Source organism: Sedimentibacter hydroxybenzoicus DSM 7310 (genome assembly GCF_013403245.1).
Lineage (GTDB): Bacteria > Bacillota > Clostridia > Tissierellales > Sedimentibacteraceae > Sedimentibacter > Sedimentibacter hydroxybenzoicus.
In genome coordinates this window covers 1-57,671 of record NZ_JACBNQ010000016.1, presented here as the reverse complement: position 1 = coordinate 57,671, position 57,671 = coordinate 1, and the positions used below count along the sequence as shown (strand labels likewise).

Sequence of the window (57,671 nt, the reverse complement as noted above, 5' to 3'; positions counted from 1 at the left end):
CAGCTCTAAGTGTGTGGAAGAAATAAATAAATTTAACAGTTAATTTTTGTGTTATTGCTATGAATATATCGATATCTTACGTTCTCTGTCATTCTGAACGTAGTGAAGAATCTCAGAATCTCAGAATTTTAAAGATGAGATCCTTCACTACCGCTCAGGATGACAGTATCAGTTATTGTCTTATTTCTCTATAGTTTCAACAACATCCTCAACAATTTTGAAAGAGGATGATTTATTGTACATTTTTTTCATATTATTTTTCATTGCATTTAGTATCGAGGGACTGTTTATCAATTCGATGGTGCTATTTATTATCTGATAAGAATTATTTGCAATTATGGCAGCTCCTTTTTTCTCAAAATACAATGCATTTTCTTTTTCCTGTCCGGGTACGGGCTTGATTATTATTAAAGGAAGCTGGACAGCCAATGCTTCACTCAATGTTATACCACCGGATTTAGTTATCATGCAACATGCTATTTTATATAGATCATCTATGTTTTCTATGAATCCGAAAACCTTTAAATTTCTTAGTTTTAATGATTCAAGCTTTGATTTTTGCAGTGTATTGTTACCGCATACCACGGCAACCTGAATTGATTTGTATTTGCAAAGCTCTATACATACTTTTTTTATATTCTTAAAAACTCCAAAAGCTCCTGAATTAATCAAGACAATTTTTTTGTTTCTTTTGAATCTATATTTTTTATACAGCATAGAAATACTTTCTACTTCTTCAAAAGCCTCTCTTATGGGAATTCCTGAAACGACTGTTTTTTCAACAGGTATGTTCAGCTTTTTCAATTCCTCCTGCAATTCCTCTGTGGCTATATAAAATTTATCTATTTCCTTGCTTAACCATAGTTTATGGACATAAAAATCCGTAACAATATTGAAAACAGGGATGTTTTCCCCCGATTCATTTTTTATTTTTAATGAGGCTAAAATAGGAAATGTATTGATTATTACATCCGGTTTGAATGACTTAGCTATATCTCTTAGCTTTTTATATCCGAAATTTCGGTATATTTCAATGATTCTTTTATCTGTCAGCTTTTCTGAGCCATAATACAGCATAGAATATGCTTCACCAAAATCATAGCTTTTAATATAAGCCTTTTTAATTGTTTCCGTAATTGTCGGATGTGCTTCAGTAAATAAATCAACAACAAATACGTTATTATAACCTTTATTGATAAATGCATTCTTTAATGCCGTTGCTACCATTTTATGACCGTTACCAAAAGGAGCGGTTGTTATTAAAATGTTAAATCCCATAATTCCTCCAAAATTATATATACTCAATTAAATAAATGTATGGTTCTTATTATGTATATCTGAAAATATTATAATATATAACTTGTTTTTATTAAAGAGAATTTCTGTAAAATAATTATATATGGAGGAAAGTATGGCAGGAGAATTTTTAGAAGCCTTTGCACTTGTATTTACCGCGGAAATCGGAGATAAAACTCAATTGATGCTTATGACATTATCGGCAAAATATACAATGATGCAAATGCTTTTAGGAATACTTTTAGGAGTTTTTATAAATCACGGAGCAGCCGTTGTAATCGGATGCTGTCTGTCTAACGTTATACAAGGTGAACTTCTTCAGATATTTGCCGGATTTATATTTGTTATTTTTGGCATTTTAACCATTGTATACGAAGAAGAGGAAGGAAAAAAGAAAAGCTTCAAATTTGGTCCGGTAATTACGACGGCACTTACATTTTTACTGGGGGAAATAGGAGATAAAACACAGCTTACAGCAATGACATTGGCAATGGAAGCTGACTATCCTGCATTGGTTCTTATGGGCTCTGTTTCAGGGATGCTTGCAATAGGTCTGGTCGGGATAATAATAGGAACATCATTGACTAAACGCATACCTTCTAATATAATAAGAATAATATCGGGATTGGTATTTATTATATTTGGACTTATGAGGTTTATAGATAAATGAACATAAATTATGTAAAAAAACTAATAGAAAAAAATGTACCGCAGCCTATGGATGAGGATTTTAGATTTTCGGTATTGCTCCCCATAATAGAAGTAGAAGGAGAACTTAACCTGATATATGAAATAAGATCGAAATCCATAAGACAGCCGGGAGAAATTTCTTTTCCCGGAGGGAAGATTGAAGACGGTGAAAGCCCTGAATATGCAGCAGTAAGAGAGACCCACGAAGAGCTGGGCATAGATATGGAAAACATAGAAATAATAAAGGAATTGGACTATGCCACAAGTAAAAGCGGTTCATTTGTTTATACATATTTAGGATATATTAAAAATACGAATATAAACGAAATCAAATACAATGAGGATGAGGTTTCCGAAATATTTTATGTACCTCTGTCTTATTTTTTGGAAAATGAGCCGGAAAAATATTTTATGAATTATTACCCCAAGGCAGATAATGATTTCCCATACCATATGGTTAATGACGGAAGTAAATATAATTGGGAAAGCTTAAGATATCCGGTGTATTTTTATAAGTACAAAGATTTTATAATCTGGGGATTGACTGCTAAAATTACCTACAGCTTTATAAAAAAGTTAATAGGGAATAAAGAGGTTTAATTTGTCATAAAAAAATTTTATAAAAACTGTTGCATTTTATGATTGAGTATAATATAATAAGAAAAAATATAAACCCAACTAAATTAGTAGGAAATACTATGAAGAAGGAAAGTAATATATGCTGAAATTTTAGAGAGAGTATCTCATGGCTGAAAGGATACTTATTGGAGGTATATGTGAAGTGCCCTTTGGAGTACAGCACCGAAATTCGAAATTACTGTATAAAAGTAGGCTGCTGCGGAGCATATCCGTTATCGTATAATAGCATGATGGTGCTAGCAAAAGGTGGGCAATTTTATTGTCAAAAAGAGTGGAACCGCGGATATACTCCGTCTCTATATAGTTATTTATATAGTGGCGGAGTTTTTTATATCCTGCGATGCATAGCTATTAAAATAAATTTCCTTAGTTTATCGGGTTAAAAGGAAGGTAATAATATGAAACAATTTACAACATTAAATTTAATAGGTAACACACCTGTAGTACAATTGCCGGGAGAAAATATTTTTATTAAAATGGAAAAATTCAATCCCGGAGGGAGCATTAAGGACAGAACTGCACTAGGTATGATTTTAGATGCAGAGAAAAAAGGATTATTGCAAAAAGACAGCGTCATAGTTGAACCAACCAGCGGTAATACAGGTATTGCATTAGCATTGATAGGCAGATTAAAGGGATACAAGGTTATTTTGACTATGCCTGAAACTATGAGTGTGGAAAGAAGAACAATGATTTCTTCATATGGGGCAACATTAGTTTTAACCGAAGGACCGAAAGGCATGAAGGGTGCAATTGAAAGAGCAAATGAAATCTTAAAGGAAAACAGCAAGAATTTTATGCCAGATCAATTTAACAATCCTGCTAATCCGGAATTTCATTATATGACTACAGCCGAGGAAATAATAAAGCAGTTAAATGATTTGGATATATTTACGGCAGGTGTAGGCACAGGCGGAACTATTACAGGAGTTTCAAAAAGATTGAAAGAGTATAATAAAAACATTAAAATTGCAGGTGTGGAGCCTGAAAAATCTCCCGTAATATCAGGAGGGAATCCTGGACCTCATAAGATTCAGGGCATCGGTGCTGGTTTTATTCCCAACACATACAACGGAGAAAATGTTGATGAAATATTGACGATAACCGAAGAAGAGGCAATTGACACAGCCGTTGAGGTATCAGCTAAAACAGGTATATTAGTTGGTATTTCCTCAGGAGCCAACGTAGCAGCAGCAAGAAAGCTTGCGGTCAAATACGGTAATAATAAAAAAATATTGACCATAGCTCCGGACGGCGGCGAAAAGTATTTGTCAATGGTTAAGTATTACTAATTGTATCGTCCGCAATTGTCATTCCGAACGTCAGTGAGGAAGCTCGGCTTTTAAATGATGAGATCCTTCGTTATCACTCAGGATGACAAATTGTTAGGTAACTTTAAGTAGTAATTATTAAATAGAAATTGGAAAGGGTTGATAATATGATTAAATTTCTTAAATCAATTATTGAAGATATAGATTCGGTATTCGGCAGAGATCCCGCTGCAAGAAACAGAATAGAGGTATTGCTGCTATACCCTCACATTAAGGCATTAATCGCATACAAAATATCTCACAGCCTGTACAAAAAGAAAAGATTCTTTTTGGCAAGATGGATTTCAAATATAGCAAGACACGTTACGGGCATAGAAATTCATCCCGGAGCAACAATCGGCAAGGGTCTTTTCATAGACCACGGCATGGGAGTTGTTATAGGTGAAACTGCTGTTGTAGGCAACAATGTAACTATGTTTCATGGTGCTACATTGGGCGGTACAGGGAACGAAAAAGGTAAAAGACATCCCACAGTGGGGGATAATGTAGTAATCGGTGCAGCAGCTAAAATATTAGGAAATATTTATATAGCTTCAGGTACCAAGGTAGGAGCAAACGCAGTCGTGTTAAGCGACACAAGACCTAATTCAACAGTTGTGGGAATTCCTGCAAGAGAAGTAAAGCATAACGGTAAGATAATATCATTATACGATTACGCAATTTAGAAAAGAGGGGGGCACCCTCTTTTCTGCTTATTGATTATTTACAATACTGTAATCTGCCTTAAGCGGTTCATTTTCTTTTAAGGAAATATGTCCTGATTCGTATAAATTCCCGTCTACGGTAAGATATATATTTTCCACACCGTAGTATGAGCCTAAGGTGTTGGCAATACTCTGAAGCATCAGACTTTCAAATCCTGATCCGGCATTCATTTCCTCGATAAAATTATTTGATAAGTCAATATGCACGCTTTCATCATTTTCATCAAAGTAAAGCTCATTTATTTCGGTATTTATGCTGAACAATTCATATACAGATAAATCCTTGACAGTTTTTTCGATAACATCCTTCGTCGAATCATTTGTGTTGAAGGATACTTGCACATCCACAGAGTTTAAATGAACTCCATCAATATCAGGATAATACAATGTAACAGTTTGAATTAAAGATATATTTTGTTCAACGTTGTCTAAAGTTGATGATACCTCGTAGTCATCACTTTTATATATTGATTTTACTAAACCGACATCCTTCGCATAGTAATTTGTATTTGTTCCTTGATCGTTTTCGGTTATTACTTCAATTGCATTGAAATTACCTTGTGAAGTTACAATTTGTTTTAATTCTCCGGTATATGGCAGCTTTAATACTACATTACCCTCTTGAAATTCACGGTTTGTAAAATCTTCCCTGAAGTAAGCTTCTCCTCTGCTGTACAGCTCGATCAGTTGATTATCCTTAAACTCATAAACCTTGACAGTTTCGGTTCCGCCGTTATTAGTCCTTGTCTGGAATCGGTTATTGCTTATATAATCTATGAAGACTGTGTATGATGCAAATTCATTTCCTTCGCCTTTATATGAATACTTAGTATTTTCGATTACCGGAAAAAATTCCTCTATAGAATATTCATCCTGATTATCATTATTATTGTCAGGTACATCTGTATCGTTATATTCACATGCAGTAAACAGCATGAGAATTATTAAACCTAAGCCAATTAATTTTTTCATACATTCCTCCTAAAGTTAAATATTTATTGTATATTATACCTAGATTTGAATATATTAACCATTTATACAGATAAAAAACCTCCAAGGTGAATAAATTCAATTTTATCTACGTTGGAGGCATATTAAATTATTTTAATTAACTTTCCTTAACTTAAATGGTTCACCGGTATAGTATTCCCATTGCTTTAATGAATCTGTCATATATCCTGCCACATCCATGTCATACACCTTATTTAACAGCTTAGATGATATTACATCAGTTGCCTTACCGTAAGCAGCAATTTCACCTTTATCTAAAAGCAAAATGTTGTCGGCCAATTTCATGGTTAAATTCAAATCATGAAGAACTCCTATTACAGCATGCCCTTTTTCTTTAGACCAATTTTTCAAAAAATCTATCAGCTCAGCTTGATTTTTCAAATCAAGGTGATTAGTCGGCTCGTCAAGCAATATAATTTTTGGCTCCTGAGCCAATGTTCTTGCTAAATATACTCGTTGCAGCTGACCACCTGACAATGTATTGATTTGCTTATCCTTCAGACTGTATAAATCAACTGCTTTTAAGCACTTTTCTGTATATTCCTTATCTTTTACGGAGGGCTGCTTAAAGCTTCTGTCCTTCATATGCAGATATCGTCCTAAAAGTACGGTTTCATAAACCGTATAAGAAAAATAAATAGAAGAAATCTGACTCATTACAGCCATTTTCTTAGCCACTTCAGCACGCTTCATGGATAATATGTTTACATCATTTATTTTTATGTTACCTGTGTGGGGAATAAGTCCGGCAATTGCCTTTATAAGAGTTGTTTTGCCGCAGCCGTTTGGACCTATGATACATAGGTTTTCACCCTCGCTTATATTCAGAGATATGTTTTTTAATACGTCATATCCGTTGTAACCTGCCGATACATTTTTTAAAGTGAGCATTTATAATTCCTTTCTTTTTGAGAAATATACATAGGCGAAAAACGGTGCTCCCACCAATGCCGTAACAGCACCCACCGGGAGCTCGGAAGGTGATATTATGGTTCTTGCTATTAAATCACATATAATCATGAAGGATCCGCCGAAGATCATTGACATCGGGATAACAATTCTATGTGAAGAACCAAATATTTTTCTCACAACATGAGGTGCGATTAAATCTATAAAGCCAATGACACCTACAAACGAAACTGCACTGCCTGTAAGCGCGGCTGACAAACCAAGCAGCAGCCATTTCAGTCTATATACATCCACACCCATTGTAAATGCCTGTTCTTCACCAAAGGTCATTATGTCCATTTCTCTTGAATAGCTTCTTATAACTATAGCTCCTACCAATACAATCGGGAACAGAACCAATACGCTTGACCAGTCCTTTAAGCTGAATGAACCCATTTGCCAATAAGTAAGCTGCTGAAGATGTTCATCAGATAAAGCGGTCACTAATGTTAATAATGCATTAACAAACAAAGAAAAAACCATTCCGACCAATATAATTGTATTATTTTCTAAATTTTTATCCATTTTAGCCGCAAATTTGACTGCAATAAATACAGTAAACAATCCGCATAATAAGCCTATGCTCGGCAGGGTGAATAATCCTAAGAGCGGTATTCTGAACCCTGTTACGATTACTAAAGCAGCACCTAAGGAGGCTCCTGAGGACACACCCAAGGTATACGATGATGCAAGAGGATTTTTCAACACGGATTGCATAACAGTACCGCTTATAGCAAGAGCACCGCCTACGATAAATGCCAATATAGTTCTTGGCAGCCTTAAATTCCAAACTATAGACACATGATTGGATATTATTGACGGTAACAATTCCGTATTAAATATTTTGTGTGAGATAATGCTTATTACCTCGTTAAATGGTACATTAATACTTCCTAACGCAATGCCTGATACAAAAATCAGCAAACAAATGATTATAGAAGCTGTGAATTTAATATTTCTCATTTTTTATAAGCGTCAGGATAAATTGCCCTTGCCATTTGATCTAATGCCTTAATAATATTGTGGTTTGACAATGAACTTGCATCCTTATCAATATAATAAACATCATTATTTTTCACGGCGGTTATATTTTCCCATCCTGAACGAATTTTAATTTCGTCTACAGCATTTGCTATATAATCCACATTCGTAAGGATAACGTCCGGATTTTCAGACACTATCGCTTCTTCCGATACTGCAATCCATTGTTCCTGATCCTTTAATATATTTTCTGCACCTAAAATCTCAATCATTTCATTTAAGAATACACCGCTTCCGAAGCTGTATAAATTAGGAGCTCCTGCTATTTCAAAATAAACAGTTTTTTTATTCTCTATTTTTGAACCGAATTCTCTATACTCATCTATTTTTTCTATCATATCATTAACAATGTCTACGGCTTTATTCCTAACTTGTAAGGTTTCTGATATATATAATATATCTTCATATATTCCTTCTATGCTGCTGCTTGACGGAATATAAACAACAGTGATTCCTAAATCCTTAATCGGCTTAAACGGATCATTGCCCTTTGCCATACTCATTCCTGTTGCGTATATAACATCCGGATCTAAGGCAACCAATTGCTCCACATCAGGATTCATTATATCAAATTGAGGGATATCTGCAGGGATTCCTTCAATATCCGAAGAATGCTTATCTACGGCAACCAATTTATCGCCTGATCCTAATGCGATAATTATTTCGGTATTGGAAGGTGAAATGGATATGATTCTATTTATTTCTTCCGGTATATTTACCTCGTTACCGGCTCTGTCGGTAGTTGGTAATTTGGGAGTTTCTGACTGAGGCTGTTCTTGGTTTGCTCCATGATCCGCAGGCTCTGCCGGTTGTCCGTTGCTTGTGCATGCAACCAAGCCTGCAAATATAAGTATAATAGCAATGGATAAAGAGATTTTTTTTATAATTTTGTTCATTTTGGTCCTCCGTGTAATATGTTAAGGTCGAACGAATGGTGGTAGCACCATAAGCAGGGGAATGCAACAAATTTATTTGTTCATTTCACTCACATAAATTTGGCATTCTATGCATTTGACTTACCATCGATTTCTTTCTTCCTCCGGTCGAAGAAATCGGGTCAAGTCATTAGCAGGCTCCATCACAAATTTGTTCACTCCCGTCGGTCGTGCAAATTTGGATTATGCTGCATTAGGTCTACCATCCATTTGTTCATCGCTGTCGCTCTAACAAATGGTGGTAGCACCATAAAAAAATACGCTTCGAATTTTCGAAACGTAAAGCCCACAATTGCTTTGAATATGTATTCAGGTTGCTACTGACTTTTTTCTCTGAAAAGCATAGCATTTGCGGTATTTACGCAAATAATACTGGCAGGTTTTCCGACTTAGAGGTCATTGCAGATTTTTAACCTTCCCGGTTTCCCAGTGGTTGGCATTGCCTTAAAAATCGCTCTCTCATTACGGCAGCAGGACTGTTTAGGACTTTAACCTAATTCCCTATTATCGCATTTTATGCGCACCAATATCAAAAGATGTTTAGTTAAGTAAAGTATATTATAATACTCTGTAAATGTCAATAAATAAGCTTTTTAATTTGACGATGTCTGATGAAGGTCTGATTAAGGTCTGATTAATAACTTTAAATATATTGACATTATAAAAACCGTAATATATAATTAGGGCAAATTTAATATCGATATTTTGGTAACAATTGTTTTAAAAGGGAAAACAGTAAAAGCTGTTACAGCCCCCGCTACTGTGAAAGGTGATAATGTTCGATGCCACTGTGCTATGCATGGGAAGGTGAATGTTAGATGAACCGAAAGTCAGGAGACCTGCCAGGATGTGTGTGTTTATAGATTTTCGGAGGGATTATCTAGAATAATTATATTGTAATAAAATAATTAGTGTTATTTAAACTTCCGTAAACGCGGAAGTTTTTTTATGCCCTAACCCCATTTTTCAGAGTCTTTTTTCTGAAAAATGGTTGGTAGGTCAAACGCACAGAATGCCAAATTTGTGCGAGCGGTAGCGAGTAAACAAATTTGATGCATTCCCCTGCGATGTCCTGACGTATAACAACCAACGGGAGCGAACAAATTTGAGATGAAGCCTACGAGCTGCTGCCACTAAGGTATACTCTGCCTGTCATGGAGATAATATGGAAAAATATATGTATAAAAACGGGAAAAAGTTAAGATGTGGATTTACTACGGGCACATGTGCGGCTGCCGCTGCAACTGCTGCTGTGTTGATGATATTTACCGGTGAGGCTGTGGACAAAGTTTCAGTCAGATTGCCTAAGGGTGAAATATGGAGTATTAACATTAAAGAGCCCACCTTCAGCATACATGGGGTAAGGTGCTGCGTAAAAAAAGATAGTGGGGATGATCCTGATGTAACAGACGGAATTTTAATATATGCGGATGTAAACCTTGATGATTCAGGTGAAATTCACATTAGCGGAGGAAAAGGCGTAGGGTACGTTACTCAAAAGGGTTTGGATTGCCCTGTTGGAGGACCTGCCATAAATTCAGTACCAAGAAAAATGATAACTGAAAATGTTCAAAAGATATGCACAGAATATGGTTACAACGGAGGAGTAAACATTGTAATATCCGTACCAGAAGGAGAAGAGGCAGCAAAGAAAACCTTTAATCCTCAGCTTGGGATTGTGGGTGGCATATCTATAATAGGTACTACGGGTATTGTGGAGCCCATGAGTGAAAAGGCTCTGATTGATAGCTTAAAAGTTGAAATGCAGGTAATAAAAGAAAGAGGATACAATACGCTTCTGGCATTTCCCGGCAATTATGCGGAAAAATTTATTGATAATACACTTGGTATACGCAGCGAAAACAGTTTAAAATTCGGCAACTATCTTGGAGAGGTCTTAAATTTTGCTTTGGAGCTTGATTTTAATGAAATATTAATAGTTGGGCATATAGGCAAAATGGTAAAGGTGGCCGGAGGAATGATGAATACCCATTCTCATACGGGAGATTTCCGGATGGAGATGTTTGCTTGTTATGCAGGACTCTACGGAGCAGGAAGCAGTGTAATTGCAGAGATACTTTCCTGTGCTGCGACGGAGCAGGCAGTCGATATTTTGATCAGAGAGAAGCTGAAAAATAAGGTGATTAGTAAAATAAGTGAAAGAGCCCTCTATTATATAAATAAAAAAGTGGACAACAGAATTAAAATTAAATTGATTATTTATTCAAATAATCACGGTATTTTGAATTAACAGGAGGATAAAATGGTGCATTTTGTAGGAGCAGGTCCAGGTGCAACGGATTTGATAACAATGAGAGGACATAAGTATTTGTCCGAAGCTGACGTAATAATATATGCCGGCTCATTGGTAAATAAGGAGTTATTAAGCTATGCAAAAGAAGGGGCAGAAATTTATAACAGCGCGCATATGACTTTGGAGGAAGTTGTAGATGTTATACAAAAAGCTGAAAAAGAAAACAAGGATACTGTGAGACTGCATACGGGAGACCCCAGCATATATGGTGCAATCAGAGAGCAGATTGATTTGCTGAAAGCATTAGATATCAGGTATGACGTAGTTCCGGGTGTCAGCTCGTTTTTCGGTGCGGCGGCATCATTGAGTGCCGAATATACATTGCCGAATGTGAGCCAGTCTGTAATTATAACCCGTATGGAGGGCAGGACTCCCGTTCCGGAAAGAGAAAGCATACGGTCATTTGCCGCACATAAATCAACTATGGTTTTATTTTTAAGCTCCGGCTTAACGGAAGAATTATCAAAGGAACTGATTGCGGGAGGATATGAAAAGGAAACTCCCGTCGCCGTGGTTTACAAGGCAACATGGCCTGATGAGAAAATATTTAGATGCACTGTTCAAAGTCTGCCTCAAACAATGAAGGACAACAACATAACAAAGACGGCATTGATTCTGGTCGGTAATTTCCTTGGGGATGATTATGAAAGAAGTGAATTGTACAACCCCAAATTCTCGCACGAGTTCAGAGAGGGAATCAAGTAATGAATGTGTGTATTTTCGGCGGAACGACAGAAGGACGCCTGCTGGCTGAGTTTCTGAGTGAATTAAATGCAGAAACTGATTTATACATAGCTACAGAATATGGCGAGCAATTTGTTAAGGGCTTAAAAAATGTAAATGTTCATCAAAGCCGTCTCGATAAGAAGAGTATGATTGAATTATTTAAAAACAGCAGCGTTGACTATGTAGTAGATGCAACCCATCCATTTGCAAAAATTGTTTCGCAAAATGTCAGGGAGGCAGCAGAATACTGTAATTTAAAATATTACAGAATTATAAGAGAAGCAGATAAAGATGAATATCCCATATACTTTGACCATGTTGAAAATATTGTAAGATATTTGAATGATAATGAAGGAAATATATTGTTAACCACCGGCAGCAAGGATTTAGATAAATTTACGGGCATCAATAATTATAAGGAAAGGATTTTTGTGAGAATTCTGCCTATGGAAAGCTCGTTGAAAAGAGCTTTGGAGCTTGCTTATTCCAACAAAAACATTATCTGCATGCAGGGACCCTTCAGTGAAGAGCTTAATATTGCTATGATAAATTCCATTGGCTCAAATGGTACAAAATTCCTCGTAACGAAGGAAAGTGCGGCATCCGGAGGATTTGAAGAAAAGATAAGCGCATGCATTAAAACAAATACGAAATGCCTCGTATTAAAAATGGCTGAAGAAGAAGGAATAACACTGAAAAATTTCAAGGAAATAATAAGAGGGAACATATGAAAAAGGTTTCTATAATCGGACTGGGTATCGGAAATTTAAGCTATATTCATAACAAAGCCATAGAGACAATAAAATCGTGTGATTGTTTGATAGGGGCTAAGAGAATGCTCAAGGATTTTATGGAGTTGAACAAGCAAACATACGAAAGCTCAAATGCCGAAAGTATATGTAATTATATAGCTCAAGGAGATTATAAATCATACGGGATTTTGGTTTCCGGGGACAGCGGATTTTACAGCTTATCAAAAAAAATTACTGAGATTTTGGGAACGTATAAGGACATTAGGCTTGAAAATATTCCTGCAATCAGCTCGCTCCAATACTTTTCATCAAAATTGAATATACCATGGGACGACATAAAATATGTCAGCGCTCACGGCAGAAATCTAAACATTATATCCAACGTTATTTTCAATAAAAAAACATTTATTCTTACCTCGGGAGATTTTGGTCCCGGCAGCATATGTGAAATCCTTACAAGCAAGGGGCTGGGACACTTAAAGGTAAGTGTAGGAGAAAAATTATCTTATGATGATGAAAGGATAGTTGAAGGCGAAGCACACGCCATCGCTGAAATGACCTTTGACGGTCTTGCTGTTATGATAGTCCACAACGATGATTACATTTCCGCAGATGAAGCATACCGCTCCATAAAGGATGAAGAATTCGTTACAGGCAAAGCACCTATGACTAAAAGTGAAGTAAGGACTGTAAGCATCGGAAAGCTTAATCTGAAAAGTGATTATACAGTATACGATATTGGTGCAGGAACAGGCTCCGTATCGGTTGAAACAGCTTTAAAGTTAAATAACGGAACACTGTATGCCGTGGAAAGAGATGATGATACAGCGTACTTGATAGAGAAAAACATAGAGAAATTCAGAATGTACAACGTTGAAGTTATAAGAGGAACAGCACCAGAAGCAATAGAAAACCTTCCAAAGCCGGACGCTTGCTTCATAGGAGGAAGCAGCGGCAATATGGATGAAATAATAAATACAGTTTTACAGAAAAATCCTTATGTCAACGTGGTTATTAATACAATCACGCTTCAAAGCTTAAACGAAGCAATAAGTTGTATGGAAAAATACAGATTCAATGATGTGGAAATTGTCAGCATCACTGCGGCAAAATCAAAAAAAATGGGAAGGTACGATCTTATGATGGGACAAAATCCAATCTATATAATCAGCGGCAAGGGAAGTGGTGTACTGTGATAGCAAATTCTCCAAGAATTATGATTTCCGCCGCAGGAAGCAACAACGGCAAAACAACCGTAACATCGGCAATTTTAAAAGCATTTGCAATGACCGGCAAAAAAACTGCAGGATTTAAGGTGGGACCTGATTACATAGACCCCATGTTTCATACAAAAGTTATTAAAATTCCCTCCAGAAATTTAGATAGATTCATGATGGGTGAAAACAACTATAAATATGTATTCAGCAAAAATAGCAACGGTGCTGATATTTCAATTATTGAAGGAGTGATGGGCTATTACGACGGTATAGGAACAAATACTTCATGCAGCTCATATGAGCTTGCACTGTCCCTTAATTGCCCGGTGGTATTGGTCATTAATCCAAAGGGTATGGCAGTGTCAGTATGTGCAATAATTGAAGGGTTTAAAAGCTTCAGGGAAAAAAGTAATATAAAGGGCGTTATATTAAACTGTGTTTCAAGCGCAATGTATGAATATTACAGAAAAATCATTGAATCGAATACGGATGTCAGGGTTTACGGCTACATGCCGGAGCTGTCGGACTGCAAGCTTGAAAGCAGACATCTGGGGCTGGTAACTGCCGAGGAAATCGGGAACCTTGAATCAATCATAGAGAAATTAGGACAGCAGGCATTAAAGACAATTGATCTGGAAGGACTATATTTGCTGGCAGCAGGTGCGGAGCCCGTAGAATATGACGAACCGGATATAAATTATATAGATAAAACAAAAATTGCAGTGGCATACGATAAAGCATTTTGCTTTTACTACGAGGATAATATTGACATACTTGCAGAAATGGGCGCTGAAATAATTAAATTCAGCCCCCTTAAGGACAAGGAACTTCCCAAAGACATCGGAGGCTTATACTTTGGAGGCGGTTATCCGGAATTATATGTGGAAGAGCTTTCACAGAATAAATCCATGCTTGACGATATAAAGTCAAAAATTAATGAGGGTATTCCTACATTTGCGGAATGCGGAGGATACATGTACTTAATGGAAGGCTTTACAAATAGGGACGGCATAACTTACAGCCTTGTGGGAGTAATAGAAGGGAACAGCTGCATGACAGGATCTCTTAAGAGATTTGGATATATTACATTAATAAGTCAGAAAGATAATTTAATGTGCAAAGCCGGAGAAGAAATAAACGGTCATGAATTTCATTATTCGGACAGCACCAACACGGGAGAATCATTTTTGGCTGTTAAGCCGGAGTCTGACAGAAGTTGGAAGGCAATCATAGCAGATGATACAAAATTCGTGGGATATCCTCATATAAATTTTGTAGGAAATCTAAGCTTTGCAGAAAACTTTATTAAAAAATCTATTGAGTATTCAAGTAACAGGTGAAAAAAATGAAAATTGACATATACGCATTTTCTGGTAACGGAGCAAGGCTCTGCGATAAATTAATTGAACATTTAAATGATGATGAAGTGAATGCCTATGTTCCCAAGAGATATACGGATTCTGCCAAGTTGGTTAAGCTGCGGGAAGAAAATTTATACAAATCAATGGACGAATCGTTTAGAAGTGCTGATTGCATTATTTTCGTGGGTTCTACAGGCATAGCGGTAAGAGCCATAGCCCCTTTCGTCAGAAGTAAAAAAACTGATCCTGCCGTTATCTGTATGGATGAAAAAGGCATAAATGTGATTTCTCTTTTGAGCGGTCATATAGGCGGAGCTAATAGGCTTACAAAAAAAATTGCGGACATTGCAGGCGGCAATCCCATCATAACCACCGCAACCGATATTAACGGTAAATTTGCAGTTGATGAATGGGCTCATAACAGCAACCTCCACATAATGAGCTTAAAAAGGGCAAGGAATATTGCTGCGGACATATTGGAGGATAAGAAAATAGGGTTCAAGTCTGATTTTAATGTGACAGGAAGTATCCCTGATGAAATTGATTTTGACGAAAAGGAAACAGGAATATGCATAAGTCTCGATTCAGATAAGGCTCCATTTAAAAGTACGCTGAATTTAATTCCAAGGATTGTATCAGTGGGAGTGGGCTGCAGAAAGGGAACAGATTTCAATGATGTTTATAATGCGGTAAAGGAAGTTTTAAGAAGGAACAATATTTCTCACTTTGCAATCAGCTCCATAAATTCAATTGATTTAAAAAAAGAAGAGGAAGCTATAAAGAGGACGGCCGAGATTTTCAAAGTACCCTTTCACACTTATTCAAAGGACGAGCTTAACAGGGCAGAGGGGCAATTTTCAAGCTCTGACTTTGTAAAAAGCGTTGCGGGAGTTGACACCGTATGTGAAAGAGCGGCAATTATGGGCAGCAAAACAAAAAAGATGATAATAAATAAAACGGTTGTCAATTCGGTTACGGTGGCGGCAGCTGTAGATGAATATGAGGTGAGGTTTTAATAGGCCGCTGAAAAAGCCCACCTGCGTCGTTGCCGTTCAGTCGGTCAATCCTCACGTATGTCCGAATACGCTGCGGTTGCCCGTCTTCCGGCGCCTTGCAGGATGAACTTTTTCAACAGCCTAAGGAAATTAAGAGGAGGAAAAATGGAAAATATTATATTTGTAGAGCCAAATAACATTGAAAAGAGAAGCTTTGAAATAATACAGGAAGAAATGGGAGAAATACAGATTGAAAAGGAAATAGAGCCCATAGTAAAAAGAGTAATACATACATCGGCCGACTTTGACTACTTGGATAACATGTGCTTTTCAAAAAATGCCGTGAAAAAGGCGAAGGATGCTCTGAAAAATGGAGCAACAATTGTTACAGACACAAACATGGCTTATTCGGGCATAAATAAAAAAGCAGCCGCTAAATATGGAGTAAATATCCAGTGCTTCATGGCTGATGAAGATGTGGCGAAGGAAGCCGCCATGAGGGGAGAAACGAGAGCTGCTGTTTCCATGGAGAGGGCAGCCATGATAAAAGGTCCCTTAATTTTTGCGGTGGGCAATGCTCCTACGGCTTTAATAAAGCTTTATGAAATGATAAAGAGCGGAATGATTAATCCGGAGGTTATAATAGGGGTTCCAGTGGGCTTTGTAAATGTAGTTGAAGCGAAGGAACTGATAATGAGCCTGAATAATGTGGAATACATTGTTGCGAGGGGAAGAAAGGGAGGAAGCAATATAGCTGCGTCAATATGCAACGCTTTATTATATAACATTTAAAGGAGGCTTTATGTTTTACGGTATCGGAGTAGGTGTGGGAAACAGTCTGACAGTAACAAAAAAGGCAATAGACGTACTGGATACACTTGATATTTTATACGTACCTACCGCTAAAAAAACAGAAAAATACAGCACTGCACACAGTATTGTAAAAGATTATATAAATGAGAAAACAATAATAAAGGCAAGACATTTTCCTATGAATTACAATACGGAAGAGCTTCAGAATGCATGGAGTGAAATTGCATCTGAAATAATCAAAGATGTAATGGTCGGAAAGGATGTAGGCTTTATAACTATCGGAGATCCGATGGTCTACAGTACCTATGTTTACCTTTTAAAAATTTTGAAGGATAAAATAAAGATAACAACAATACCCGGCATAGCATCATTTTTGGATATTGCCTCCAACAACAATTTTCCTTTAGTGGAAGGGGAGGACCCCTTAATAATTTTGCCTGCTACTATGGGTGCAGAAAGGCTTAGAAGATATATTAAAAATGAAAATTCGATTGTTTTAATGAAGGTATACAATAATTTTGATGAGATTTTAAAAATGATTATCGATGAAGGACTGGAGAAGAATTCTCTGGTTGTAAGCAATTCGTCCAAGGATGAAGAAATAATATATCAGAATATTAAGGATGTAAAAAAATCTGATGTATCGTATTTTACCACCATATTAATAAATAAAAAATGGGAGATATCATGATATACGCAGTAGGAATAGGTCCCGGAAACCGGGAAACAATGACGTACGAAGCAATGTCGGCATTTGAGGAATCAGATGTTATAGTCGGTTATAAAACATATATTGACCTGGTAAAGGATCTGATAAAAGACAAAGAAGTTGTTTCAAACGGCATGAAGCAGGAAGTGGACAGGGTCAAAAAAGCCATAGAAATTTCAAAAACAGGCAAGACCGTATCGGTTATAAGCTCTGGAGATGCAGGAGTGTACGGTATGGCAGGCTTGATTTTAGAATTGTCAGAGGATGAGGAAGTCAGGGTAATCAGCGGAGTAACCGCATCCACGGCAGCAGCAGCTGTATTGGGAGCACCACTCATGCATGACTTCTGCCATATAAGCCTGAGTGATTTATTAACGTCCCTTGATCTGATATATAAAAGAGTTGCTTTGGCGTCAGAGGGTGATTTCGTTATATGTATTTACAATCCCCGGAGCAAGGGACGACCGGATTATTTGAAAGATGCCTTTAAAATAATGAAAATACATAAATCTGGTTCAACTCCTGTGGGCATAGTTAAAAACGCATGCAGGGAAAATCAGGAGGTACACATTTGCACAATAGATACAATTGATTATGAAACGGTTGATATGCTGAGCATAGTAATAGTGGGCAACAGCTCAACCTATATAAAAAACAATAAGATCATAACTAAAAGAGGTTATGAAACAAAATATTAATTAATCGGAGGAAAAAATGAAAAAATCAATATTTTTAAAAATTATGTTAACAATTGCAATTATGGCGGTGATTTTTGCAGGGTGCAGCAAGGATGGCAGTGAAAATGAGCAGCCGGTAGTAGAAAACCCATCAGAAGAAGCTGCAAATCCGGAAGATGATAAAAGTAAAGATGAATCATCAGATTACGGAATAAAAATTAATGAAGAAAATGTTGTATTCACAGATGAATCAGGCAAGGAAGTAACAATAACAAAGAATCCTCAAAGGGTTGTTGTACTGCAGAATTCTCTTTTAGAAATCTGGGATCAGGCAGGTGGAAAGGTTGTAGGCAGAGTTGAAGAATCCGAAGACAAAATAGTTGAAAATGCTATGTCGGCAGAAGTTGTGGGTTCAATGGGAGCTCCAAGTCTTGAAAAAATATTGTCACTGCAGCCTGATTTGATTATTATTTCAGGTAGCTATTCAGCACAAAGAGAAATGGTACCCTCATTTGAGCAGAATAAAATACAGGTTATTAATTTAGATAATGATATACTTGAGGATTATTATAAAACAGTAAGGATGTTTACGGCTATTACCGGCAGGGAAGATTTGTACGAAAACCATGTAAGCAACATACAAAAGAAGGTTGACGAAATAATTGCAAAAGCACCTAAAGACAAAAATTATAAAGCTGTAATAATATTTGCCACAGCAAAAAATACAACAGTAAGAGATTCAAATACTATGGTTGGGGAAATGATAAAGGACTTAAATGTAATTAACATATCTGATTCAGTTGATGCAGGTGCTGACACAAAGACATTCAGCATAGAAAGAATATTACAGGAGGATCCTGATTTCATCTTTGTACAAACAATGGGAAGCGACCTGGAGAAAATTACTGAAAGACTGAAATCTGATGCTTTGGACAATCCTGCGTGGGCATCTCTTACAGCAGTAAAAGAAGACAGATACATCGTTCTTCCAAAGGATTTATATTTGTACAAGCCAAATGACAGATATCCTGAAGCATATGAAGGATTGGCAAAGATGATATATCCGGAAGTGTTTTCAGAATAGTCGGTCGCCGAAAAGTCCTGCCTGCTGCGTTGCTGTTCAGGCGCCTTGCAGGACGAACCTTTTCGGCAACCTTATGTATTTTATTGTCGTCATCAATATCGGAATGTAAAGGCTGGTAGAAATAAATTATGACTAACATAAATAGAAAAGACAAAATAAAAAAAGGTACAATTTTAATTGCTTGTATATGTTTTTCAATTGTGGGATTCTTTATAAGCATAATGAACGGGGCTGTAAAAATATCTCCGTCGGAGATAATAAGTGCCATATTCTTTGAAGAAGCAACAGTCAATTATCAGATAATATGGAATGTAAGATTGCCAAGAACAATAACTGCGTCATTGGTGGGAACGAGTCTGGCATTATCAGGCTGCATACTTCAGGGCGTAATGCGAAATCCCCTGGCAAGTCCTAATATAATCGGAGTTTCTTCCGGTGCAGGACTTATGACTTTGATTGTACTGATAATTTTTCCTGATTACTATTATCTTGCACCTTTGGGTGCTTTTGCAGGAGCACTTTTAGCCACACTTTTTATATATTTTCTAGCCTGGAAGGAAGGAGCAGCGACAACACGGCTTATTCTGGCCGGAGTAGCGGTTTCTTCCCTGCTGGGTGCAGGCAATAATGCCATAATGACATTTTATCCTGAGAAGGTTGCAGGAGTTATAGGGTTTATGGTAGGAGGGCTGTCATCTACCAACTGGAAGCATGTTGATATGATATTCAATTATGCGGTTATAGGAATAATACTTCTTTTATTTGTTACAAACAAATTGAACATACTCATGCTTGGGGATGAGGTAGCCACAGGACTGGGATTAAATGTGGAAGCAACAAGATTTTTCTTTATAATAATTTCCTCCTTGCTTGCGGGAGCTGCAGTCAGCGTGGTGGGATTATTAGGATTTGTGGGTCTTATAGTTCCTCACATCACACGGCTTTTTATAGGCTCAGACTACAGGTACCTGATTCCGGCAACTATTTTTACCGGTTCTGCGGTGGTTGTCCTTTGTGATACATTGGCAAGAGTTATGTTTGCTCCTCTCGAAATACCTGTAGGAATTATTATGTCAGCACTTGGAGCACCGTTTTTCCTATATTTGCTGAGAAGAAAGAAGGAACATTAAATGGACTTAAAAGTTGAAGGTTTGAATGTAAGCTACGACGAAAAAAGTATACTTAAGAATATCAGCTTTAATGTTAAATCAGGCGAAATAGTAACCATTATCGGTCCTAACGGCTCTGGGAAATCCACGCTTATAAAAACAATCAGCCGTTACTTAAAGCCAAGGAGCGGAGATATTTATTTTAACGAAGTCAATATAAGACGTATTAACACAAAGGAAATAGCCAGAAATCTTGCTGTGCTTCCTCAGGTCAAAGCTGTGTCCTCAGATGTTTCCATTGAAGAATTAGTTTCATACGGACGGTTTCCTCACCTTAAGTTTGGGAAAAGGATGGGAAAGGATGACAAGGAAGTAATCGCATGGTCGCTGGAAAAAACGGGACTATTTCACATGAAGGACAGATATGTAGCTACGCTTTCCGGCGGAGAGCGTCAAAGAGCCTGGATTGCAATGACTCTGGCACAAAAGCCTAAAATGCTTTTGCTTGATGAGCCAACAACATTTCTTGATATCTGCTATCAGATGGAGACGCTGGAAATGGTAAAGGATCTGAACAAAACCCTTGGCATAACTGTTGTCATGGTTTTGCACGACATAAATCAGGCGGCAAGATATTCTGATAAGATGATGGTCATGCATGAAGGTGAGTTAAGAGAATATGGAGAACCGTGCCGGATAGTCAGCAAGGATTTATTAAAAGATATTTTCAGAATCGATGCCGACATTTATGAAGATAAAGTAAACAATTGTCCGTACTTTATCCCTAAGAAGAATAACAATACAGCAGGGAAGTGTCAAGATGATTGAAATAAAAGATCTCAGTAAAAAATTCAATAATTTTACAGCCGTAAATAATATTGATTTAGTTATAAAATCAGGTGAATTTATGGGAGTTTTAGGACCAAACGGAGCAGGCAAGACAACAACCATAAAAATAATTACGGGCTTGTTAAAGCCTACTGCCGGAAATGTATACATTAACGGGAGTTTAATGAACAGAAACAATAAAGAAATAAAAGGAATTATGGGCATTGTACCTCAGTATTCCAATCTGGACAAGGAACTTACCGTATATGAAAATCTTGTTTTTGCCGCAAAACTTTTCAGAGTAGAAAATTACAGGAATAAAATAGATGAGCTTTTGGATTTCGTTGAATTATCAGATTTCAAGGACAGAATGACGGGAAATTTGTCAGGTGGTATGGCAAGGCGGCTTACAATAGCAAAAGCTCTCATAAATGATCCGGATATAATTATACTGGATGAACCCACTGTAGGGATAGATATAAACGGAAGAAGAAAGATATGGGATATTTTAAAATATCTTAAGTCAAGGAACAAGACAGTGCTGCTGACTACTCACTACATTGAGGAAGCAGAATATTTGTGCAGCAGAGTATGTCTTATTGACAAGGGCGTTATTATTCAGGACAGCACACCCGAGAACCTGAAAGAGCAGCTGGGGGCTTATACCGTTGAATATTTCGATGCAGAACTAAAAACAGCATATAAATTTTTTGACTCAAAGCAAAAAGCACTGGATTATTCCGCAGGCATAAAAAGCTCGAATTATACCGTAAGGGAAACAACCCTGGAGGATGTCTTTTACAATTATACAAACAGGAAGGTAGTGTGATGGAAATAGTTACTGTTTTGTGGAGAGAATATTTGTTTTTTAAAAGGCGAATAGGAAGAATTACCTCCTCAGCCGTCATGAGTCCTGTATTGTATCTTATTGCTTTCGGATGGGGGCTTGGCAAGGATGTAGTGGTGGAAGGAGCCACATACATGCATTTCCTCATACCCGGGCTTATCGCCATGACAACCATGAATACGGGCTTTAATGCAGTATCTACAAGGATTATTACATCAAAGCTGTATGAAAGAAGCTTCGAATATTATCTGACGTCTCCTATAAGCATGCCCCTTATGTCCTTTGGATACATATTGTCGGGAGCATTGAGAGGGATTTACGCAAGCATTCTTATTATATTGGTATCATTGTTATTCGGAGTCATAATAGAAATCAGTCTTTATTTTTTGGTAATTTGCTTTTTAAACAGCTTTGTGTTTTCTGCATTGGGATATGCTGCCGCCCTATCAATTGAGAGTCATTACGATATGGGGAGATTCAATACATACATAATGACGCCAATGTCATTTTTGTGCGGAACATTCTTTTCGTTGGAGAATTTGCCGGGTGCCGTAAAGTCAATAGTGGGTATATTGCCTCTGTCTCATGCATCTACATCACTCAGAAGCATCGTATTGGAGGGGAGATTCTCATACAGCTCAATTTTGGTTCTCACAGCATATGCATTATTGTTATATATTATCAGTGTCTACATGAGTTACAGGGAAATGAAATAAAATACGAAATTTTGGAGGAAATATGAAAAAAGCAATAGTTGTTGCAAGCTTTGGATGCTCAATAAAAGATTCAAGAGAAAGATATATTGAGACCATTGAAAATGCGGTCAAGGGTAAATATAAAAACATTGACTGCTTCAGAGTATTCACGTCAGAAATTATCAGAAGAAAAATGAAACGGGAAGAAAATCTGGATATCCATAATATGAAGAGCTGTTTACAGAAGCTGAAGGAAGAAAATTACACCCATGTCTACGTATCTGTAACTCACGTAGTACCGGGATTTGAATATGAGAAGGTTTTAAGAGCGGTTAACGAATATAAAGACAGCTTTGAAGAGATAAAAACGGCAAGAACATTTTTAGATGACCATATGGGAGAAGATGAAATAAACGTTATAAAATCATATATAAAGACTGATCTGAATGATGATGAGGCAGTAATACTGGTTGGACACGGTACGGGACATGAAGCTCACAAATATTATGAGCAGATTGAAAAGCTGCTGAGAATGGATACAAGCAATATTCATATAGCAAATATCGAAGGGAATCCGTACATTGACGATATTATGGATAAATTAAAAGCAGAGAAATACAAGAAAATTTATCTTTATCCGCTTTTGATAGTTTCAGGGGATCATGCATTAAATGATATCGGTTCAGATGACGTAGAATCGATAAAATCTAAAATTGCTGCCAATGGAATAAATGTAGAAATGTTTTTCACGGGTCTGGGTGAAAATGAGAATGCTGTCAATTTATTTGTTGGCAGATTAAATGAGATTTTAACTGTATAAATTACAGTATAAATAAAGGAGGAAGAAATGAAAAAAAGATTTATTTTATGTATGGCATTGCTGTCGGTAATGCTATTATCTCCAAATTATATTTTTGGAATGCACATTATGGAAGGGTTTTTGCCTGTAGGTTGGGCAATATTCTGGACAGTTGTGAGTCTGCCTTTTGTTGTTATGGGCATAAGAACAATATCCAAAACATTTAACAAAAATCCAAATCAAAAATTATTATTTGCTTTGGTAACTGCATTTGTATTTATATTATCAGCCCTTAAAATGCCTTCAGTAACAGGCAGCACGTCACACCCAACGGGCACCGGACTCGGCGCAATATTGTTCGGCCCTTTGCCTATGGCTGTATCAGGACTTATAGTCTTGCTGTTTCAGGCGCTTTTGCTTGCTCACGGCGGCATAAGCACATTGGGAGCAAATGTATTTTCAATGGCAATTGTAGGACCTTTTGCAGCGTATTTTACATACAAGCTGTTAAAGAGTACCAATAAAAAGCTTGCCGTATTTTTAGCGGCAGCTCTGGGAGATTTGGTCACATACATGGTAACATCCGTGCAGCTCGCATTGGCTCATCCGGATGCAGTGAGCGGAGTAATGGGTTCTTTGACTAAATTCTTAAGCATATTTGCAGTTACGCAGATTCCGCTTGCCATAGCTGAAGGAATTTTATCGGTAATAGTTTTCGAATTAATTGTAAATTATCAAAAAGAGGGAGGGTACCAGCTTGAAAGGATCAACTAAAAATATTTTATTGATTTTAGTATTAATTGTAATGCTGACTGTGCCGCTGTTAATTTTAAAGGATGCTGAATTTGGCGGAGCCGACGGACAGGCGGAGGAAGTTATAACAGAGATAAATCCTGATTATGAACCATGGTTCAGTCCGTTAATAGAGCCGGCAAGCGGTGAAATTGAAAGCTTATTGTTTTCATTGCAGGCAGCAATAGGAGCAGGAGTTATAGGATATTTCTACGGTCTTGTGAGAGGCAAAAGATTAGCTAAACAATAAAAAGAGGGTATAAAATGCTTATTATAGATAGATTTGCGTACACAAATAAATTCTGCAATTCAAATCCTTATTTTAAGGTAACAATTTCATTTCTTTTGATATTGTTATCAATCATCAGCTCAAACATATATTTTTTATGTCTAATGATTGCAGGAATTGTCTTGACAACAATATTCGGAGCAGGTATTCCAAAACAATCATATGCCAAGATGATTGCAGCTCCCGCGGTATATTTATTAATAAGCATTTTTACTATTGTATTTACTTTTGGTTTTTCAGATAAAGCATATACTGAAGGATTTATATATTTCAAACAATTTCACGTTTTAAATTTTTACATCGGTTTGGCGGAAGGAGCTGTCAAAAACGGACTTACATTGGGGCTGAGAGCATTAAGTGGTATAGCGGGCATGTATTTTCTCATTCTCACAACGCCATGCAGCCAGCAGATAAAGGTTATGAAAAAAGCAAAGCTGCCGCCAGTATTTATTGAGCTATATGTATTGACATACAGGTTTATAGCAATATTTTTTGAAGAAGCAATTTTAATTCATACTGCTCAAAAAATGAAGTTCGGATATGACGGATATAAAAATTCAATGAATTCATTGGCAGTATTGATTAAAATACTGTTTGTCAGAATAATGATGAGATTTAAGGATATGGAATCAATACTGGAACTAAAGCATTTCGACGGTAATTTTTACGTAGACTGATAAAAGCAGGTGCATTATGTTAAGAATGGAAGATGTAACATACATTTATGAAGATGGTACTGTGGCACTAAAAGACGTTAACATAGACTTAAAAAAAGGTGCAAAAATAGGCATAGTAGGATCAAACGGTTCAGGAAAATCAACATTGTTCATGATATTTTTAGGTCTCTTTAAGCCCACGAAGGGAAGGGTACTTTTTAATGAAAAAGAGTTGAAGTATGATAAGCGAACATTGTCGGAGTTGAGAAAAAATACAGGCATAGTATTTCAGGACCCGGATAAGCAAATATTTTTTTCAAGTGTTTTTGATGATGTGGCTTTTGCGCTTAGAAATCTTAAATTTAATGAAGATGAGGTGCAGAAAAGAGTTAAGCTTGCTATGGAGAAAACAGGCATAACAGAATTGCAAAATAAACCGGTACACTTCTTGAGCTACGGTCAGAAAAAGAACGTATCAATTGCAGGTGTGGCGGCAATGAATCATAACATTATTTTTTTTGATGAACCGACGGCAGGATTGGATTACAGGTCACAGGAAAATGTGAAGAGTATATTAGAAAATTTAAGCGAAAAGCAAGAAAAGTCTATTGTTGTTTCAAGTCACGACATGAATTTTATTTACGAGGCATGTGACTATATATATGTACTTAACAAGGGACAATTGCTGTCGGAAGGTAAAAAGGAAACAATATTTCTTAACAAAGAAATTTTAGATAAAGCCGGATTGGAAGAACCATTTTTGGTTAAGGTTCACAAATATTTGGGAAAAGAGCTGTACAAAAATGAAAGTGAATTATTTAGTGATTGATTCTAAGGAGGACATCGAATGAATGTTATAAAGAGAGACGGAAGACTTATAGGATTTGATAAAAGTAAAATATCAGATGCAATTCTCAAGGCAATGAGCCATACAGCAATGGGACAGGATATAGGAATTGCAAAACAAATAGCACAGGAAATAACCGATGAAACGAATGAAACCATTTCTGTGGAGGACATACAGGATCTTGTTGAAAAGAAGCTGATGGCAAGTCAGCGAAAGGATGTAGCCAAGGAATATATAATTTACAGAAATAAAAGAAATGTTGCAAGAGGGAGAAGGCAATACGATATATACATGGATATAGTCAATGCAGTTCCCAACGACGTTACGAGAGAAAATGCAAATATGAACGCTGATACTCCCGCAGGCATGATGATGAAATTTGCCAGCGAATCCTCAAAGCCCTTTGTTGATGATTGCCTTCTGTCCGAGCAGTCAAAAAATTATGTGGAGAATAACTACATACATGTGCATGATAAGGATTATTATCCTACAAAATCACTTACGTGCTTGCAGCATCCATTGGATTATATTCTCACAAAAGGGTTCAGAGCGGGACACGGCTCCAGCAGACCTGCAAAGCGTATAGAAACGGCTTCCATAATAGGATGTATTTCCATGGAGCAGATACAGAATGAAATGCATGGCGGTCAGTCAATACCTGCTTTTGATTTTTATCTGGCTCCTTACGTAAAACTTACATACAAGGAAGAAATCCGTAAGATAGAAGAACTTTTGAATATTGATTTAAGCGAACTTTGTGATATCGAAATAGAGGATTATATCGAAAAACCTTTAGAAGGACTTGAAGGAAATTCAAGATATATGCAGCAGTCCGTAAACAATACCGTGAAGCGAGTGCATCAAGCAATGGAAGCATTTATTCACAATATGAATACGATACATAGTAGAGGTAAACAATAACTGCCTCCTTCATGCAGAAATGCCTGATGAAAAAGGGAGCAAAATCGGAGGAAGCTAAACACTTGACACACCCCACGTGTAGAAATCAATATTTGATAAAGTGTATGCCAACACCGAGGTAACGAGTATTTGATACTAAAATATTTATAAATATTTTAAAGCTTTAAAAAGCTTTCGCACCGTAACGCATAGAAGGTGAAACTAATGAGTAATTAGAATATAATCCTTCCAAGAGTGTTCCCCATGTTAGTTGATAGAACTAACCTATATGACTTAAAAGTCAATAGCCTAACGTAATGTCGAGGATGAAAATATATGCTAAACTAGGCTGGAATAGACTAGCCGATAAGACAGTAACACAACTAGCTGTCAAATGAGGGAAACCTCTAGAGTCAAGGATAAAAAGCCTTGAGGTAATAACAATGGGTAATCAAGTTGTTTTCAGCTCCATAAATTACGGCACAGACACCAGTGCCGAAGGCAGATGCATAATAAGAGAGCTGTTGATTTCAACATACAAAGGTGTGGGGAACGGAGAAACTCCTATTTTTCCAATACAAATATGGAAGAAAAAAAGAGGTGCAAACTATCTGCCTGAGGACAGGAATTATGATTTATATAAGTTTTCCTGCAAGGTAACGGCAAGAAGGTTTTTCCCCAACTATTTAAATTTAGATGCTACGTACAATGCACATGAAGATTGGGATGCAAATGATCCCCGCAGGTTTGAAAAAGAGGTTGCCACCATGGGCTGCAGGACAAGAGTTTTTGAAAACAGACACGGCGAAAAAACCTCAATCGGAAGGGGAAATCTATCATTTACAACAATCAATATAGTTAAACTTGCATTGGAATGCAGGGATATGGAAGGTCTTGATACTAAGAAAAGAGAGTTTTTCAAAAGACTTCAGAAATGTATAGACGCAGCTGCGGAGCAGCTCTATGACAGATACGTATTTCAATGCACTGCAATAAAGAAGCAATTTCCCATGCTTATGTCGGGAATGTGGCTTGAAAGTGAAAAGCTCAGTCCCGATGACAGCGTTAAAAGTATATTGAAGCACGGAACATTGGGAATAGGATTTATCGGTTTGGCTGAAGCATTAATAGCATTAACCGGAAAGCATCACGGCGAAGATGAAAAAGCTCAGGAGCTTGGAATTGAAATTGTTGAATATATGAACAGAAGAATAAAGGAAAAGTCGGATTATTACGACTTGAATTACAGCTTGCTTTCAACCCCTGCAGAGGGCTTAAGCGGCAGATTCATTAAAAAAGACAGAAAGCAGTTTGGCAGCATTCCTCATATTACTGATAAGAAATATTATACAAACAGCTCTCACGTGCCTGTATGGTATAAATGCTCCATAGAGCATAAAGCTAAAATTGAAGCACCCTATCATGAATTTGAAAAAGGGGGACATATATTTTATGTGGAGCTTGACGGTGATGCCACCCATAACCCGTCAGCCGTTATGCAGACCGTTGACCTGATGGATAAGTACAATATGGGATACGGCTCAGTAAACCATACCAGAAACAGATGTAAAAGCTGCGGATATGAAGATGCTTCGGACAATCTGGAGATGTGCCCTGAATGCGGCAGCAAGGATATTGATACGATTCAGAGAATAACAGGGTACCTGGTTGGAGGAGTTGACAGCTGGAATAATGCAAAGAAGGCAGAATTAAAAGACAGGGTGAAGCATAATTGAAGCAACTGAATGATAAATTGCTCTATGTAGCCAATATTGTAGAAAATACCATAGTAGACGGAACAGGTTTCAGAACATCTCTATATTTAAGCGGATGTGACATACGCTGTGAAGGATGTCACAATAAAAATCTCTGGGATATTAGTTCAGGCCATGCCATGGAGATAGATGAGGTTTTTGAAAAAATTACAGGGAGCTTTACAAACATCACATTTATAGGCGGTGAGCCCATGATGCAGGCAAAGACCCTTGCTTTGCTTGCGGAAAAAATCAAATCAAATACCCGTAAGAATATATGGATATATAGCGGACGTACCTACGAAGAGATACTTCAAAATAAAGAATATCTTGAGCTGCTGAAATTATGTGATATATTGGTTGACGGTAAATTTGATAAAAGCTTATTCAAAAACAATTTACGGTTCATAGGTTCAACGAATCAAAGAATTATAGATATTAAAAAATCTTTGGAGAAAAATAATATAGTTCTCTGGAATGATGAAGAGGATTTATAAGGAAGGATGAATTATGAATTTAAAAAGAATTGGTATTGTTCACAGTATTTATAAAGAAAAAGGAGACGCCCCGAGACAAGGAAAACTTTCAAATCAGGAATCTACAATTGAAATTTTTCCGGAGTATATAGACGGTTTGGATGGGATTGAAGAGTTAAGTCATATAGTAGTCCTTTATTGGGGTGACAGAGCAAACAGGGAAACTCTCAAATCCACACCACCGGGCAGTAAAACAGAAAAGGGAGTATTTACAATCAGATCTCCCCACAGACCTAATCCAATTGCTCTGTGCGTTTGCAAGATAATTTCAGTAAAAGAAAATATAATAACGGTTACGGGACTGGACGCATTCGATAATAGTCCGGTACTGGATATAAAAGTCTTTGTGCCTAAAATAGATACAGATAAAGATTATTCGCATAACTCAGATTAATGGCTGGCAAAGCATTAATATAGATAACTTTATTAGGAGGAAAAAATGAAAGGTTTTAAAAAAGTATTAACCTTTGTTGCCTTGGTTTTAGTAATTGTTTTGTCTTTAACAGCATGCGGACAAGACGAGCAAACTCAGGCTCCAGCAAACGAAGGTGAAAAACCCGATACATCTTTTGCAGGAACATATGATGGTTCTGCCGAAGGTTATCATGGCAATCTGAATGTATCGGTTGAGCTTGATGAAACAGGAAAAATACTGTCTGTTGCGGTAGGAGAAGACCATGGGGAAACACCGGGTATTGGAGACATTGCAATCGAAAAGCTTCCAAAGCTGATTGTTGAGGCTCAGTCTCTCAGAGTTGATTCTGTGGCAGGAGCTACAAGAACCAGCGATGGAATTATCGGTGCAGTTGCGAATGCACTGAGCAGTGCGGGACTTGATCCTGCCGCACTCGGTTATGTACCTAAAGAAGTTGATAAATGGAAGGTAGCCAAATACGATGCATCGACAATGCCTGAAAAAGTTCCAACCACTGATACCATTGTTATAAAGGATGTAAAAGGACGCGAAGTCAGCATTGATGTGCCGATTTCTACATATGCACTGAGCACTATGGATGTAATCGACTTTATCATCCCAATATTAGGTGAAGATGCTTTTCATAAATTGGTGGCTTCCGGTAACGATGGAGGAAACGGAATTCTGGGTTATGACAAGCTTTATACACCTGTTGTAGGAACCTATATGACTCATTTTGGTCAGATTTCTGAGCACAATGCTCCCTTTGACTTAGAAATGATTCTTGCTCAGGATCCGGACGTTTTAATTGTAAATTCCGCAATGCAGGCACATAAATATGCTCTTGAAATTGAACCGCAGCTTACAGAGGCGGGTATACCGATAGTATTAATAGACGTTCCGGGTAAAAATCTTACAACCTCAACACAAGATACTTTCAAAATACTTGGCAGACTGTTCCAGAAAGATGAGAGGGCTGCTGAAGTAAGTACATTTATTGATGAGCAATACACCCTGATTGATTCCATGAATTTGGACGAAAAAACAGACAAGGCTACTGTTTACTATGAAAAGGGAGGGGCTGCTGAAGTATTTGGATCAACCGCTACGAGTCTTTCCGGATGGGGAGTGTTGATTGATTATGCAGGTGGCGAAAATATCGCTGATCCGATATTGATAGATGCAGCTTCCGGAAAAGGCAGCAGTAATACATTGGACCCTGAAATCGTACTGGAAGCTAATCCTGAATTTGTGATTATGAGCGGTGGAGGCTGGATGGATAATCATGCTAATGCCACCCATTCAGAACCCTCTTATGATATTGTTAACAGAACCGGATGGAGCGAACTTAAAGCAATAAAAGATGGTAACCTGTACAATCTTTCTCAGGCTATGAACAGATCCACATACTCTTTCTTTGCAGTAATTAAAATAGCTTCATGGCTCTATCCTGAAGAGTTTGAAAACATTGATGTAGATGCCATCATTGATGAGTATTTTGATCGATTCATGTTAACAGACAGCAGTGTTAATGTCTGGAGTCATAAGTGGGATGGAGTTACCAGGAAATGATAAAAACACAACAATTAGAAAACAATGTAAACCGCGAATTGTACAATGCAATGATTAAAAGGAGAGTCGCCTTGTCAGCGGTTCTCCTTGCTGCTTTATTTGCTTTGGTAATTCTCAATATTTTCATAGGCTCTTCAGATATTACGCTTAAAGAAATAATTATAGCTATTTTCTTGAAGGAAGGTAAAGGACATACCGTAATGATAGTCAATCAAATACGCTTACCCATGGCTCTGATGGCAGTTGCTGTTGGGGCGGGTCTTGGTATGGGAGGTTGTGAGATACAAACAATCCTTCGAAATCCTATTGCCAGCCCCTATACCCTTGGTATTACCAATGCAGCAACCTTTGGTGCGGCAATGGGACTTATTTTAAATATGAATGTCGTAAAGGCTTCGGAGCCGCTTATGGTTACTACTAATTCATTTTTATTTGCCTTATTGGCTTCCGTTCTTGTCTATGCCTTTTCACTCAGACCCGGAGCAGGTAAAAATGGCATCATACTATTTGGAGTTGCCCTTAATTTTCTTTTTAATGCGGCTACTATGATTTTACAGTATATCGCAAATGATGAGGACTTAAAAAGTATGGTTTTCTGGAATATGGGAAGCTTGTTGAAAACAACATGGACTAAATTTTACATTGTTTTTTCGGTAGTAGTCGTTTGCTTTATTGTTTTTTATCTGAACTCATGGAAACTGACAGCTATGACTTTGGATGATACAAAAGCACGGAGCTTAGGTGTTGACACACAAAAAGTTCGTCAAATGGTTATATTGCTGACATCTCTGCTTACAGCCGTTTCAGTGTGCTTTATAGGGGCAATCGGTTTTGTGGGGATTATCGCACCCCACATTGCACGCCAGTTTGTAGGGGAAGACCAGCGGTTTTTTCTGCCTCTTTCTGCTATGTTAGGAGCTTTTGTTGTCTCTGTTTCATTTGTTGTCAGCAAAATTGTTATACCAGGTGTGGTGCTTCCCATCGGTCTTGTGACCGCAATGATTGGCGTACCTATATTTCTTTTTATAGTATTCAGAAAGATGAGGACTTTGTAATGCTTAAAGTAAATAGTCTGACGTATTCATACAAAGGAGTCAAATCAAAACATGATGTATTCAAAAACCTTGATGTAGAATTCGGACCGGGGCTTAATGCTGTTCTGGGTCCGAATGGTGCAGGTAAATCTACACTTTTAAAAGCCATATTTGGGCTTTTAAAATATGAAGGTGCTATATATTTTGGAACAGAGAGTATTACAAAAATGAAAACTGATGAGAAAACAAAAGTAATGTCCTATCTTCCCCAGATGGATATTGATTTTTCTATGTTGAGTGTACTTGAGATGGTTCTGCTTGGAAGATTACCGGATTTAAAACAACGTGTTTCAGATGAAGATTTAAATGCGGTAATGGATACATTAGAGGCACTGAACATCAAAGACCTTGCAGGCAGGAGCTTTGGTGAGCTGAGTGGTGGTCAGAAAAAGCTGGTTTTTATAGCACAAACACTTGTTAGAGAACCAAAGATTATTCTTTTGGACGAGCCTACGAATTCTTTGGATTTACAAAAACAACTGGAGTTATGTCATCTTCTTCATAGAATAATTAAAGACAGAAAAATAGATATAATAGTGGTTTTACATGATATTAATTTAGCCGCAAGATATGCCGACCACATTGTAATAATAACAGGTGAAGGTGAATATTACGATTCAGGGTCAGCCAAGGATGTAATAACAGAAAAAATGCTAAAAGAAGTTTATGGGGTAATAGGAAGTGTTACTTTAGATGAAGAAAACAGACCTGTAATTTCAGCGAAGAGATCTGTCAGAGACAGCTAATTCGCCGAATGCGGCTCCTCCCAAGATTAAAATGGCACCGGCTATTTGTAAAGCACCTAACTTTTCTCCCAATATTGCTGCTGAGAAAATCAACGCAGAAAGAGGCTCCAGATATCCACAGATTGAAACGGTCTGCACCGGAAGGTCATCAATAGAGGAGAAATAGAAATAACATCCTATTCCGGTATTTACAACACCTAACAGCAGTATAGCCGGTAAATTTGTATGAACGATATCAATTGAAAAACCTTGCTTTATTCCAACGAAAATTGCAACCGCAAAAAAGCTTGTAACTAACTGGTACATGGAATTTTCAAGTCCCGTTATGCTTACGGCTTTTTTATTGAATACCACCATTATTGCGTACATTATTGCTGATAATATACTAAGTATCAATCCCCAAGAAATTATTCCCTGTGATAAAGCTTGATAGTTTACAAAAAACATTCCGATTATTACGGCAAAAAACCCTAACAGCTTTGTATTTGCCAGTCTTTCCTTGAACAGAACCGGTGAAAGAATCATGATAATAACAGGACCGCAATAATACGATAGTGTAGCAATGCTTACACCGATTTGCGAGTATGCTTCATATAAAAATATCCAGCTTGCACCCATGGCTATGCCCGAAATAATTAAGTACATGGAGTGTGATTTGTTCTTCCAAAACATACGCTCTGTTTTAGAAAATAAAAATATCAATATCAGAAACATGCTTCCTATTAAAGTTCTTAAAAAAACAATTTCATAGCTGCTCAGTAAAATGTAACTTGCCACAATTCCATTGGAGCCGAACATGAGCAGAGCCGAGATATATTTTAAATATGCAGTCTTCATTTAAGTCCCCCTCGTATATATAGATTTCAAACTATTTATTCTATTATGCTTGAATTTTTTGTGATATTAGTATATCATAGCATCATATATTACAAAAGCGAATGTTTATCATGTTATATATGAGCAAATCGGATACAAAGAGGTTTGGTATGAGTATACAAAAATATATGGCATTTATCAAAGCTGTAGAATACGGCAGTTTTACGAAAGCTGCTGAAGTATTGAACTATACACAGTCCGGTATTAGTCGTATGATTAATGATTTAGAAACAGAATGGAGAGTATTGCTTCTTGAAAGAGGACGCGGCGGTGTCAGTCTGACCTCAGATGGACTAAGGTTATTACCTCAGTTAAAAAGAATTTGTAATGAGCATGAAATTTTATTGACACAAATCGAAGAGCTGCACGGAATTCAAACAGGGATAATTCGCATAGGAACATTTTCAAGTGTAGCAACTCATTGGCTTCCTAATATGATTAAGATTTTTCAGGAAACTTATCCTAAAATCAATTTTGAGCTTTTACTTGGAGATTATACCGAAATTGAAAGCTGGATTTCAGAGGGACGTGTCGACTTTGGCTTTTTGCGGCTTCCTACAAAACCGGAGCTTGAAACGATTTTTTTGGAGCAGGATCGTTTGCTGGTTGTGATCCCGCAGGATCATCCCCTTGTAGATTGCGATGCTTTCCCGATTGATGAACTATCGAACAGCCCGTTTATGCTTTTAGAAAAAGGTGCCAAAGCGGAAATTTCGGAAATATTTGAGAAACATAATATTATACCGCAGGTTCATTTTACGACATGGGATGATTATGCTATTATGTCCATGATTGAAAACGGTCTGGGAATCAGTATATTACCTGAATTAATACTGAAGCGGATACCGTATAAAATTATAGCAAAAGAGCTTGAAGTTCCTGCTTTCAGAAATATTGGGATAGCCATGAGAGATAAAAAACTTCTTTCCCTTTCGGTAAAGAAGTTTTTGGAATATTTGCAATACAGAAAGAGAGAATAAGTCAGATAAATTAATTATCATGGTCTAAAGCTTTAACTCCGTATCTTATAAATGAAATAATCACAGACATTAAAAGTAACACTTCACAGAATATACCTGCGTAAGAACGTACGTGAATATCATAAATCAGCCACGCAGGAGAATTTATAAACAAATTTGCCATTCTCACATTTTTTCCGTTTCTTGTCCATGATGAAACAGCCATTGCAATCATTCCGATAGCAGGCAATAAGCTGAATACATCATTCCATGTCAGAATGACTATAATCAAATGAAGACCTATGAACAACCAGAGCCAATATTTATTTCTTGTCCATTGATGTTTGGAATTAAGCAAGACAAAATTTCTGAGCATACTTACTATTATATTCATGCTTCCCGATATAGCACCCAACATGAAAAAGTGAAGCGTGTATACGATGTTGGAAAGCATCTGCATCAAAAATAATTTTTTATTGTCCTTGCACTGATATGAAAGAAACATTATGCCTGTACCGATAAATCCGACAGTCTGTGCAATAATCTGATACATATTTACTCCTGATGATAACGTTGTTTAATTTTAATATATTAACATCAAAAATACAAAAATACAATTTAAATTTTACATCACTTGCCGCAGTGTCAATAAAAGGGAAAAATACGCTCCAAAATACGCGTTGACAAATCTGAACTACCATGCTATTGTAGTATCATCATATTAATTACACTGAGATGGGAAGAGTAGGTATCTGGAGCTCTGCAGCGAGTCGGGGACGGTGGAAGCCTGATGAGATGAATTATACCGAAAGACCTCCCGGAGTTGATTTTCTGAAAGCATGGCAAGTAGGGAAATCCGGATTTCTCCGTTACAGGAAATAAAGAGAACTATTTGTTCAGAAATAGTTAAAAAGAATGGTACCGTGGGCAGCTCACTTCTTAAAATGAAGTGAGCTTTTATTATTCTATCGTTGTTTTTTGATTATTTTTGGCATGTGGTTAATAAGAGTGGTACCGCGGTCATCGCCTCTTGCATAGGGGCGATTTTTTTTATTATAAAATAGGAGGGTGTTTTATGAAAAGAATATTAATAAGTGAAACAAAAAAATTTACAGGAAATGAAGTCATAATAAAAGGATGGCTCCACAGGATAAGGAGCATGGGTAAAATTGCGTTTCTGCTGGTCAGGGACAGAAGCGGGATAATCCAATGCGTGGTGGATACGAGGGATATTGAAATAAAAGGGTTGAAGCTTGAAAGTGTTGTTGAAGTAAGAGGAACGGCAATAAAAAACGAGTCAGTTAAAGATGGTGTTGAAATACAGGTACATGCACTGAATGTCATATCCCCTGCCGAAGATTTACCCATAGAAATCAATAAGGAATCCCTTGAGTTAAATCTGGATGTGCTTTTAAACAACAGAGTGCTCAGTATGAGAAATCCGAAAATAAACGCAATATTTAGAATTCAGGCAGCGCTGGCACAGGGATTTTCGCAGTATCTGACACAACAGGGATTTACACAGATATTTACGCCGAAAATTGTAGCCGAGGGAACCGAAGGCGGAACAAATCTTTTCACCGTGGACTACTTTGATAAAAAAGCATACCTCGCTCAAAGTCCGCAATTTTACAAACAGATGATGGTTGGAGCAGGATATGAGAGAGTATTTGAAACAGGACACGTATACAGAGCGGAAAGTCACGACACAAAGAGGCATCTCAACGAATATGTCAGTCTTGATCTTGAGATGGGATTCATCGAGGACGAGTACGAGATAATGGAGCTTGAAACCGAGCTGCTGCGATTTATGATTACAAATCTTACTCAGATATGCAGGACAGAGCTTGAGCTTTTAGATGCTCATATACCTGTTGTTCCTATGGAAATCCCAAAATTAAAATTGACTGAGGCGATACAGATTTTAAAAACACAATACGGCAAGAATAATATTGATGGAGATTTAGACCCCGAGGGCGAAGCTCTTATATCCGGATACGTAAAGGAAAAATACAATTCTGATTTTGTTTTTCTGACACATTATTCCCAGTCAAAAAGACCCATGTACACCATGCCTGCTGGAGAATACGAAACACACAGCTTTGACCTGCTGTTCAGAGGTCTTGAAATAACAACGGGAGGGCAGAGGATACATCAATGTGAAAAACTAAAGAGCAATATGCTTAAGCATGGTCTTAATCCAAATAATTTTGAAGGATACATGTCCGTATTCAGACATGGCATGCCTCCACATGGTGGTCTGGCAATAGGTCTCGAAAGAATAACCGCTATGCTCCTCGGTCTGGAAAATGTCAGAGAAGCATCAACCTTCCCGAGAGACAGAAACAGGCTTGCTCCGTAATTAATAATAAAAACCTGTTGACAAAGCTTTAAAGATTTAATATCATGATATGTAATTAAATAATTTGCGATGAAAAAGAGGAGTAGGTGCTTAAAACTTACAGAGATTGAAGATCATGGGTTGAGAATCTTCATAAGTCAATTTGTATCGAAGGTAGCTTTTGAGCATTTAATCTGAAGCAGCAGTAAGATTAAACGGTTGAAGCCGTTATATAAATTAAGAGCCGGAAACGGAAATTAGGTGGTACCGCGGGTTTTCTCGTCCTTTGTGATGAGAAAGCCCTTTTTTCATGACCTAACCCAATTTTGGGAGAAATAGCATAAGCTTAATTATTTACATTTAAAATATAGAGAGGAATGATATGTATGAACAATATACCAAGTAAGTATAATCCAAAAGAATTTGAAGAAAAAATCTACAGTGCTTGGATGGAAGAAAATTGCTTTAAAGCCGAAATCAATAAGGATAAGAAGCCGTTCACTATAGTGATGCCGCCTCCAAATATTACAGGTCAGCTTCATATGGGGCATGCGTTGGATATGACACTTCAGGATGTTCTGACAAGATGGAAGAGGATGGAGGGCTTTGAAGCTCTGTGGCTGCCGGGCTCGGACCATGCAAGTATTGCCACAGAGGTTAAGGTGGTTGAAAAACTGAAAAAAGAAGAAGGAAAAACTAAAGAAGAAATAGGCAGGGATGAGTTCTTAAAAAGAGCATGGAAGTGGAAGGAAGAATACGGCGGAAAAATAGTTGAACAGGTGAAGAAATTAGGTAACTCATGTGATTGGTCAAGAGAAAGATTTACGATGGATGAGGGCTGCAATGAGGCAGTTATCGAGTTTTTCATATCATTGTACAACAAAGGACTTATTTATAAAGGAAATAGAATTATAAACTGGTGTCCTGATTGTCATACCACACTTTCGGATGCCGAGGTTGAATACGAGGACACACCGGGTAAATATTACTATGTAAAATATCCGTTCGTTGATAATCCGGATGAGTTTTTTATAATTGCAACAACGAGACCTGAAACAATATTCGGTGATGTTGCCATAGCCGCACATCCTGAAGACGAAAGATACAAACATTTAATAGGCAGAAAAGTTATAGTTCCGTTGGTAGGAAGAGAAATTCCTATAATAGGCGATGAATATCCTGACATGACTAAGGGAACAGGAGCTTTGAAAATAACTCCGTGCCACGACCCTAATGACTTTGAAATCGGTTTGAGACACAATTTAGAGCAATTAAACTGTATGAACGAAGACGGAACCATGAACGAAGTTGCAGGAAAATATAACGGTATGGATCGTTACGAATGTAGAAAACAATTTGTTAAGGACCTTGAAGAAAATGGATTTATGTTAAGGACAGAGGATACTGATCACAATGTAGGAACGTGCTACCGCTGTCACAATATTATAGAACCTAGAGTATCAGACCAATGGTTCGTTAAGATGGATCCTTTGGCAAAGCCTGCTCTTCAGGCAAACAAGGATAAAAAGGTTGAATTTGTTCCGGAACGCTTTACAAAGATATATACCCATTGGCTTGAAAACATAAGAGACTGGTGTATTTCAAGACAATTGTGGTGGGGTCACAGAATACCTGCATACTATTGTCAGGAATGCGGAGAGATAATGGTTGCAAAAGAAGCTCCCCCAAAATGTACCAAATGTAACAGTACAAATATAAAACAGGACGAAGATGTTCTTGATACATGGTTTTCTTCGGGGCTATGGCCGTTCTCAACCTTGGGCTGGCCTCATGAAACGGAGGATTTAAAATACTTTTATCCGACAGATGTATTGGTAACAGGATATGATATAATATTCTTCTGGGTTGTACGTATGGTATTCTCAGCCTTGGAAGCGACAGGTGAATCGCCGTTTAAGCATGTATTTATACACGGCTTGGTGAGAGATGCCGAAGGAAGAAAAATGAGCAAGTCCTTAGGAAACGGTATTGATCCTCTTGAAGTGATAGATCAGTTCGGCGCAGATGCTCTCAGATTCATGCTTATGACCGGAATATCCCCCGGAAACGATACGAGGTTCAATAATGACAAACTGGAATCAAGCCGTAACTTTGCCAATAAGCTGTGGAATGCGTCAAGATTTGTTCTTATGAATATTGACGGTGATTTAATAGATGAAGCTGCAGCCGAAAGCAACTATAAAACAGAAGATAAGTGGATTATTTCAAGAGCAAATAAGGCAGCTAAGGAAGTAACGGAAAATCTGGATAAATTTGAATTGGGTATGGCTGCTCAAAGAGTTTATGATTTCATATGGAACGAATACTGCGATTGGTACATTGAAATTGTTAAACCGAGATTATACGGTGAAGAAGGCTTAGATAAGGACACTGCAAGATTTGTATTAATAAAAGTGTTAAAGAATATGCTTAAATTGCTTCATCCGTTCATGCCGTTCATTACAGAAGAAATCTGGTCATATTTACCGAATGTTGATAACAGATTGGTTAAAGAGCAATGGCCGTTCTACAATGAAGGTGAAAACTTTGAAAAAGCGGAAAGCACCATGGAATTTATTATGGAAGCAGTGAGAAGCATACGTAACATCAGAGCAGAAATGAATGTTGTGCCTTCGAGAAAAGCAAGAGCAATATTTGTTCCTTCTAAAGAAGGTATTAAAGAATATATTGAGTCAAGTGCTTTACATTTTGCAACTTTGGCTAATATTACGGAAATCAAGGTAGTAAGTGATAAATCAATGATAGGTGAAGATACTGCATCGTCCGTAATTGACGGAACAGAAATATATCTGCCTCTTTCTGATTTAATTGACTATAAAAAAGAAATAGAGCGCCTTGAAAAAGAAAAAACAAAACTTCAAGGTGAGCTTGACAGGGTAAATAATAAGCTTAACAATGAAAAATTCATGAGTAAAGCACCTGAAAATGTAGTTGCGGAAGAAAAAGAAAAATTGGCTAAATACCAATCGATGATGGATAAGGTAGCAGAAAGATTAGAGCAATTAAATAAATAAAGTGTTTGAAAGGCATTTTGGGGACGGACCTTTTTGTGGCTGCCCGCAGCCACAAAAAGGTCCGTCCCCAAAATGCCCAAATGCTGTAGGAGGAAGATATGAACTATAATGAAGTTTTACAAAATGCAAAAGAAAAGATGGCACCTAACTGCAGAGTATGTAAGGAATGCAACGGAATAGTGTGCAAGGGAGAAATCCCGGGAACAGGAGGAAAAGGAAACGGCAATGCTTTTAAGATTTGTGTCGATTTTCTGTCGTCAGTAAAAATAAAATTAGATACTATTTATCAAAATGAGGGACAAGATACATCAATATCATTGTTCGGCAAGGATTTCAAATATCCGTTTTTCGTAGCACCAATTGGCGGCATGAACTTAAATTACAATGGAGCAATTACAGAGTCGGAATATATAGATGCAGTTGTAAATGGTTCTTTAAAGGCGGGTACTGCTGCGTTTACAGGTGATGGGGCAAATGACAGCTTTTTTCTTGACAGCCTGCCATACATTAAAGCAGCAAATGGAGTTGCTGTCCCTACAATAAAGCCGTGGAAAAACGACAAAGCATTAGAAAAAATAAAGATGCTTGAAGAAGCAGGTGCTATGGCCTTTGCAATGGATATAGATTCAGCAGGTTTAGTAAACCTTGCTTTAGCAGGAAAACCGGTTTCTGCAAAAAGCGTTGAAGAGTTATCTGAATTAGCATCATCCACTAAAGTACCATTCATAGTTAAGGGTGTTATGACTAAGGAAGGTGCATTGAAAGCATTAGAAGCAGGTGCTTACGGTATAGTTGTTTCCTCCCATGGCGGAAGAGTTCTCCAGGATGCTCCCGCAACCTGTGCAATGCTGTCTGAAATCAGAGAAGCAGTTGGGGATAAATTAAAAATATTTGTAGACGGAGGCATCAGATCAGGTGCGGATGTATTTAAAGCAATTGCATTGGGAGCAGATGCGGTGCTGATCGGCAGGACATACGTTATAGCCGCATTTGGCGGAGGAGCAGAAGGTGTGGAACTTTACACGGAAAAAATAGGTGCTGAGCTAAGAGATGTAATGATTATGTCCGGATGCAAAAGCCTAAGTGACATAACGAGAGATAAAATAATACTATAAATCAGGCTGCTGAAAAAGTCCCCCTGCGTCGTTGCCATTCAGCCGGTCAATCCTCACGTATGTCTAATACGCTGCGGTTGCCCGGCTTCCGGCGCCTTGCAGGATGAACTTTTTCAACAGCCTGAGGGTTGTTATTATTGCGGCAGTATAATGACCGGCTGGATTTGTTTTCCTTCAAGCGCCTTTTCAATGGTCGGTATCATTTGGTCAACATCAGCAACCATGGAGTTAGGTTTGGACCTATAGTTATCTTGACCAAAGGGAACAAAAAATATATTTTTAGTATTGTAAAGTGTACCTATGTTTTTAAAGTTCATGCTTAGTGCATCGTTTGTTGAAACAGAAATAACAACAGGTTTATTGTTTCTGAGATGCGCTTTTGCAGCCATCAGTACAGGAGTGTCGGTAATTGCATTGGCTAATTTTGCAATGGTGTTTCCCGTAGCAGGTGCAATTATAAAAATGTCGAATAAATTTTTAGGACCAACCGGTTCGGCATCTACAATTGTTGTAATGGGCTCGTTTCCGGTTAATTGATATACAAGCTTAAGGAAATCTTCTGCTTCACAAAATCTTGTGTCACAAGATTTTGCATTGTCAGAAAATACGGTAGATACATTTGCCTCAAGCTCTTTTAACTTTGTAATCGGAGGAATTATTTTATCAAAAGTACAAAATGATCCGGTAATTCCGATTCCTATATTTTTACCTGATAAAATCATAATAATCCTACTTTCTTTCATATTTATTTCAATAAGGGCAATATTTCATTAAATAAAATTTCAGCGGATGCCAAAGGAGCATACTTTCCCGGTATTCCTAAACATAAATGTGCATTGATGTTCAGCTCTTTAGCAGCTGCGTAGTCAATCCCTCCCGGTAAAGAAGCGATATCTATAATTGTTATTTTTGGTGATAGAGTCGATAAAAGTTCTTTCGTCAGTACTATAAAGGGTATTGTATTGAAAATATAATCAAATTTGGATATTTTACTTTTAAGCTCATCAAGCTCTAATATATCACAGCCGTTGACAAAAGCTTCGGTTAACGCAATTTTACTTCTTGCACCTACTGTTACGTCTACATTAAGAGCGTTCAGTTTAGATGCGATTACCTTTCCCGTCTTACCGTATCCAAGTACCAATCCTCTGCTTCCATGGAGGTTGCCTAAGCTTTTCGTCACCGCCTCAGCAATTGCACCTTCAGCAGTTGCAATAGCATTGAACATTGCAATTTCCTCGACTTTCATTAAATCAAGATAAGGAATATTGTTTTTATTGCAGATTTCTATAGCTTCTTTAATAATGTTTCCGCCTATTAAGCAATGAGTTGATTTGAGATGAAGTAAGAATTCTTCAAAAGTGAGTTTATTTTCATTCTGAATATGGTCCGTAATATGCTTTTTATCCTTTGAAAATGGAATTGGTGTTATGATTAATTTGCTGAAATTCATAGCATAGCTTATATCATCTGTAGTATTTAAATTAAATTCTTTACTGTTTATTAATCGATATGTTATTACATTAAATCCGTTTTCATACAGCAGATTAGCCAAATATGTCTGCCTTAAATCCCCACCTATAAAACACACATCAAATTGGATAATATCGTCCTCCTTTTTTACACAATATGTCTTATTTTATGATTGGGTTATTAAAAAGTTACATAATTAGAGCATAATGCAAATGTTTGCATAAAATCATTGAAATTTAAGCGATTCTTGTGCTTTTCATGTTGCTTTAACTATCTACCTGTGATATGATTCACAATATGATTACTTGATATATTGGAGCAAAAAATGATAAAACAATATTTTCAGGATTTAAATCTTGAATTCAAAAATTATGATTTAAAAAAATTTACTCTTGATGCTATGGCAGGGCTGACAGTTACAGCTGTTGCATTACCACTTGCCCTCGCATTTGGTGTAAGCAGTGGAGCGGGTGCACCATCAGGTATTATTTCCGCAATAGTTGCGGGTCTGATTATGGGAGTACTTGCGGGAGCTTCCTATCAGGTTTCCGGTCCCACAGGCACAATGATTGCAATTTTGGCTACTGTTTATGCTACGCATGGCACAGAAGGAATTTTGATTACAGGATTTTTATCAGGAATATTGCTGCTGATTGTATCGATATTTCGTTTTGGCAAATTGGTTTCATTTATACCTGCTCCTGTTATAACCGGTTTTACATCAGGCATTGCAATTATTATTGCTTTGGGTCAGATTGATAATTTCTTCGGAACAGTTTCATATGGAAAAACAAATGTCGAAAAACTTTTATCTTATGCGGAGCTTGGTTTTAAGCCCAACATGTATGCGGTGCTTATAGGCTTATTGGTAATGGCAATAATGATTTTCTGGCCAAAAAAATGGAATGCAAAAATACCTTCTTCCCTGGCAGGATTGATTATTATTTTAGCTGTTAACCGTATTGCCGACCTTCCGGTTATGCTGGTTGGCGAGATACCAAGTACAATCTTTCTAGAAAGCAGATTGTCTTTAGGCAGCATATCTATAGGAAAGGTATTAAGCTTGATAAGTCCTGCGTTAAGCATAGCCGTACTGTGCATGATTGAAAGCTTGTTGTGCGGGGCATCTGCAGGAAAAATCAAAAATCAACCGCTTAACGCAGATAGAGAATTAATTGCTCAAGGAGTAGGAAATATATTGATACCTTTTTTGGGTGGTATTCCTGCTTCGGCTGTGCTTGCAAGGACAAGTATAGCATTAAAGTCCGGAGGTCAGACACGTATAGTTTCAATAGTGCAATCCTTAGGTTTATTGTTTTCAATGCTTTTTTTAGGTAAGTTTATTTCAAGAATACCCATGTCAGCCTTGGCAAGTGTTTTAATAATAACTGCATGGCGAATGAATGAATGGAATGAAATAAAATTTATTTTCGGCAAAAGATTTGGAAGAGCTATTATTGAATTTACAATTACAATGGCAGCCACGGTATTGTTTGATCTTACAATAGCAATATTGATGGGTGTGTTTTTGGGGATGATGATGTTTATCATAAAGGATAATGAACTCAGAATTGATGTCAGTCCCGTTGATCTAAAAAGGATAAAGGGTCATGAGTTTTCAATGGATCACATGAATACAAAGATAATTTATTTAACCGGACCGCTGTTTTTTATTACGAGAGAAAAGCTTAAATCACTCGTTGCTCATGCAGAAGATACAGAAAATATAATTATATCAATGAGAGCCGTTACTACCATCGATGAATCTGCAGTGAGTGAATTCAAAGAAATTGTCAGTAAAATTTTAAAAAATAATACCAACGTACTATTTTGCGGAATTCAACCTTCAGTAAAAGAAATGCTCGATCGTTCCGGTCTGACGGAACTGGTTGGAAATGATTTATTCTTTTGGGATGCAATTGAAGCGTTAAAAAATCTTGAAATTATAGAGATAGCAGCAGAAAAATAATTAGAATCACCCTAAAATGTGAAAATAAAAACGGAAGATAAGCATATGCATCTCTTCCGTTTTATTGAGTATAGTATTTACTATCCATAACAACACCTTCGTATTTTTTAATCTTCTTCTTTTCTTAATCCACGTTCATGTAATTCACATTCTTTTTGGCTGCATTTACTGTCAACATTATATATACATGTGATAGTTCCACATTTTCTAAAGGTCATTTTTGCAACTACATCTTTAATATCTTTCACGCCTGTATTCATAATATTACCTCCTTAAATTACTTATAGCCTATTATAACATTAATTATGCAATTTGTAAAGAATAAAATGCAAAAAAATTAAAAAAAATTATAAATTGGCTATAGGAAACATTTGCTTTTGCAACTTTACTGTTATAAAATTCATTAATGTAAAGTCAGGGTTTGGGAAATAATGCAAGAAATGCAGACAGACATTCAAAATATTTGGATAGAAAATTAATTCGCATTCCTAACACTTGCGGAATTTGTCAATAAAAAATATTTATTGCCAATTCTTTTGTTTTAATATATAATACCTTTGCGAACAAAAAACTAAATATTAGCGCATCAATATAATGTGGAAGATATGGTTCCTGAGTTTCTACCAAACGACCGTAAATTGTTTGACTATTGATAAGTTGTTTACTATGTATGATGCGAATGTTCTATTCGCTTTTTTTAGTTCCCTGCTTATACCCTAATCCGATTTGTAAATAGGTATGGGTACACACCTCTAAAGTATAGATAGTATTTGTAGATTGCTTTAGAGAAATGTATCCGATTACAAGAGCGCAGTTCAATGGCGATAGTTCAAAGCAAGAAAGAAATCGGTGATAGATTAAGCATAAAAAGCATATTTTACATGCATATGCAAACAATAGCAATAATTAGTTTAATAACATATTAAAAATCAGGAGGAGCAATGGAAAAGTTTTTTAAGCTTAAAGAACACAATACAGATGTAAAGACGGAGGTTTTAGCAGGTATTACTACATTTATGACAATGGCATATATTTTAGTAGTTAATCCGGGAATGTTAAATTCAACAGGCATGGATTTAGGCGGAGTATTTACAGCAACTGCCTTATCATCAATGATAGCAACGTTAGTAATGGCTATATATGCTAAATATCCATTTGCATTGGCACCTGGTATGGGACTAAATGCATTCTTTGCTTTCTCGGTGGTATTAGGACCCATGGGTAAAACATGGCAATTTGCGTTAACTGCTGTTCTTATTGAAGGAATTATCTTTGTATTATTATCCGTTGTAAAAGCAAGAGAAGCAATATTTGAATCAATCCCACTAAATTTAAAAAATGCTGTTTCGGTTGGAATAGGCTTATTTATAGCATTTATAGGTTTGTCCGGTGCCGGGATAGTTAAAACAGGAGACGGAACAATCGTAGCCTTAGGAGAATTAACATCAGGTGCTCCGCTTTTGGCAGTTATAGGAATTATTATAACGGGATTTTTATTAGCAAGAAATATTAAAGGTGCATTATTACTGGGTATAGTTTTAACAACAATTATCGGTATTCCAATGGGTGTTACAGTATTGCCGGAGAATTTTGGTACAATAGTCAGTTTACCCCCATCAGTTAAGGATGTTGCATTTAAGTTTGTTGGATTTAATGAAATATTCTCTTTTGAAATGTTAATTACGGTGTTTACATTCCTATTCGTTGATATATTTGATACGGTTGGTACTTTGGCAGGAGTTGCAACAAAAGCTGATATGTTAGATGAAAATGGCAAACTACCGAGAGTTGGAGCTGCATTGATGGCAGACTCTATTGGTACAATTGCAGGTGCATGTCTTGGAACAAGTACTGTTACAACTTATGTTGAAAGTGCATCAGGTGTTGCAGAGGGTGGCAGAACAGGCTTAACTTCATTGACAACTGCAATTATGTTTGGAATAGCTTTATTCTTCGCACCATTATTTACATTAGTCCCAACGGCTGCAACAGCGCCGGCTTTAGTAATTGTAGGACTGTTCATGATGAGCCCTATTACAAAAATTAATTTTGATGATTATACAGAAGCTATTCCAGCTTTCTTAACTATAGTAATAATGCCGTTTGCGTATAGTATTGCTGAGGGTATTGTATTTGGTATGATATCATATGTAGTTCTTAAAGCTATGTCGGGCAGGTACAAAGAAATATCTCCTGTTATGTTGGTTTTATCACTTCTGTTTGTTTTAAGATTCATATTTATGTAATAAAAAATTCATATTATGACGGGAAAAAAGACAAAAGATAGAGGGATGCTTCGCACTGTCCATTCGGACAGGTGAAGCATCCCTCTGTTGTTTTTTCCTCTGTCTTTTTTTATTCGTATCTTAATGCATCTACGGGCTTTAATTTGGAAGCCTTGTTTGCGGGATACAATCCGAAGAAAACTCCCACTGCCAGAGAAAATATAAATGCACCTAAAATAACAGGTATGTTTATGGAGTAGGTTATGCCCATCATATTGCTGACTGCATATGAAGCAGCTACCCCCAAGGATGCACCGATTACACCTCCTACACCGCTCATGACGGATGACTCTATTAAAAATTGAATCAATATGTTTGCTCTGCCGGCGCCAATGGCTTTCCTTATACCTATTTCTCTTGTTCTTTCTGTTACGGTCACAAGCATTATATTCATAATTCCTATGCCACCAACTAACAGTGAAATTCCTGCAATACCTCCCAGCATGGCTGTCATCATCCCGGTTACCTCGCCTATGGTTTCAAGCATTTCATCCTGGCTGAAAACCATGTATGATTCATCATCACCGAAATAATCCAGAAGATAATTCTCTATATTTGTCTTTGCAGACGTAGATTCTTCAGAAGAATTGGCTTGTATCGTTATTGAATTTATTGTCTTTGTGTTGTCCTGTCTCATCAGTGATGTTATTGGCACTATGACGATTGCATTGCTGTCACCCATTATTGAGCTTCCCTTGCTTTGCAGCACGCCCACAACAGTATATTTTTCTCCGTTAATGGATATGTCCTTGTCAATCGGATTGTCTCTGCCAAACAAATCCTCTGCCGTAGTCACCCCTATTACCGCAACCTTGTTTCGATAATCAACATCAACAGGATTTATTGCTCTCCCGGAGCCTATTTCATAATTGTTGATATCCATATAATTTTCATTGCCGCCTGTTATGCCTACATTAACTGTTTCCAGATCGTATTTGACCATCGCATTGGATGAATAAACAGGGGTTACACTTTTAACTCCTTCAAGCTTTTCAAATTCTCTCACATCTCTGTAATCAAAGGACGCCCTCCTGCCAAATATGTTAACACTTATAATGTTTGACCCCATGCTTGATATACTTTCCGTAACTCCGGAGGTTGCTCCCTGTCCTATGGAAATCAGTACAACTACAGCAAAAACACCTATTATTATCCCGAGCATTGTAAGAAATGTTCTCATTTTATTGGAAAAAATAGATTGAAAGGCCATTTTAGTAACACTTTTTATATTCATAATCGTTTCCTTTCTAAGCTATACTGTTGTTAACAAGCATACCGTCTTTAATTATAATTGTTCTTTTGGCCTCCATGGCTATTTCATTGTCATGGGTGATAAGCACAATGGTCTTGCCTTCCTTGCTGAGCTGTTTAATCAGGGTCATAACGTCGCTTCCCGATTTGGAATCAAGGTTACCTGTGGGCTCATCTGCAAGAAGTACAGGAGGATCTCCTGCCAGAGCCCTTGCAATGGCAACACGCTGTTGTTGTCCTCCTGAAAGCTCCGTAGGCTTGTGATTCATCCTGTCTTCCAATCCCACCTTTGTCAGTGCATCTATGCTTCTTTGCCTTCTTTCCTTGTGAGTCATACCTCTGTATATCAACGGGAGCTCCACATTTTCCAATGCGGACAATTTAGGAAGAAGGTTAAATTTCTGAAATATAAAACCTATCTTCTGATTCCTTATTTTAGACAGCTGCTTTTCATTGTAGGTGCTTATTTCCTTTCCGTCCAGATAGTACTCGCCGGTTGTAGGAGTATCAAGGCATCCTATCATGTTCATCAGAGTGGATTTTCCGGAGCCCGAAGGACCTACTATGGCTAAAAATTCACCTTCATCTACATGTAATGATATACCTCTTAAAACCTCCACCTGTACCGAGCCCATGTCATATGTCTTGGTAATTTTTTTTAAATCTATCATTGTCTCGGACCTTCCTGTCTGATAACTGCATTACCACCGCCTGCAGGCATCATCATCATGCCTCCGGGCATCATGTCAGGGGATTGAGACGCACGGTAAACAATAACATCGCCTTCATTGAGTCCGGATAATATTTCTACCTTCTTTTTTGTGGCAAGTCCTAATTCCACCTTGACATCTGTCTTGTTTCCTGCCGCATCCTTTACTGTAACTACGTAGTCACCGTTTAATCTGTTCACGGCATCTATGGGGATGATCAATACATTTTCCTTGCTGTCAGCCAGTATTTCAACATCCACATTCATACCTGACATGAGAGATTTTCTGTCGTCTAACTTGATTGTTACATCATAGGTTGTTACGCCGCTTTGTGTATTTCCCTCCATTGATATTTTAGAGACCTTGCCTGTAAACTTTTCGTTGGGATAAACATCACAGGTGATATTTGCAGGCTGGTCAAGCTTTATTTTGTTGATATCAAGCTCATCAACAGATATTTTTACCTCCATGCTGTCAAGATCGGCAACAGTCATCAATGCAGTTGTTCTGTCAACAACCTCATCCTCAGATACGTCTATTTTCAAAATAGTTCCCTTCATAGGTGAAAATATGGTATCACCTTCAACCAGATCCTCAATCTGTGAGTTGTATTTTTCTATTGCATTTTGTTTTTCCGCAATCTGCAGGCTTATGTCATCACCCTCTATGGTGGCTATTACATCTCCCTTGTTGACATATTTTCCGTTTTCCACATTTACAGTCTTGATTTTACCGCTTACCTTGGAAGTAACTTTTTCTTCCTTAACATCGATTATTTCACCTGTACTCATTCCCTGATAGCTGCCCTGTGCATTGGATACTGTAATCTGAGCCAGATCTCCCACACTGTATCCGCCCGGATTGCTCATCTTAACAGTTACCAAGTATCCGAATGTGCCACCACCCATTTGTACGGGAGTACTGTCTTTTTCAACAACGGTTCCTGTTTCGGTAGAGAAATATTTGGTCATAAAGATTGAAACGCTGTCGGATATGGATATATTATCAAATTGCTCCTTGGTAAAGTACACCTCAATGTATGAATTGTCCGTATCCTTAATGCTGGCTATATCATAATTTGCACTTATCTGATTACCATTTTCGATGCTTAAGCCGGATATAACACCTGAAACAGGAGCATAAATATTTAATTCGCCCTGATTGCTATATAAATCGTTCAATTCCCGTTTTGCTTTTTCAATATTCAGCTTTATGCTGTTGATTTCCGTCTGGCTGCCGCTTGATGTTTCAGATTTCAATGAGGTGAGAATCTGATCCTTTTCAATCTGATCCCCCTCAGTTACATAAATGCTTTCAACCGTTCCGTTAATTTCAGATTTTATAATCCTCTTGTCGGTGGGATTAACATTACCGCTTTCCGATACTGAAACGGATATGTCGTCCCTGGCAACGGTATATTCAGTTTCACTGCTGAAATTCATGCCCGGTGCATTTGCCAGAGAGCTTTTCCTCATACTATTGATGCCTGCAACAGCAATAACTAATACTATAACAATAATTGCTGCAATTACTTTCTTTTTGTTCTTCATAGGGTATCCCTTTCTTTATTTAATAATTGTCAAGTACTAATATAGCATCCAAATCTTAAAGTTATCAAAAAACAAGGCACATTTTTGTACCTTGTTTAATGGTGTCATCTTAGTTAGCAAATACTTGTGTCCAGTATGGTGTGCCGTTTGAATTAGTTACATATCCAACACCGATTCTGCCAAAGTTTGATGATAATATATTAGCTCTGTGTCCGGGTGAGTTCATCCATGCAGTTACAACTGCTTCAGGAGTTCTTTGACCGGATGCAATATTTTCACCCCATGCATTCCATTTGATACCAAATTTAGTAAGCATGTCTCCTGCACTTCCGTATGTAGGTGATTGATGTGCAAAGTAATTATTTACAGCCATATCCTTTGATTTAGTTCTTGCAACGTTTGAAATAGCTGAATCAATTTTAAGTGCCGGTAATCCTGCTTTTTGTCTTTCTACATTTACAAGCTCCACAACCTGCTGCTCGAAGCTTTGATTAGATGAAGAAACTGTTTTATCTTCTTCTTTAGGTGCAGGTGCTTCCGGTGCAGGTGTTTCCTGAATTGGTGCTTTTGGAGTTTCAACAGGTTTTTCAGGTGTCGGATTAGTTATATCCGGTTTTTTAACCTCAGGTTGTTTAACTTCTGATTTCTTTTCGCTAAGTAGTGTTTTCCAATCAATTGAATTTATGTCCACCGCTTTTCCATTTACTTTTACTTTGTACTGTGTGTTTGTTTTAGCATAATTACCGATAAAATTACTCAACTTGTCGTTGATATCGTTGTAATTAACTGTTGTGCAATCTGCAGCAAATGCCGGTGCTGATGATAAAGCTAATGTTGCTGCTAATGTTAATGCTATTACTTTATTTTTCATAATGTTACTCCTTTTCAAGCTTTTGATTTTTTTGGAAGCAGGGTACCCCTTACTTCTTACGAAACTACATAACTTGCCAATGAGTTTCTTCATGTTGGTATTATAGCACTGAAAAATAAGCAATTAAACGTACAAAAAATTCTTTCAATGGCAAATGTGACATTATTATTACACAATAATGTAATTAGAAAAAAATTTTACAATTATATTACAGATACAAGGTGAAAGTACATAATTGCTTAAGGAAATGTTAATTAGATTGGAATTGATTGTATGATGAGTCAATATTTACTCCGTTAAAATTTAAATTATCTTGACAATATTTTAAATTTATATTATCATTTCATCTATATAACATATAATATCATAACGTTGAAGGAACAAAGTAACAGTTTGGTTACAAAACAAGAGAGTGAATCGGTTGGTGAAAGATTCTCAGAACAAAGTGTGAAATACGCTTCCGGAGTTACTATGGGAAACCGTAGCGGGTAGACCGACCGATAAATCGGAACAAGGCAAATTATTGCGAATTAAGGTGGTACCACGGGTTATCTCGTCCTTTCAGGACAGATAACCCTTTTAATTTGGAAAAAAGTTTCAGGAGGAATTTATGGAAAAGAGAAATGTTTTTGATGTATTGAAAGAGAGAGGTTATATAGAACAATGTACTCATGAAGAAGAAATAAGAGATTTGTTAGGTAAGGAATCAGTTACATTTTATATTGGATTTGACCCAACTGCCGACAGTCTGCATATAGGGCACTATATACAAATAATGGTTATGTCCATAATGCAGCAGCACGGACACAAGCCCATAGCGCTGCTTGGAGACGGAACAACCATGATAGGGGACCCCAGTGACAGAACAGGCATGCGTTCGGTTATGACCTTTGAGACTATAACACAGAATGCCGAAAACTTTAAAAAGATATTTGAAAAATTCTTGGATTTTTCAGACGGAAAAGCAATCATGCCGAGAAACTCAGAGTGGCTTTTACCCTTGAATTATCTTGAGTTTATGAGAGACGTAGGTGTACACTTTTCAGTTAATAAAATGCTTGCGGCTGACTGCTACAAGAACAGGATGGAGCAAGGACTTACATTCTTTGAATTCGGCTACATGCTGATGCAGTCATATGATTTTTACGTATTGAATCAAAAATATAACTGTAAAATGCAGTTCGGCGGCAATGACCAATGGTCTAACATCATAGGCGGTATCGAATTAACGAGAAAGAAATCCGGAGAACAGGTATACGGTATGACTTTCTCACTGCTCACAAACAGTGAAGGCAAGAAAATGGGCAAGACCGAAAAGGGAGCCCTATGGTTAGACAGAAACAAGACTACACCCTATGAATTCTACCAATACTGGAGAAATATCGACGATGCCGATGTTGAAAAATGCCTTGCACTGTTAACATTCATACCTATGGATGAAGTCAGAAGACTTGGAGCACTTGAAGGAGCCGAAATCAATAAAGCAAAAGAGATACTTGCATACGAAGTTACAAAGCTCATCCACTCCGAAGAAGATGCAGTCAAAGCACAAGAAGCAGCAAGAGCACTGTTTGGCGGAAGTGCTGATTCTGAGAACATCCCTGCAACAGATCTTACGGCTGATGAACTTGGAGACGGGATGACGGTAATAGACCTAATGATAAAAGCAAATCTCATCAAGACGAAGAGTGAGGGAAGAAGATTAATCGAACAATCGGGAGTATCGGTTAATGACAATATAGTTGATGATATAGCTGCAACAGTTTCAAAATCAGATTTTGAAGACGGAAAGCTGATGATTAAAAAAGGTAAAAAAACATACCATAGGATAAAACTGATTTAACAGCCTATCCTTTATAAGGAGATTCTTGACTAAAGTCCTCGGATGACAATATGTCGTTCCAGGCACAGCGAGGAATCTCCTTTTTTTATTTAAAAATACAAAATTTTCAAGTTATAAAAAAATATTTATTCAGTAAACAATGTGGTATAATAATATAAAGGGTAAAACATTAATATAAAAGATAAAACCTTATGTAATATTATAATATTCAGGGGGTCGTATTATGATGAGAATTGCTGTGTGTGATGATGCAGTTGAAATTTGTTCTGAGATTGAAAATATTATTTTAGATTATGATAAACAATTACCGGTGGATGTATTTTATTCGGGAGAGACTCTTATAAACTATATGAAGGATGGTAATAGATTTGATTTGATTTTTTTGGATATAGAAATCGGTAAAATTAATGGTGTAGAGGTGGGTCGCTTCATAAGAGATGAGCTGAACGACCATATAACAAAAATTGTGTATATTTCATCGAAAAGCAGCTATGACAGGCAGTTGTTTGATGTACAGCCACTGAATTTTCTGTCGAAGCCCTTAGACAGGAAAAAGATAATACAAAATATAAAGCTTGCTGCAACTCTTCTTGAAAAGGAAAACAAGACATTTTCATTTAAGATTGGTAATGAAATACATAGACTGCCAATAAAAGAAATTATCTATTTTGAGAGTGCTGGGAGACAGATAAAGCTGATATCTACAAACGAAGTCTATCATTTTTATGGAAGGATTGATTCGGTGGCTGAACAGCTTTTTGCAAGCAGATTTATCGTGCCACATCGCTCATATATAGTTAATTATGATAATATTAAAATTATTGAAAAAGATTCAATAAAAATGATTAATGGTGATATTATCCCTGTCAGCAGGACAAAAACCAAGAATGTAAAGGAAATGCAAATTAAGTATGAGGAGGATAACATCCTATGAGCTCATATGAAATTACTTATGTAATATCAAGTATTTTTGGAACCTACATTATTTATAAGATGCTTAAGCTGTTTTTTGATGAGCGGCGTACAAGCATAAAAGCAGAGGCTTTCTCCTACATCGCATATTACTTCATTAATTTGCTTATATTTTTTACAGTCAGAAAACCCATTGTGTTACTAATAATAAATATCACGCTTTTCTTTTGCTTGTCACTTAATTACAGAAGCTCTTTAGCGAAGAAAATCATTTTTTCCGTCTTGTCTTTTATAGCATTAATGCTTATAGAGACACTGGTTGTTGCTCTTACAGGATATTTTGCAATACCTGTCTTTGGTTATAGTGAATATGATTCCTCTTTGGGATTGGTTTTGATTCGTATTTTATCCATGCTGCTTGTTACAATTCTTACTAACCTAAAAAATATAAAGAATGATATTCCGGTACCTAATTTTTATTGGTTCAGTACAATTTTTGTTTCCGTAGCATCTCTATATCAGTTTATAAGCTTCTTTACCCATGGCAGTTTTAACAACATTGAAATGATAATACTTATTATTTCGATCTTAGGTATAAATTTTGCCATATTATTTTTATATGACACCTTGTATCTTTCATTCTCAGCTAAGACAGAAAAAATTCTTTTGGAACAGCAAAACAATGCATACGCAATGCAATTGGATATAATGCAGCAGTCACTTGACTCTTTGCAAACAGTTAGGCACGACATAAAGAATCATATGATTGTATTGAAAAATCTTAATTCCGCTGAGGGATACACCAAATTTGACGAGTACGTGGACAAAATTATTTCATCTGTAGATGGAAGGACATTGTATTCAAATTCGGAAAACGTAATAGTGGACAGTATACTAAACTATAAGCTGCAAGCAGTAACAAATATGGATGTTGAATTGCAAGTAGATGTATCCGTACCAAAAAAGCTAAGTATATCATCATACGATATGACAATTATACTCGGCAATCTCACGGACAATGCCATTACTGCATTGAAAAAATGCAGCGGTGAAAATTTCCTATCTGTTAAAATAAGCTATTGTAAAGGAAGTATTTTAATAACCGTTGCTAATACGTATAATGGAGAGGTTAAAGAAAAAAACGGTACATTGCTTACCTCAAAAGAGGATGAAAAAAACCATGGAATAGGGTTAAGAAATGTTGAAGAAGCTGTGAACAGAAATAATGGTCATATGAAAATAAATTACGATGATAAAGAATTTAAAGTAAATATAATACTACCATTGCTATGAATAACGCATATCATCCGCTTCTGTCATTCAGAGGGCTTTAGCCCGAAGAATCTCTTTTTTTGACATTTCATTACAAAAAAACATACATTTCATTACAACAAACGGCACAAATAAAAACATCTGATATAATTAGAAAAAACACGAAAGGGGTAATGCTTATGCAAAAACATGTTATGAAACTAACAAAATATTTAGCGTCTTTTGCATTAATGATTGTAGCTTTGAATGTAAACACGAGCTGTTTATTTGCCGCTCATCAGCCAAAGCTGCCGTCAGGGGCTACTAAGCTTCGTAAATTCTAATTATGTATGGTGTTTGTGAAAAGGCAACGAATCTGATGGTTCAAAATGAGATAATATCCTCAGAAGACAGAGAAATATATGCGTATGGACTTAGGCAGGGCTTTATACTTTTTATCAACATACTCACAACCCTGCTCATAGGATTTGTTTTTAACAAAACTACTGAAACGATAGTCTTTCTTGCTGCATACATACCCCTAAGAATATATACCGGGGGATATCACGCAAGAACACAAATCGGATGCTATGTTTTTTCCATAGTGATGATAATTTCAGTACTTTTGGCAATAGAGTTTATACCATGGACAAACTTTATTTGTATAACAATTTCTATAGTTTCTGCATTGATTATATATATCCTCTCACCGGTGGAAGATATGAATAAACCATTAGATGCTGCCGAGGTAAAAGTGTATGGGAAGAAAGCCAGGATAATACTTGGTTTGGAGTTGGGCGTTTTGGTTTTGTTGATGACTTTTGGAATGAAAAGTGTTGTTGTAAGTATGGTGATGTCATTAGCGGTATTGGATTTTATGTTAGTTTTAGAAATTTTTATAAAAAACAGATAGGAGTAAGTAAAACTATAAAAGGAGATGTGTTTATATGAAAAAACAATTAAAAATTATTTGTAGTTCCATATTGGTAATAATGATGTTATTTGTAAGCATCAATTCTAATATTATTTCAGCAATGGAAAATGAAATTAGTATTGAAAAAATCAATATAGAAGATTACCCAAAAAATTCTAGGGAAAGATTTGTAGCAAGCCTAGCATTAGAAAAAAACATCAGTTATGAAGAGGCTGATAAATTAGAAAAAGAAGAATCGATAGGAATAAATGGTTACGATGAAGAAGTAAGATATAAATCCGTTGATGAAAAGGCTGGAAAGATAACTGGTGGTAGTAATTATAGTCAGGATGTTTACATAGCAACTGAAGTACGATGTGTATGGAATAAAGCAACCAATAAGTTGGTTAATATAGAACATATAGGTGGCCCCGTTTTATATTTGCCAGGAGTATCCTTCAGTAATACAACAATTAGTGGAGGGGACATCGTGATAGAACAATACCCAACTACTGCAAGAATCAGCAGGACAGTTGTTTTTACATATACTATAAGTGGAGTAACTGTAACATTAGGTGGCGATATTTTATCCATAAGCACAGAGGTTGGAAAACACACTATAACAACGCGGGCAAAAACATACGCTATTAACATTAATGAATCTGTTTTACGAAGAAGCCCAAATAGTTAATATAACGCAGATAGTAAGCTATCCCTATGATATTCTGTAGGATGTCATAGGGAGCTTACTTACTGTGATATTATAAAATTATAGTTTATGCAAAGGAGCAATTTGAAAATGGATAAAAAACAGGTAGGCTTAATTGTTTTTTTATTTGGTATTTCGATCTTTTCTTTAGAGTTATTTTTTATTAATATAATGCGAAGCGTCGCAGGTGCATTATCTCCGGTATCTTATTTATTATTTAATGTATTTCCAATGAATATTGGTTTTTTTATTCCTATTATTTTATCTTGTATAGGTATTTTTCTCATGATGTATAATAAACACAAATAATTTAAAGAGATTCATGATGTTTGGACTGTCAAGGGGACGGGGTTACTAAGGGTGTCAAGGGTGTCAAGGGGACGGGGTTACAAGGGTGTCAAGGGGACGGCAGACTGCGCAAAAACACTTACGATATTAAACATAATTATACTACAAAACCATTGATTTTTCAATGATTTTGTAGTA

Annotated in this window: 56 protein-coding genes, 2 pseudogenes, 3 riboswitches and 3 other annotated features (1 of these 64 running past the window's edge); of the genes and pseudogenes, 44 read left to right on the top strand and 14 right to left on the bottom strand. The window is 36.8% G+C overall.

Features of this window, described 5'->3' with window-relative positions; genetic code table 11:
• A protein-coding gene (locus tag HZF24_RS12980; RefSeq protein ID WP_179238760.1) for an HpcH/HpaI aldolase family protein crosses the window boundary here: on the top strand, positions 1-43 show its final stretch. Its footprint begins 719 nt before the window's first position; 43 of the gene's 762 nt are visible here — the last part of the coding sequence; the start codon falls outside the window, past its left edge; it ends in the stop codon at positions 41-43.
• A gap of 137 nt (positions 44-180) precedes the next feature.
• Here HZF24_RS12980 and HZF24_RS12975 read toward each other — a convergent pair whose 3' ends face one another.
• On the bottom strand, positions 181-1,278 hold the full coding sequence (locus tag HZF24_RS12975; protein ID WP_179238759.1) for an MGDG synthase family glycosyltransferase: 1,098 nt from the start codon (positions 1,276-1,278) through the stop codon (positions 181-183).
• A 133-nt stretch (positions 1,279-1,411) separates the two neighbouring features.
• On the opposite strand from HZF24_RS12975, the gene HZF24_RS12970 reads away from it, so the two are divergent.
• From HZF24_RS12970 to epsC, 4 genes are all read left to right on the top strand, one after another.
• Complete coding sequence (locus HZF24_RS12970) at positions 1,412-1,966, top strand: TMEM165/GDT1 family protein (protein ID WP_179238758.1); 555 nt, start codon at positions 1,412-1,414, stop codon at positions 1,964-1,966.
• A complete protein-coding gene (locus HZF24_RS12965) occupies positions 1,963-2,586 on the top strand; it encodes an NUDIX hydrolase (protein ID WP_179238757.1) in 624 nt (207 codons plus the stop codon). The genes HZF24_RS12970 and HZF24_RS12965 overlap by 4 nt, the downstream gene beginning before the upstream one ends.
• Positions 2,587-2,675: 89 nt before the next feature.
• Positions 2,676-2,926 (top strand) — a binding site (T-box leader).
• Positions 2,927-3,023: 97 nt separating this feature from the next.
• Positions 3,024-3,917 (top strand): cysteine synthase A, encoded by an 894-nt coding sequence (cysK, locus tag HZF24_RS12960; protein WP_179238756.1) that lies wholly within the window; start codon positions 3,024-3,026, stop codon positions 3,915-3,917.
• 146 nt (positions 3,918-4,063) lie between these two features.
• A complete protein-coding gene (epsC, locus tag HZF24_RS12955; RefSeq protein WP_179238755.1) occupies positions 4,064-4,621 on the top strand; it encodes a serine O-acetyltransferase EpsC in 558 nt (185 codons plus the stop codon).
• 27 nt (positions 4,622-4,648) lie between these two features.
• On the opposite strand, the gene HZF24_RS12950 is transcribed toward epsC, so the two are convergent.
• The 4 genes from HZF24_RS12950 to HZF24_RS12935 all read right to left on the bottom strand — a co-directional run bounded on the left by HZF24_RS12950 (position 4,649) and on the right by HZF24_RS12935 (position 8,556).
• Complete coding sequence (locus HZF24_RS12950; RefSeq protein WP_179238754.1) at positions 4,649-5,632, bottom strand: GerMN domain-containing protein; 984 nt, start codon at positions 5,630-5,632, stop codon at positions 4,649-4,651.
• 132 nt (positions 5,633-5,764) lie between these two features.
• On the bottom strand, positions 5,765-6,562 hold the full coding sequence (locus tag HZF24_RS12945; RefSeq protein ID WP_179238753.1) for an ABC transporter ATP-binding protein: 798 nt from the start codon (positions 6,560-6,562) through the stop codon (positions 5,765-5,767).
• Positions 6,563-7,582 (bottom strand): FecCD family ABC transporter permease, encoded by a 1,020-nt coding sequence (locus tag HZF24_RS12940; protein WP_179238752.1) that lies wholly within the window; start codon positions 7,580-7,582, stop codon positions 6,563-6,565.
• The gene (locus HZF24_RS12935) at positions 7,579-8,556 is read right to left on the bottom strand and encodes an ABC transporter substrate-binding protein (protein WP_179238751.1); all 978 of its coding nucleotides are present in this window, start codon (positions 8,554-8,556) and stop codon (positions 7,579-7,581) included. The genes HZF24_RS12940 and HZF24_RS12935 overlap by 4 nt, the downstream gene beginning before the upstream one ends.
• Positions 8,557-8,952: 396 nt before the next feature.
• Positions 8,953-9,138, bottom strand: a riboswitch (cobalamin riboswitch).
• Positions 9,139-9,284: 146 nt separating this feature from the next.
• Positions 9,285-9,456: riboswitch (cobalamin riboswitch) on the top strand.
• A 304-nt stretch (positions 9,457-9,760) separates the two neighbouring features.
• Between HZF24_RS12935 and cbiD the strand changes: the two genes are divergently transcribed.
• The 26 genes and pseudogenes from cbiD to HZF24_RS12805 all read left to right on the top strand — a co-directional run bounded on the left by cbiD (position 9,761) and on the right by HZF24_RS12805 (position 33,122).
• Positions 9,761-10,846: a cobalt-precorrin-5B (C(1))-methyltransferase CbiD gene (cbiD, locus tag HZF24_RS12930; RefSeq protein ID WP_179238750.1), complete on the top strand. Its 1,086-nt coding sequence runs from the start codon at positions 9,761-9,763 to the stop codon at positions 10,844-10,846.
• Between the two features lie 12 nt (positions 10,847-10,858).
• Entirely contained in the window at positions 10,859-11,614 is a 756-nt protein-coding gene (cobM, locus tag HZF24_RS12925; RefSeq protein WP_179238749.1) for a precorrin-4 C(11)-methyltransferase, read from the top strand.
• On the top strand, positions 11,614-12,366 hold the full coding sequence (gene cobK, locus HZF24_RS12920) for a precorrin-6A reductase (protein ID WP_179238748.1): 753 nt from the start codon (positions 11,614-11,616) through the stop codon (positions 12,364-12,366). Before cobM ends, cobK begins: the two co-directional genes overlap by 1 nt.
• The gene (gene cbiE, locus HZF24_RS12915) at positions 12,363-13,583 is read left to right on the top strand and encodes a precorrin-6y C5,15-methyltransferase (decarboxylating) subunit CbiE (protein ID WP_179238747.1); all 1,221 of its coding nucleotides are present in this window, start codon (positions 12,363-12,365) and stop codon (positions 13,581-13,583) included. Before cobK ends, cbiE begins: the two co-directional genes overlap by 4 nt.
• A complete protein-coding gene (locus tag HZF24_RS12910) occupies positions 13,580-14,944 on the top strand; it encodes a cobyrinate a,c-diamide synthase (RefSeq protein ID WP_322790744.1) in 1,365 nt (454 codons plus the stop codon). Before cbiE ends, HZF24_RS12910 begins: the two co-directional genes overlap by 4 nt.
• A 5-nt stretch (positions 14,945-14,949) precedes the next feature.
• On the top strand, positions 14,950-15,981 hold the full coding sequence (locus HZF24_RS12905; protein ID WP_179238746.1) for a cobalt-precorrin 5A hydrolase: 1,032 nt from the start codon (positions 14,950-14,952) through the stop codon (positions 15,979-15,981).
• A gap of 144 nt (positions 15,982-16,125) precedes the next feature.
• A complete protein-coding gene (locus tag HZF24_RS12900; RefSeq protein WP_246346138.1) occupies positions 16,126-16,752 on the top strand; it encodes a precorrin-8X methylmutase in 627 nt (208 codons plus the stop codon).
• A 10-nt stretch (positions 16,753-16,762) separates the two neighbouring features.
• Positions 16,763-17,464: a precorrin-2 C(20)-methyltransferase gene (cobI, locus tag HZF24_RS12895; RefSeq protein ID WP_179238745.1), complete on the top strand. Its 702-nt coding sequence runs from the start codon at positions 16,763-16,765 to the stop codon at positions 17,462-17,464.
• Complete coding sequence (gene cobJ, locus HZF24_RS12890) at positions 17,461-18,180, top strand: precorrin-3B C(17)-methyltransferase (protein ID WP_179238744.1); 720 nt, start codon at positions 17,461-17,463, stop codon at positions 18,178-18,180. The genes cobI and cobJ overlap by 4 nt, the downstream gene beginning before the upstream one ends.
• Positions 18,181-18,196: 16 nt before the next feature.
• A complete protein-coding gene (locus tag HZF24_RS12885; protein ID WP_179238743.1) occupies positions 18,197-19,243 on the top strand; it encodes an ABC transporter substrate-binding protein in 1,047 nt (348 codons plus the stop codon).
• Between the two features lie 128 nt (positions 19,244-19,371).
• The gene (locus tag HZF24_RS12880; RefSeq protein ID WP_179238742.1) at positions 19,372-20,373 is read left to right on the top strand and encodes a FecCD family ABC transporter permease; all 1,002 of its coding nucleotides are present in this window, start codon (positions 19,372-19,374) and stop codon (positions 20,371-20,373) included.
• Positions 20,374-21,180, top strand: a complete 807-nt coding sequence (locus HZF24_RS12875; protein ID WP_179238741.1) for an ABC transporter ATP-binding protein — start codon at positions 20,374-20,376, stop codon at positions 21,178-21,180.
• The gene (locus HZF24_RS12870; protein WP_179238740.1) at positions 21,173-22,009 is read left to right on the top strand and encodes an ABC transporter ATP-binding protein; all 837 of its coding nucleotides are present in this window, start codon (positions 21,173-21,175) and stop codon (positions 22,007-22,009) included. Before HZF24_RS12875 ends, HZF24_RS12870 begins: the two co-directional genes overlap by 8 nt.
• A complete protein-coding gene (locus tag HZF24_RS12865) occupies positions 22,009-22,743 on the top strand; it encodes an ABC transporter permease (RefSeq protein WP_179238780.1) in 735 nt (244 codons plus the stop codon). The genes HZF24_RS12870 and HZF24_RS12865 overlap by 1 nt, the downstream gene beginning before the upstream one ends.
• A 22-nt stretch (positions 22,744-22,765) precedes the next feature.
• Positions 22,766-23,542, top strand: coding sequence for a sirohydrochlorin cobaltochelatase (locus HZF24_RS12860; protein ID WP_179238739.1), 777 nt, complete (start codon positions 22,766-22,768; stop codon positions 23,540-23,542).
• A gap of 27 nt (positions 23,543-23,569) precedes the next feature.
• Positions 23,570-24,295, top strand: coding sequence for an energy-coupling factor ABC transporter permease (locus tag HZF24_RS12855; RefSeq protein ID WP_179238738.1), 726 nt, complete (start codon positions 23,570-23,572; stop codon positions 24,293-24,295).
• Positions 24,279-24,563 carry an energy-coupling factor ABC transporter substrate-binding protein gene (locus HZF24_RS12850; RefSeq protein WP_179238737.1) on the top strand — a complete coding sequence of 95 codons (285 nt, stop codon included), beginning with the start codon at positions 24,279-24,281 and terminating at the stop codon, positions 24,561-24,563. Before HZF24_RS12855 ends, HZF24_RS12850 begins: the two co-directional genes overlap by 17 nt.
• 14 nt (positions 24,564-24,577) lie before the next feature.
• Positions 24,578-25,279, top strand: a complete 702-nt coding sequence (gene cbiQ / locus HZF24_RS12845) for a cobalt ECF transporter T component CbiQ (protein ID WP_179238736.1) — start codon at positions 24,578-24,580, stop codon at positions 25,277-25,279.
• A gap of 16 nt (positions 25,280-25,295) precedes the next feature.
• Positions 25,296-26,087: an energy-coupling factor ABC transporter ATP-binding protein gene (locus tag HZF24_RS12840; protein WP_179238735.1), complete on the top strand. Its 792-nt coding sequence runs from the start codon at positions 25,296-25,298 to the stop codon at positions 26,085-26,087.
• Between the two features lie 18 nt (positions 26,088-26,105).
• A pseudogene (gene nrdD, locus HZF24_RS12835) lies at positions 26,106-27,017 on the top strand (anaerobic ribonucleoside-triphosphate reductase); the annotation flags it as partial.
• 434 nt (positions 27,018-27,451) lie between these two features.
• Positions 27,452-28,741, top strand: a pseudogene (nrdD, locus tag HZF24_RS12830) (anaerobic ribonucleoside-triphosphate reductase); the annotation flags it as partial.
• A complete protein-coding gene (gene nrdG, locus HZF24_RS12825; protein ID WP_246346136.1) occupies positions 28,738-29,256 on the top strand; it encodes an anaerobic ribonucleoside-triphosphate reductase activating protein in 519 nt (172 codons plus the stop codon). The pseudogene nrdD (HZF24_RS12830) and the gene nrdG, both read left to right, overlap by 4 nt.
• A 13-nt stretch (positions 29,257-29,269) precedes the next feature.
• Positions 29,270-29,689, top strand: coding sequence for a tRNA (N6-threonylcarbamoyladenosine(37)-N6)-methyltransferase TrmO (gene tsaA / locus HZF24_RS12820; protein ID WP_179238732.1), 420 nt, complete (start codon positions 29,270-29,272; stop codon positions 29,687-29,689).
• Positions 29,690-29,734: 45 nt separating this feature from the next.
• On the top strand, positions 29,735-31,282 hold the full coding sequence (locus HZF24_RS12815) for an ABC transporter substrate-binding protein (protein ID WP_179238731.1): 1,548 nt from the start codon (positions 29,735-29,737) through the stop codon (positions 31,280-31,282).
• Positions 31,279-32,337 carry a FecCD family ABC transporter permease gene (locus HZF24_RS12810; protein WP_179238730.1) on the top strand — a complete coding sequence of 353 codons (1,059 nt, stop codon included), beginning with the start codon at positions 31,279-31,281 and terminating at the stop codon, positions 32,335-32,337. The genes HZF24_RS12815 and HZF24_RS12810 overlap by 4 nt, the downstream gene beginning before the upstream one ends.
• Positions 32,337-33,122 carry an ABC transporter ATP-binding protein gene (locus HZF24_RS12805; protein ID WP_179238729.1) on the top strand — a complete coding sequence of 262 codons (786 nt, stop codon included), beginning with the start codon at positions 32,337-32,339 and terminating at the stop codon, positions 33,120-33,122. Before HZF24_RS12810 ends, HZF24_RS12805 begins: the two co-directional genes overlap by 1 nt.
• Here the strand turns inward: HZF24_RS12805 and HZF24_RS12800 are convergent.
• A complete protein-coding gene (locus HZF24_RS12800) occupies positions 33,093-33,959 on the bottom strand; it encodes a DMT family transporter (RefSeq protein WP_179238728.1) in 867 nt (288 codons plus the stop codon). The two genes, HZF24_RS12805 and HZF24_RS12800, sit on opposite strands and share 30 nt — an antisense overlap.
• 149 nt (positions 33,960-34,108) lie before the next feature.
• Between HZF24_RS12800 and HZF24_RS12795 the strand changes: the two genes are divergently transcribed.
• Positions 34,109-34,978: a LysR family transcriptional regulator gene (locus HZF24_RS12795; RefSeq protein ID WP_179238727.1), complete on the top strand. Its 870-nt coding sequence runs from the start codon at positions 34,109-34,111 to the stop codon at positions 34,976-34,978.
• A gap of 10 nt (positions 34,979-34,988) precedes the next feature.
• Here the strand turns inward: HZF24_RS12795 and HZF24_RS12790 are convergent, their stop codons facing one another.
• Positions 34,989-35,510 (bottom strand): YgjV family protein, encoded by a 522-nt coding sequence (locus HZF24_RS12790; protein WP_179238726.1) that lies wholly within the window; start codon positions 35,508-35,510, stop codon positions 34,989-34,991.
• Positions 35,511-35,680: 170 nt separating this feature from the next.
• Positions 35,681-35,900, top strand: a binding site (T-box leader).
• Positions 35,901-36,032: 132 nt separating this feature from the next.
• On the opposite strand from HZF24_RS12790, the gene aspS reads away from it, so the two are divergent.
• From aspS to HZF24_RS12775, 3 genes are all read left to right on the top strand, one after another.
• Positions 36,033-37,319 carry an aspartate--tRNA(Asn) ligase gene (gene aspS / locus HZF24_RS12785; protein WP_179238725.1) on the top strand — a complete coding sequence of 429 codons (1,287 nt, stop codon included), beginning with the start codon at positions 36,033-36,035 and terminating at the stop codon, positions 37,317-37,319.
• Between the two features lie 60 nt (positions 37,320-37,379).
• Positions 37,380-37,588, top strand: a binding site (T-box leader).
• Between the two features lie 96 nt (positions 37,589-37,684).
• On the top strand, positions 37,685-40,333 hold the full coding sequence (locus HZF24_RS12780) for a valine--tRNA ligase (protein WP_179238724.1): 2,649 nt from the start codon (positions 37,685-37,687) through the stop codon (positions 40,331-40,333).
• A 98-nt stretch (positions 40,334-40,431) separates the two neighbouring features.
• Entirely contained in the window at positions 40,432-41,448 is a 1,017-nt protein-coding gene (locus HZF24_RS12775) for an alpha-hydroxy-acid oxidizing protein (RefSeq protein WP_179238723.1), read from the top strand.
• Between the two features lie 134 nt (positions 41,449-41,582).
• Here the strand turns inward: HZF24_RS12775 and HZF24_RS12770 are convergent, their stop codons facing one another.
• A complete protein-coding gene (locus HZF24_RS12770; RefSeq protein ID WP_179238722.1) occupies positions 41,583-42,170 on the bottom strand; it encodes a dipicolinate synthase subunit B in 588 nt (195 codons plus the stop codon).
• A 23-nt stretch (positions 42,171-42,193) separates the two neighbouring features.
• Positions 42,194-43,039 carry a dipicolinate synthase subunit DpsA gene (gene dpsA / locus HZF24_RS12765; RefSeq protein ID WP_179238721.1) on the bottom strand — a complete coding sequence of 282 codons (846 nt, stop codon included), beginning with the start codon at positions 43,037-43,039 and terminating at the stop codon, positions 42,194-42,196.
• A 207-nt stretch (positions 43,040-43,246) separates the two neighbouring features.
• On the opposite strand from dpsA, the gene HZF24_RS12760 reads away from it, so the two are divergent.
• Entirely contained in the window at positions 43,247-44,890 is a 1,644-nt protein-coding gene (locus HZF24_RS12760; RefSeq protein ID WP_179238720.1) for a SulP family inorganic anion transporter, read from the top strand.
• Positions 44,891-44,997: 107 nt separating this feature from the next.
• Here HZF24_RS12760 and HZF24_RS12755 read toward each other — a convergent pair whose 3' ends face one another.
• Complete coding sequence (locus HZF24_RS12755) at positions 44,998-45,150, bottom strand: hypothetical protein (RefSeq protein WP_179238719.1); 153 nt, start codon at positions 45,148-45,150, stop codon at positions 44,998-45,000.
• Positions 45,151-45,457: 307 nt separating this feature from the next.
• Positions 45,458-45,559: riboswitch (purine riboswitch) on the top strand.
• Positions 45,560-45,831: 272 nt separating this feature from the next.
• Here HZF24_RS12755 and HZF24_RS12750 point away from each other — a divergent pair.
• Positions 45,832-47,136: an NCS2 family permease gene (locus tag HZF24_RS12750; protein WP_179238718.1), complete on the top strand. Its 1,305-nt coding sequence runs from the start codon at positions 45,832-45,834 to the stop codon at positions 47,134-47,136.
• A gap of 109 nt (positions 47,137-47,245) precedes the next feature.
• Here the strand turns inward: HZF24_RS12750 and HZF24_RS12745 are convergent, their stop codons facing one another.
• The 4 genes from HZF24_RS12745 to HZF24_RS12730 form a co-directional block, all read right to left on the bottom strand.
• Positions 47,246-48,409, bottom strand: coding sequence for an ABC transporter permease (locus tag HZF24_RS12745; protein ID WP_179238717.1), 1,164 nt, complete (start codon positions 48,407-48,409; stop codon positions 47,246-47,248).
• A gap of 13 nt (positions 48,410-48,422) precedes the next feature.
• Entirely contained in the window at positions 48,423-49,097 is a 675-nt protein-coding gene (locus HZF24_RS12740; RefSeq protein ID WP_179238716.1) for an ABC transporter ATP-binding protein, read from the bottom strand.
• Positions 49,094-50,686 (bottom strand): efflux RND transporter periplasmic adaptor subunit, encoded by a 1,593-nt coding sequence (locus tag HZF24_RS12735; protein ID WP_179238715.1) that lies wholly within the window; start codon positions 50,684-50,686, stop codon positions 49,094-49,096. The genes HZF24_RS12740 and HZF24_RS12735 overlap by 4 nt, the downstream gene beginning before the upstream one ends.
• Before the next feature lie 109 nt (positions 50,687-50,795).
• The gene (locus HZF24_RS12730) at positions 50,796-51,557 is read right to left on the bottom strand and encodes a CAP domain-containing protein (protein WP_179238714.1); all 762 of its coding nucleotides are present in this window, start codon (positions 51,555-51,557) and stop codon (positions 50,796-50,798) included.
• Positions 51,558-52,167: 610 nt separating this feature from the next.
• Here HZF24_RS12730 and tyrS point away from each other — a divergent pair.
• The 7 genes from tyrS (at position 52,168) to HZF24_RS12695 (ending at position 57,494) form a co-directional block, all read left to right on the top strand.
• Positions 52,168-53,400 (top strand): tyrosine--tRNA ligase, encoded by a 1,233-nt coding sequence (gene tyrS, locus HZF24_RS12725; protein ID WP_179238713.1) that lies wholly within the window; start codon positions 52,168-52,170, stop codon positions 53,398-53,400.
• A 223-nt stretch (positions 53,401-53,623) separates the two neighbouring features.
• The gene (locus HZF24_RS12720) at positions 53,624-54,334 is read left to right on the top strand and encodes a LytR/AlgR family response regulator transcription factor (RefSeq protein ID WP_179238712.1); all 711 of its coding nucleotides are present in this window, start codon (positions 53,624-53,626) and stop codon (positions 54,332-54,334) included.
• Complete coding sequence (locus HZF24_RS12715) at positions 54,331-55,605, top strand: sensor histidine kinase (protein ID WP_179238711.1); 1,275 nt, start codon at positions 54,331-54,333, stop codon at positions 55,603-55,605. Before HZF24_RS12720 ends, HZF24_RS12715 begins: the two co-directional genes overlap by 4 nt.
• A 158-nt stretch (positions 55,606-55,763) precedes the next feature.
• Positions 55,764-55,907 (top strand): cyclic lactone autoinducer peptide, encoded by a 144-nt coding sequence (locus HZF24_RS12710; protein WP_179238710.1) that lies wholly within the window; start codon positions 55,764-55,766, stop codon positions 55,905-55,907.
• A 2-nt stretch (positions 55,908-55,909) separates the two neighbouring features.
• Positions 55,910-56,476: an accessory gene regulator ArgB-like protein gene (locus tag HZF24_RS12705; protein WP_179238709.1), complete on the top strand. Its 567-nt coding sequence runs from the start codon at positions 55,910-55,912 to the stop codon at positions 56,474-56,476.
• A gap of 34 nt (positions 56,477-56,510) precedes the next feature.
• A complete protein-coding gene (locus HZF24_RS12700; RefSeq protein WP_179238708.1) occupies positions 56,511-57,167 on the top strand; it encodes a hypothetical protein in 657 nt (218 codons plus the stop codon).
• Between the two features lie 108 nt (positions 57,168-57,275).
• Entirely contained in the window at positions 57,276-57,494 is a 219-nt protein-coding gene (locus tag HZF24_RS12695) for a hypothetical protein (protein ID WP_179238707.1), read from the top strand.
• Positions 57,495-57,671 lie beyond the last annotated feature (177 nt).

Excerpts from the sequence above, each read along its gene's own strand:
- HZF24_RS12975 (WP_179238759.1), bottom strand. The coding sequence starts at position 1,278 with ATGGGATTTAACATTTTAATAACAACCGCTCCTTTTGGTAACGGTCAT.
- HZF24_RS12970 (WP_179238758.1), top strand. The coding sequence starts at position 1,412 with ATGGCAGGAGAATTTTTAGAAGCCTTTGCACTTGTATTTACCGCGGAA.
- HZF24_RS12965 (WP_179238757.1), top strand. The coding sequence starts at position 1,963 with ATGAACATAAATTATGTAAAAAAACTAATAGAAAAAAATGTACCGCAG.
- cysK (WP_179238756.1), top strand. The coding sequence starts at position 3,024 with ATGAAACAATTTACAACATTAAATTTAATAGGTAACACACCTGTAGTA.
- epsC (WP_179238755.1), top strand. The coding sequence starts at position 4,064 with ATGATTAAATTTCTTAAATCAATTATTGAAGATATAGATTCGGTATTC.
- HZF24_RS12950 (WP_179238754.1), bottom strand. The coding sequence starts at position 5,632 with ATGAAAAAATTAATTGGCTTAGGTTTAATAATTCTCATGCTGTTTACT.
- HZF24_RS12945 (WP_179238753.1), bottom strand. The coding sequence starts at position 6,562 with ATGCTCACTTTAAAAAATGTATCGGCAGGTTACAACGGATATGACGTA.
- HZF24_RS12940 (WP_179238752.1), bottom strand. The coding sequence starts at position 7,582 with ATGAGAAATATTAAATTCACAGCTTCTATAATCATTTGTTTGCTGATT.
- HZF24_RS12935 (WP_179238751.1), bottom strand. The coding sequence starts at position 8,556 with ATGAACAAAATTATAAAAAAAATCTCTTTATCCATTGCTATTATACTT.
- cbiD (WP_179238750.1), top strand. The coding sequence starts at position 9,761 with ATGGAAAAATATATGTATAAAAACGGGAAAAAGTTAAGATGTGGATTT.
- cobM (WP_179238749.1), top strand. The coding sequence starts at position 10,859 with ATGGTGCATTTTGTAGGAGCAGGTCCAGGTGCAACGGATTTGATAACA.
- cobK (WP_179238748.1), top strand. The coding sequence starts at position 11,614 with ATGAATGTGTGTATTTTCGGCGGAACGACAGAAGGACGCCTGCTGGCT.
- cbiE (WP_179238747.1), top strand. The coding sequence starts at position 12,363 with ATGAAAAAGGTTTCTATAATCGGACTGGGTATCGGAAATTTAAGCTAT.
- HZF24_RS12905 (WP_179238746.1), top strand. The coding sequence starts at position 14,950 with ATGAAAATTGACATATACGCATTTTCTGGTAACGGAGCAAGGCTCTGC.
- HZF24_RS12900 (WP_246346138.1), top strand. The coding sequence starts at position 16,126 with ATGGAAAATATTATATTTGTAGAGCCAAATAACATTGAAAAGAGAAGC.
- cobI (WP_179238745.1), top strand. The coding sequence starts at position 16,763 with ATGTTTTACGGTATCGGAGTAGGTGTGGGAAACAGTCTGACAGTAACA.
- cobJ (WP_179238744.1), top strand. The coding sequence starts at position 17,461 with ATGATATACGCAGTAGGAATAGGTCCCGGAAACCGGGAAACAATGACG.
- HZF24_RS12885 (WP_179238743.1), top strand. The coding sequence starts at position 18,197 with ATGAAAAAATCAATATTTTTAAAAATTATGTTAACAATTGCAATTATG.
- HZF24_RS12880 (WP_179238742.1), top strand. The coding sequence starts at position 19,372 with ATGACTAACATAAATAGAAAAGACAAAATAAAAAAAGGTACAATTTTA.
- HZF24_RS12875 (WP_179238741.1), top strand. The coding sequence starts at position 20,374 with ATGGACTTAAAAGTTGAAGGTTTGAATGTAAGCTACGACGAAAAAAGT.
- HZF24_RS12870 (WP_179238740.1), top strand. The coding sequence starts at position 21,173 with ATGATTGAAATAAAAGATCTCAGTAAAAAATTCAATAATTTTACAGCC.
- HZF24_RS12865 (WP_179238780.1), top strand. The coding sequence starts at position 22,009 with ATGGAAATAGTTACTGTTTTGTGGAGAGAATATTTGTTTTTTAAAAGG.
- HZF24_RS12860 (WP_179238739.1), top strand. The coding sequence starts at position 22,766 with ATGAAAAAAGCAATAGTTGTTGCAAGCTTTGGATGCTCAATAAAAGAT.
- HZF24_RS12855 (WP_179238738.1), top strand. The coding sequence starts at position 23,570 with ATGAAAAAAAGATTTATTTTATGTATGGCATTGCTGTCGGTAATGCTA.
- cbiQ (WP_179238736.1), top strand. The coding sequence starts at position 24,578 with ATGCTTATTATAGATAGATTTGCGTACACAAATAAATTCTGCAATTCA.
- HZF24_RS12840 (WP_179238735.1), top strand. The coding sequence starts at position 25,296 with ATGTTAAGAATGGAAGATGTAACATACATTTATGAAGATGGTACTGTG.
- tsaA (WP_179238732.1), top strand. The coding sequence starts at position 29,270 with ATGAATTTAAAAAGAATTGGTATTGTTCACAGTATTTATAAAGAAAAA.
- HZF24_RS12815 (WP_179238731.1), top strand. The coding sequence starts at position 29,735 with ATGAAAGGTTTTAAAAAAGTATTAACCTTTGTTGCCTTGGTTTTAGTA.
- HZF24_RS12810 (WP_179238730.1), top strand. The coding sequence starts at position 31,279 with ATGATAAAAACACAACAATTAGAAAACAATGTAAACCGCGAATTGTAC.
- HZF24_RS12805 (WP_179238729.1), top strand. The coding sequence starts at position 32,337 with ATGCTTAAAGTAAATAGTCTGACGTATTCATACAAAGGAGTCAAATCA.
- HZF24_RS12800 (WP_179238728.1), bottom strand. The coding sequence starts at position 33,959 with ATGAAGACTGCATATTTAAAATATATCTCGGCTCTGCTCATGTTCGGC.
- HZF24_RS12795 (WP_179238727.1), top strand. The coding sequence starts at position 34,109 with ATGAGTATACAAAAATATATGGCATTTATCAAAGCTGTAGAATACGGC.
- HZF24_RS12790 (WP_179238726.1), bottom strand. The coding sequence starts at position 35,510 with ATGTATCAGATTATTGCACAGACTGTCGGATTTATCGGTACAGGCATA.
- aspS (WP_179238725.1), top strand. The coding sequence starts at position 36,033 with ATGAAAAGAATATTAATAAGTGAAACAAAAAAATTTACAGGAAATGAA.
- HZF24_RS12780 (WP_179238724.1), top strand. The coding sequence starts at position 37,685 with ATGAACAATATACCAAGTAAGTATAATCCAAAAGAATTTGAAGAAAAA.
- HZF24_RS12775 (WP_179238723.1), top strand. The coding sequence starts at position 40,432 with ATGAACTATAATGAAGTTTTACAAAATGCAAAAGAAAAGATGGCACCT.
- HZF24_RS12770 (WP_179238722.1), bottom strand. The coding sequence starts at position 42,170 with ATGATTTTATCAGGTAAAAATATAGGAATCGGAATTACCGGATCATTT.
- HZF24_RS12760 (WP_179238720.1), top strand. The coding sequence starts at position 43,247 with ATGATAAAACAATATTTTCAGGATTTAAATCTTGAATTCAAAAATTAT.
- HZF24_RS12755 (WP_179238719.1), bottom strand. The coding sequence starts at position 45,150 with ATGAATACAGGCGTGAAAGATATTAAAGATGTAGTTGCAAAAATGACC.
- HZF24_RS12750 (WP_179238718.1), top strand. The coding sequence starts at position 45,832 with ATGGAAAAGTTTTTTAAGCTTAAAGAACACAATACAGATGTAAAGACG.
- HZF24_RS12745 (WP_179238717.1), bottom strand. The coding sequence starts at position 48,409 with ATGAATATAAAAAGTGTTACTAAAATGGCCTTTCAATCTATTTTTTCC.
- HZF24_RS12740 (WP_179238716.1), bottom strand. The coding sequence starts at position 49,097 with ATGATAGATTTAAAAAAAATTACCAAGACATATGACATGGGCTCGGTA.
- HZF24_RS12735 (WP_179238715.1), bottom strand. The coding sequence starts at position 50,686 with ATGAAGAACAAAAAGAAAGTAATTGCAGCAATTATTGTTATAGTATTA.
- HZF24_RS12730 (WP_179238714.1), bottom strand. The coding sequence starts at position 51,557 with ATGAAAAATAAAGTAATAGCATTAACATTAGCAGCAACATTAGCTTTA.
- tyrS (WP_179238713.1), top strand. The coding sequence starts at position 52,168 with ATGGAAAAGAGAAATGTTTTTGATGTATTGAAAGAGAGAGGTTATATA.
- HZF24_RS12720 (WP_179238712.1), top strand. The coding sequence starts at position 53,624 with ATGATGAGAATTGCTGTGTGTGATGATGCAGTTGAAATTTGTTCTGAG.
- HZF24_RS12715 (WP_179238711.1), top strand. The coding sequence starts at position 54,331 with ATGAGCTCATATGAAATTACTTATGTAATATCAAGTATTTTTGGAACC.
- HZF24_RS12710 (WP_179238710.1), top strand. The coding sequence starts at position 55,764 with ATGCAAAAACATGTTATGAAACTAACAAAATATTTAGCGTCTTTTGCA.
- HZF24_RS12705 (WP_179238709.1), top strand. The coding sequence starts at position 55,910 with ATGTATGGTGTTTGTGAAAAGGCAACGAATCTGATGGTTCAAAATGAG.
- HZF24_RS12700 (WP_179238708.1), top strand. The coding sequence starts at position 56,511 with ATGAAAAAACAATTAAAAATTATTTGTAGTTCCATATTGGTAATAATG.
- HZF24_RS12695 (WP_179238707.1), top strand. The coding sequence starts at position 57,276 with ATGGATAAAAAACAGGTAGGCTTAATTGTTTTTTTATTTGGTATTTCG.